The following is a 57,311-nucleotide window of genomic DNA, read 5'->3' as shown; positions in this document are numbered from 1 at the left end:
CAGGAACTGGCCGAGCAGGCCTCGGCGGCCAAGACCCGCTTCCTGGCCAACCTTGGCCATGAGATCCGTACGCCGATGACCGGCGTGCTGGGCATGAGCGAGCTGCTGCTGGCTTCGCCACTGGACCCGCAGCAGCGCGGCTACACGCAGTCGATCCGGCATGCGGGCGAGCACCTGCTGCATCTGGTCAACGATGCGCTGGACCTGGCGCGGATCGAGTCCGGGCGCCTGGAGCTGCAGTCGCAGTCGTTTGCGTTGAATGGCCTGCTGCAGGATCTGGCGGCGCTGATGGGCCCGCTGGCTGCACAGAAGGGCCTGCGCTTCGTCCTGGACAACCAGCTGCCGCCGGGCCTGCAGGCGACCGGTGATGCCATGCGCGTGCGGCAGATCCTGCTGAACCTGCTGTCGAACGCAGTGAAATTCACCAGCCGCGGCACCATCACCCTGCATGCACGTTGCGATGGCGAGCTGCGCGCGCTGCATTTCGAGGTACGTGATACCGGCCCGGGCATCAGCCAGGAACAGCAGCAGCGCCTGTTCCGACGCTTCGAGCAGGCCGATGGTGCACGTACGGCAGCGCAGTACGGTGGCAGCGGCCTGGGCCTGGCGATCTGCCGCGAGCTGGCACAAGCGATGCAGGGGCGGATCCAGGTGGAGAGCCAGCTGGGCCGGGGCACCTGCTTCGGCGTCACCCTGCCGTTGCCACTGGTGGTGGACGGTGACGCCGAGGTGTCCGCCGAGGGGCATCGCGACGATGCGGCGAACATGCCACCGCTGCGGGTGCTGCTGGTCGAGGACGATGCCACCGTGGCCGATGTGGTGCGGGGGTTGTTGAGCGCACGCGGCCACGAGGTGGTGCATGCCGGCCATGCGCTGGCGGCGCTGCGCGAGATCAGTGCCGGCGATTTCGACGTCGGCCTGCTGGATCTGGACCTGCCCGGCCTGAGCGGCTTCGAACTGGCCCAGCACCTGCGTAACCAGGGCTACATGCTGCCGCTGCTGGCGGTGACCGCGCGGACTGATCCGGACCTTCAGCAGCAGGTGGAAGTGGCCGGCATCGGCGGCTTCCTGCGCAAGCCGGTGACCGGTGAACTGCTGGTGGAAGCGATCGCCAGGGCGATGGGCAGGTAGGGTTTATTGCAGGGCTTGCAGTCCTGCACCTGCAGAATCAACGTCAACGTCAACGTCAAAAGCCCGCCTTCGACAGTTTTCCGCGATCTGTCGGAGCTCGGGGTCGGATCCCGTTGCTGCGCAACGGGCTCTGACCCCAATCTGGAATTCGATATCTGACAGATGTGTCGACCAAGGTCGACACCTACCAACAACCGCGCGTTCCAACAGTCGCCGTTACCCACAGCCGCGTGAACCTGTCAGAGGTGGGGCGGTGTGGGCTTGCAGGACCGTTGGCGCCATGGATGGCGCCATCGAGTCCCCATGGGTGAGGGCGCTTTGCTTGCGAAGCACTGCTTCGCAAGCGCCCGAACGCGCAGCCGCCGGCGGCTGGGCCGGACCGCGGAGCGGGATTTACGGCGTGTCCTGCAAGCCCGCACCGCCCCGCCAACCCGCGGAATGCTCGCTGTTGCTGTTGCTGTTGCTGTTGCTGTTGCTGTTGCTTCGGCTTCGGCCTCTGCAGGTGCAGGGCCGCAGGCCCTGCCGAACCCCCTTCACTCCGCGACGTGCTCGACCTGCCGCGGTTCGGGCTTGGTGTCGGGCAGCTGCCAGAAGATCATCGTCGAGGTCAGCGTGATCGCGCCCACGCACAGGAACGTGGCATGCAGCGCGGCGGTGGCGCTGTTGCTGTCCAGGTGGTTGCCGAACGCGGCCAGCAGGCTGCCGGCGGCTGCGGCGCCGAAACCGGCGGCCAGCATCATCACCATCGACAGCAGGCTGTTGCCGGAACTGGCGAACTCACGGTCCAGATCGCGCAGGGTCACGGTGTTCATCACGGTGAACTGCAGCGAATTGACCGCGCCGAAGAACGCCAGCTGCAGCAGGCGCCAGGCCAGGTGCTGGCCGGGTGTCATCAGGATGAAGCTGGCCATCGCCAGGCCGACCAGCACGGTGTTGACCATCAGCACGCGGCGGTAACCGAAGCGCTCGACCAGCCTCACCGCCAGCTGCTTGGAGACCATGCCGGCGGCCGCTACCGGCACCATCATCAGGCCGGCATGCATCGGGCCTAGGCCGAGGCCGACCTGCAGCAGCAGCGGGATCAGCATCGGCATCGCGCTGCTGCCGATGCGCGAGAACAGGTTGCCGAGAATGCCGATGCGGTAGCTGGGCACGCGGAACAGGGCCAGCGAGAACAACGGTGCGGTCGAGTTGGCGGCGTGCAGCCAGTAGCCCACCAGCGCGGCCAGGCCAGCCACGGTCATCAGCATCACCAGTGCGTGTGGCGTACCCAGGCCGGAGATGCCGTCCAGTGCCAGCGACAGCACCACCATCGCGAAGGCCAGCATGACGTAGCCGCGCAGGTCGAAGCGGGTGCGGTGGCTGGCGTAATGGTCGGGCATGATCTTCATCGCGGCGATGAAACCGATCACGCCGATCGGCAGGTTGATCAGGAACACCCAGTGCCATGAGGCGATCTCGACCAGCCAGCCGCCCAGCGTGGGGCCGATCAGCGGGCCGACCAGCGCGGGGATGGCGATGAAGCTCATCGCGCGCAGGAAATCCTCGCGGGGCACCGAGCGCATCACCGCCAGCCGGCCGACCGGCAGCAGCATCGCACCGCCGATGCCCTGCAGCACGCGCGCACCGACCAGCTGGTGCAGGTGCTGGGCCAGCGCGCAGGCCAGCGAGCCGAGGGTGAACAGGATGATCGCCACCAGGAAGGTGCGCCGGGTGCCGTAGCGGTCGGCGATCCAGCCCGAGGCGGGAATGAAGGTGGCTACCGCCAGCGCATAGCTGAACACCACTGACTGCATCTGCAGCGGGCTCTCGCCCAGGCTGGCCGCCATCGCCGGCAACGCCGTGTTGACGATGGTCGAGTCCAGCATCTGCATGAAGATCGCCAGGGACACCAGCCACAGCAGGGGACGCTGGCGGTTGTAGGTCGATGGCGATGTGGACATGGGGTGCGGCCGGTGCAGCGTGGGGGCCGCCATGATCGCGCACTGCGGGTCACGGCGCGATCAAGGTCGCGCCGTACCTGCATGCGGAATGCTCAGCGTTGGCTGTGCGCGTGCACTGCGTCGACCAGCACCTGTACATGCGCCGGGTCCATGTCCGGCGACATGCCATGGCCGAGGTTGAACACATGGCCCTCGCGCGAGCCGCCGTTGCCGGCGGCATAGGTGTCGAGCACGCGCGCGGCGGCCGCGGCGATCGCATCCGGCGAGGCGTACAGCGTGGTCGGGTCGAGGTTGCCCTGCAGGGCAACGCGGCCACCGGTGCGGCGCATCGCCTCGTCCAGGTCCAGCGTCCAGTCCAGGCCCAGTGCATCGGCGCCGGTCTGCGACAGCGCTTCCAGGTGCAGGCCGGTGCCCTTGCCGAACAGGATCAGCGGCGTGCGCTCGCTGCCTTCGCCGCGCTCCAGCCCCTCGGCAATGCGCTGCAGGTAGCGCAGCGAGAACTCGCGGTACATCGCCGGCGACAGCACGCCACCCCAGGTGTCGAACACCTGCAGCGCCTGCGCACCGGCAGCGCGCTGCGCGCCGAGGTAGGCGATCACCGCCTCGGTGGTGACCTCCAGCAGGCGGTGCAGCGCCTGCGGATGGTTCAGCGCCATCGCCTTGATGCGCGCGAAATCCTTGCTGCCACCGCCTTCCACCATGTAGCAGGCCAGTGTCCACGGGCTGCCGGAGAAGCCGATCAGCGGTACCTGGCCGTCCAGCTCGCGGCGGATCAGGCGCACCGCGTCCATCACGTAGCCCAGGTCCTGTTCCATGTCCGGCACCGCCAGCTTGGCGATGGCCGCTTCGTCACGCACCGGGTGCCGGAACTTCGGGCCTTCGCCTTCGACGAAGTACAGCTCCAGGCCCATCGCATCGGGAATGGTGAGGATGTCCGAGAACAGGATGGCCGCATCCAGCGGGAAGCGGCGCAGCGGCTGCAGGGTGACTTCGCAGGCGATCTCCGGGGTCTTGGCCATGGCCAGGAAGCTGCCGGCCTTGGCCCGGGTCGCGCGGTATTCCGGCAGGTAGCGGCCGGCCTGGCGCATCAGCCAGACGGGGGTGCAGTCCACCGGTTCGCGGCGCAGGGCGCGCAGCAGGCGATCGTTGCGGAGAGGGCTGGTCACGATGGGCATTCCTTGGACGGGAGGAGCAGCGGCGTCAGTCGCCGTGCGAAAGGATCTGGAAGCCGCGATGCAGTTCGGCATCACGGGCCTTCTCGAAGGCGTGGCGGGCGTCGTCGGCCTGCAGGAACAGCTCGCGCCGCAGCTGCGAGCGGCTGCCGACACGGCCGCTCTCGCGCAGCAGCTCCCAGCCGCCGAACAGGTCCGGCAGCAGGCTCAGGCGCAGGAAGCGCGGTGCCTGCGCACCGGCGTCGGGATGTTGCAGGTAAACGTGCATGGCGCCGATTGTAGCGGGGCCAGGGTGACCCCGGCCGCAACGCGGCCGGCACTACCGGACCGACAGCACCTTCAGCACCGCCGCCTCATCCACGTCCGGCACCACTTCGGCACGGCCCATCCCGCGCCACAACACCAGGCGCAGGCGGCCGGCCACGTTCTTCTTGTCCAGGCGCATGCGGCCGAGCAGGGCCTGCGGCTCCAGCCCGGCCGGGATCGCCACCGGCAGGCCGAGGCGTTCCAGCAGGGCCTGCAGGCGCGCGCGGTCGGCATCGTCGGCCAGGCCCAGGTCGGTGGACAGCTTCGCCGCCAGCACCATGCCCACCGCCACCGCCTCGCCGTGGTTCAGCGCATCGCGGCCCGGGGCCGAATAGCCCTGTTCGGTCTCGATGGCGTGGCCGAAGGTGTGGCCGAGGTTGAGCAGGGCACGCTCGCCCTTCTCGAACGGGTCGCGCTCGACGATGGCGGCCTTGTGCCGGCAGCTGCGCGCGATGGCCTCGGCCAGCACCGCATCCTCGCCGGCCAGCAGCGCATCGGCATGCTGCTGCAGCCACTCGAAGAACACGGCATCACCCAGCGCGCCGTACTTCACCACTTCGGCCAGGCCGGCACGCAGCTCGCGTGGCGGCAGGGTGGCCAGCACGCGGGTATCGGCGATGACCGCACGCGGCGGATGGAAGGCACCGACCAGGTTCTTGCCGGCCGGAATGTCGACTGCGGTCTTGCCGCCCACCGACGAATCGACCATTGCCAGCAGGGTGGTCGGCAGCTGCACGCAGTCCACGCCGCGCATCCAGCAGGCGGCAGCGAAACCGGCGAGATCACCGACCACGCCGCCGCCGAGGGCGAAGACGCAGGCGTCGCGGGTGGCGCCGAGCGCGGCCAGCGCTTCGATCGCGCGGCCGAACTCGGCCAGCGTCTTGGAGGCTTCGCCCGCGGCCAGCACGTGCTCGCCGATGACCAGGTCGGGGCGAGCGGCCAGCAGCGTCTGCTTCACCGGCGCCAGATAGCGCGGGGCGACTTCACTGTCGCTGAGCAGCAGCACATGACGGCCGCGCACGTGCGAGGCCAGCGCGGTGCCATCGGCCTGGGCACCGGCGCCGATGGTGATGGAGTAGGGGCGGTCGCCGCCAACGGCGACCTGCAGCAGGGCGGGGGAGGTCATGCGGTCAGGTCCTGGCGCTGCCATTGCGTGGCCAGCTTGACCACCAGTTGGGCGGTCGCATCGGCAGCGGTATACGGGTCGGTGTCGAGGGTGAGGTCGGCCAGTTCGCGGTACAGCGGGTCGCGGTGTGCGGCCAGATCGTGCAGCACCTGCTCGCGGTCCGGGCGCTGCAGCAGCGGCCGGCCCTTGTCGCGGGCCAGGCGCTCGAGCTGTTCGGCCACGCTGACCCGAAGATAGACCACGAAGCCGCGCCGGGCGATCAGTGCACGATTGTCCGGATCCAGCACGGCGCCGCCACCGGTGGAGACCAGCTGGCCACGGCCTTCCAGTACCCGCGCAAGCGCCTGGCGTTCATGGCTGCGGAAGCCGGCTTCGCCGGAGTGCTCGAAGATGGTCGGAATGCTGGCGCCGGCGGCATCGACGATGGCCTGGTCGACATCGACGAAGTCCAGCGTGAAACGCTCGGCCAGGCGGCGGCCGATGCAGGTTTTGCCGGCGCCCATCGGGCCGATCAGGATCAGGTTCGGAGCAGGATTCATGCCTTCTGATGCTAACACCTCCGTGCCCTGGCCTTTACGTTCTTCACGTCAGGGTGGGCGTTCCTGCGGGGTCTCCCGCGCCAGACGGAGTACAGGCCATGACGGTCGCCAAGGTCATCGAAATCACTGCGTCCTCGCCGAAAAGCGTGGAAGACGCCGTGCGCAGCGGGCTGAAGAAGGTCTCCGAGACGGTCAAGGGCATCCAGGGCGCCTGGGTGAACGAGACCAAGGTGGTCACCAATGGCAGCGGCGAGATCACCGAATGGCGGGTCAACCTGCGGGTGACTTTCCTGGTGGAATAGGCGCGTTCAGCGCACGTCCTGCACCTGTCGCTGGCCGTCCAGCACCACCACGTGGTCGGCCAGGGCGGGCAGGGCGCTCAATGCCTGCCGGCTGACCCGCTCGTAGTACTGCACGAAGCGGTCCAGCTGTGGCCGGCTCATGCCGTGCCGGCCCGGCTGCGCGGCCTGCAGGTTCTGCTCCTGCTGCCAGCGCCAGCGTGGTACCACCGAGAAATCCGGCGGCTGCAGGAACCACAGGCGGTCGCAGCGCTGCCACAACGCCGGGTAGTCGCGGGCCAGCGCCTGGTTGCACCAGCGCCGCCAGCGGCCATCGGCGTCGGCTTCGCGTTCCAGTGCGTTCAACGGGCTGTCCAGCGCGTCGTCATCCTGCGCGGGCGTGCCCAGGAACCAGCCTTCGAATACCAGCAGGTCCAGCGGTTGCTGCAGCTGCGGCCATTGTGCTTCGGGCAGGCGCTCGTCGGCCAGCTTGTCGAAGCGCGGCATTGCGAAGGGCTGGCGTGCGGCCACGGCGTTCAATACCGCATGGGCCAGCGGCAGGTCGTGGGTGCCGGGTGGGCCACGGGTGATCAGCAGTGGGTGCACCTGGCGGGCCAGCCGTTGGCGCTGTGCGCGGGTCAGGTAGACATCATCGATCGACAGCGTGGCGGCGTTCAGGCCGCGTGCCCGGGCACGGGCCACCACCTGCGCCGCCAGCGTCGATTTGCCGCTCCCCTGCAGGCCGCTGATCGCCAATACTGGAACCGCTGCGCCGCTGCCCAGCGCATCATCCAGCGCCTGTTCGGCCAATGATTCGGGGAATCCTTTCACCTGGGGCATATACGCAGCAGCGGCCATGCAGCCACAATAGCCCAATCCGTGTGAGAAGAACGCAATCATGAGCGACCTGTACGCCGAAGCCCTGTCCACGTTTGCCGGCCTGTTCGACGAGGCCAAACAGAGCCGCGAGGTCGAGCCGAACGCGATGACCGTGGCCACCGCCGATACGCAGGGTCGCCCCTCGGCGCGCACCGTGCTGCTGAAGGCGTTCGATGAGCGCGGCTTTGTGTTCTACACCCACCTGGACAGCCACAAGGGCCAGGAGCTGCAGGCCAATCCGCAGGCCGCGCTGCTGTTCCTGTGGCGCAGCCTGCGCGAGGCCGGCATCCAGGTGCGCATCGAAGGCCGTGTCGAGCAGGTCGCCGATGCCGAAGCCGACGCCTATTTCGCCAGCCGCCCGCGGATGAGCCAGATCGGCGCGTGGGCCTCGCAGCAGTCGAAGACGCTGGCAACGCGCGAGGAATTCGATGCGCGCGTGGCCGAGGTCGAAGCCCGCTTCGAGGGCAAGGACGTGCCGCGCCCGGAGGGCTGGAGCGGCCTGCGCGTGGTGCCTGACCGCATCGAGTTCTGGTTTGGCGCGCAGTTCCGCCTGCACGAGCGCTGGTGCTATGAAGCCGGCGCCGAAGGGCGCTGGAGCAAGCGCCTGCTGTACCCGTAAGGCGGGGTGGTGCCGGGGCTGCTGTAGAGCCGAGCCCATGCTCGGCTGATGTTCTCGCAGGAGCAGCCGAGCATGGGCTCGGCTCTACAGAAACCTGCGTTTGTCGCGAACGGACTGGTCCGCTTCATGCACGAGCAGGTCGGCGACGGGCACACTCGCTGCGATGCCCTCGATCTGCGGAGTTGCCATGCCCTCCTGGCGTTGCCTGTTTGCCGTGCCGCCACCACGCCGCGGCGTGGAAGCGTTGTTGTTGCTGCTCGCCCGCATCGTCGCCGGTGTGATGTTCTGTGTTTCCGGCTGGAACAAGGTGTTCACCGATGCCGGGCGCGAGCGCATGGTGCATACGCTGGTCGATGCCGGTATCCCATTCCCGGTGTTCAGTGCGCCGGTACTCGGTGCGATCGAGTGGATTGCGGGTGGTCTGCTGGTGCTGGGCCTTTTGAGCCGCCCCTCAGCCCTGCTGCTGGCGGCGATCTGCGTAGTGGCTGCGCTGACCGATGGCATCGCGCGCATTCCTGCAGGGCTTGGCGTGCTGGATTGGCTGAGCTGGTTCTTCTACCTGAGCGAAGTGCCGCTGGGCGTACTGCTGCTGTGGATTGCCGCAGTGGGTAGTGGACGGTTCGCCATCGAAGCGCGCTGACGACAGGCACCCTGTAGAGCCGAGCCCATGCTCGGCTGCTTACGCGGGAACATCAGCCGGGCATGGGCTCGGCTTTACAGGTCCTCCGCGCGCAGCCAGCGCCACAGCGTGGTGCGTGACACGCCCAGCGCCTGCGCCATGCCCTCGCGATCATGCCGGTGTTCCCGCAACAGTGCTTCCAGCTTGGCCCGCGGTGGGCGCCTGCCGTTGCTTTCCAGCGGCAACGCCGCGACACCTTCATGCACCAGCTCGGGTGCCAGCTGCAGCAGCCGCGCCGTATCGATCAGCCCTTCACCGGGCTGCCAGTGGATGCGCAGGCGATCGACCAGATTGCGCAGCTCGCGCACGTTTCCCGGCCACTCGGCCGCGCACAGCACCGCCAGCGCCGCCTCATCCAATGGCGCGTCGATGCCACGCAGCTGGCGGAAGAAATGCTGCGCCAGCAACGGGATGTCACCGCGTCGGGCGCGCAGCGAGGGCAGGGCAATCCGCAGCGCGGCCAGGCGGTAATACAGGTCGCGGCGGAAGCTGCCGGTCGCCGCGCGCTGCTCCAGCGACTGCAGGGTGGCGGCGACCACGCGCAGGTCCACCGGCGTCGGTTCGGTGGCACCCACGCGCAGCACTTCACGTTCCTCCAGCACCCGCAGCAGGCGGGTCTGCAGCGGCAGCGGCAGTTCGCCGATTTCGTCCAGGAACAGGGTGCCGCCATCTGCAGCTTCCACCAGGCCAACGCGGCCGCCACGCCGTGCGCCGGTGAAGGCGCCATCGCTGTAGCCGAACAGCTCCGCTTCCAGCAGCGATTCGCTGATCGCGCCGCAGTTCAGCGCGACGAAGCGGCCACGGCGCCCGCTTGCGGCGTGCAGCTGGCGCGCCACCAGTTCCTTGCCGGTGCCGGTTTCGCCGCTGACCAGCACGGTGCTGTCATGTGGGGCATACAGCGCGATCTGCGCGCGCACCTGCGCCATCGCGTCGCTGTCGCCGAGCAGTTCATGCGCATCGGCACGCGCTGCCGGGCGCCGGCGCGGTGCAGCGCGGTTGCTGCCGGAACGTGCCAGGGTCTGGGTCAGTTCCAGCGCATGTTCGAACGCCTGCCGCACCGAGTCGGCCGAATACAGCAGCACCCCGGGCAGGCCGGCCTGCTCGGCATGGTCGATGGCCATGCCGGTGCCGACGATCACCTCGATGCCGTTGGCGCGCAGGTCGGCGATGCAGTCGCGGGCGTCCTCGCGGGTGACGAAGCGGCGATGCTCGATATCCAGGCCGAAGCTCTGCTGGAAGTTGCTGAACACCGGTACGTCGCTGGCGTGGGTGACCAGGCCGATGCGGCTGGCGATACGCCGTGCCCGGGCCAGCGCTTCCATCAGGTCGAAGCCGTTGGCCTGGATCGGCACCAGCGGCAGCTCCAGCCGGCCGCGCAGCCAGGCCGCGTTGGAGCCGCCGGCGATGACCACGTCGCAGTGCTCGCGACGCAGGCGTTGGCCGATCACCTCCACCGCTTCCTCGAAGCCGAGGTTGATCTGTTCGATACGCGCGCGGCGGTCGAACTCGGGGATCACGTCGCCGAGCAGGCCGGTCAGCCGCGAGACGCTGACCGTCCAGATCACCGGACGGCCCGGGTCGGCATCGGCATGGCGCAGGGGGGAGCGGGGCAGATACATGGCAGCCGTTTCGGGGAGGATGTTTCATGATACATCCGTTTCAATGTTTCATATGTTCCACTGTTGCATGCCGGTCATTCCCGTGAAATCAACCGCTTGCAGCTTGGCATGGTGCTTGCGCTTCCTTTCCCGTACTTCAACCTGGATTGCCGCATGACCGCTTCTGCCCCTTTCTCCGCCGGTGCCCGCTTCCGTGAGGCGCTGGCTGCCGAATCGCCGCTGCAGGTGATCGGTGCGATCAACGCCAACCACGCCCTGCTGGCCAAGCGCGCCGGCTTCCGTGCCATTTACCTGTCCGGCGGCGGCGTTGCCGCAGGCTCGCTGGGCCTGCCGGACCTGGGCATCAACACCCTGGAAGACGTGCTGGTGGACGTGCGCCGCATCACCGATGTCTGCGACCTGCCCTTGATGGTCGACATCGACACCGGCTTCGGCCCGAGCGCGTTCAACATCGCGCGCACCGTGAAGTCGCTGATCAAGGCCGGCGCGGCCGCCTGCCACATCGAAGACCAGGTCGGCGCCAAGCGCTGCGGCCATCGTCCGGGCAAGGAGATCGTCTCGCAGGGTGAAATGGTCGACCGTGTGAAGGCCGCTGCCGATGCCAAGACCGATCCGGACTTCTTCCTGATCGCGCGCACCGACGCCATCCAGGTGGACGGCGTGGACAAGGCGATCGAGCGCGCCATCGCCTGTGTCGAGGCCGGTGCCGACGGCATCTTCGCCGAGGCCGCCTACGATCTGGATACCTACCGCCGCTTCGTCGACGCGGTGAAGGTGCCGGTGCTGGCCAACATCACCGAATTCGGCGCCACCCCGCTGTTCAGCCGCGATGAACTGGCCTCGGCCGGCGTCGCCATCCAGCTGTTCCCGCTGTCGGCGTTCCGTGCCGCCAACAAGGCCGCCGAGAACGTCTACCAGGCGGTGCGCCGCGATGGCCACCAGCGCAACGTGGTGGAAACCATGCAGACCCGCGAGGAACTCTACGACCGCATCGGCTATCACGCCTTCGAGCAGCAGCTCGATGCGCTGTTCGCTGCCAAGAAATAAGCAGTACCCTGCACCATCAAGTTTCGGAGGGAAACATGAACGATACGACCGCAACCCCGACCTTCAAGCCGAAGAAGTCCGTCGCCCTGTCCGGCACCGCGGCCGGCAACACCGCGCTGTGCAGCGTGGGCCGCAGCGGCAACGACCTGCACTACCGCGGCTATGACATCCTGGACCTGGCCAACACCAGCGAGTTCGAGGAAATCGCCTACCTGCTGGTGCACGGCAAGCTGCCGACCCGCGCCGAGCTGGTTTCGTACAAGGCCAAGCTGAAGTCGCTGCGTGGGATCCCCGCCGCGGTGAAGGCCGCGCTGGAAGAGCTGCCGCCGTCGGCGCACCCGATGGACGTGATGCGCACCGGCGTGTCCGTGCTCGGCTGCGTGGCACCGGAGAAGGACGACCACAACCACCCGGGCGCGCGCGACATCGCCGACAAGCTGATGGCCTGCCTCGGTTCGATGCTGCTGTACTGGTACCACTGGAGCCACAACGGCCGCGCCATCGATGTGGAAACCGACGATGATTCGATCGGCGGCCACTTCCTGCACCTGCTGCATGGCGAAAAGCCGCAGGATTCGTGGGTGAAGGCGATGCACACCTCGCTGATCCTGTACGCCGAGCACGAGTTCAACGCCTCGACCTTCACCTGCCGTGTCATCGCCGGTACCGGCAGCGACATGTACAGCGCGATCTGCGGTGGCATCGGTGCGCTGCGTGGCCCGAAGCATGGCGGCGCCAACGAAGTGGCGTTCGAAGTGCAGAAGCGCTACGACAACCCGGATGAGGCCGAGGAGGACATCAAGGCGCGCGTCGAGCGCAAGGAAGTGGTGATCGGTTTCGGCCACCCGGTCTATACCGTCTCCGATCCGCGCAACAAGGTGATCAAGGACGTGGCCCGCGAGCTGTCCGAGGAACAGTCGAGCATGAAGATGTACGACATCGCCGAGCGCCTGGAGTCGGTGATGTGGGACATCAAGAAGATGTTCCCGAACCTGGACTGGTTCAGTGCGGTCAGCTACCACATGATGGGCGTGCCGACCGCGATGTTCACCCCGCTGTTCGTGATCGCGCGCACCGCCGGCTGGAGCGCGCACATCATCGAGCAGCGCATCGACGGCAAGATCATCCGCCCGAGCGCCAATTACATCGGTCCGGAAGACCGCGACTTCGTCGCCATCGACAAGCGCGTCTGATCCCCCTGCTGTACCCATCCGGCCGGCCGCATGCCGGCCGGGTGCTTTCGCCGCCGCACCGCCGGCACCCGGCCCGCCCCAAGCACTCCGCCAGCCCATGAATACCGATTACCGCAAGAACCTCCCCGGCAGCGCGCTGGACTATTTCGACGCGCGCGCCGCTGTCGATGCGATCCAGCCCGGCGCCTATGCCACCCTGCCGTACACCTCGCGCGTGCTGGCCGAGAACCTGGTGCGCCGCTGCGATCCGGCCACGCTCGGCGATTCGCTGAAGCAGCTGATCGAGCGCCGTCGCGACCTCGACTTCCCGTGGTTCCCGGCACGCGTGGTGTGCCACGACATCCTCGGCCAGACCGCGCTGGTGGACCTGGCCGGCCTGCGTGATGCGATCGCCGACAAGGGCGGCGACCCGGCCAAGGTCAATCCGGTGGTGCCGGTGCAGTTGATCGTCGATCACTCGCTGGCGGTGGAATGCGGTGGCTACGATCCGCAGGCGTTCGAGAAGAACCGCGCCATCGAGGATCGCCGCAACGAAGACCGTTTCCACTTCATCGACTGGACCAAGCAGGCGTTCCAGAACGTGGACGTGATTCCGCCGGGCAACGGCATCATGCACCAGATCAACCTGGAGAAAATGTCGCCGGTGATCTACGTGCAGGACGGCGTAGCCTTCCCGGATACCTGCGTGGGCACCGACAGCCACACCCCGCACGTCGACGCGCTGGGCGTGATCGCGATTGGTGTTGGCGGCCTGGAAGCGGAGAACGTGATGCTGGGCCGCGCGTCGTGGATGCGCCTGCCGGATATCATCGGCGTCGAGCTGACCGGCAGGCCGCAGCCGGGCATCACCGCCACCGACGTGGTGCTGGCACTGACCGAGTTCCTGCGCAAGGAACGCGTGGTGGGTGCGTATCTTGAATTCTTCGGCGAGGGGGCGTCGGCACTGACCATCGGTGACCGCGCCACCATCTCCAACATGTGCCCCGAATACGGCGCCACCGCCGCGATGTTCTATATCGACGGGCAGACCATCGATTACCTGCGCCTGACCGGCCGCGAGGAATCGCAGGTGGCGCTGGTGGAGAACTATGCGCGCACCACCGGCCTGTGGGCCGATGACCTGGCCACCGGGCAGTACGAGCGCGTGCTGCGCTTCGACTTGTCCAGCGTGGTGCGCAACATGGCTGGCCCGTCCAACCCGCACAAGCGCGTGGCCACTGCCGAGCTGGCCGAGCGCGGCATCGCCGACGAAGCCAAGCTGGCAGCGGGCAGGGCCGAGCAGGCGCAGGGCCTGATGCCCGACGGCGCGGTGATCATCGCCGCCATCACCAGCTGCACCAACACCTCCAACCCGCGCAACGTGATCGCTGCCGCACTGCTGGCGCGCAAGGCCAACGAACGTGGCCTGCTGCGCAAGCCGTGGGTAAAGTCGTCGCTGGCGCCGGGCTCGAAGGCGGTGCAGCTGTACCTGGAAGAATCCGGCCTGCTGCCGGACCTGGAAAAGCTCGGCTTCGGCATCGTCGCCTTCGCCTGCACCACCTGCAACGGCATGAGCGGCGCGCTGGATCCGGCCATCCAGCAGGAGATCATCGATCGCGACCTGTACGCCACGGCCGTGCTGTCGGGCAACCGCAACTTCGATGGCCGCATCCACCCGTATGCGAAGCAGGCCTTCCTGGCGTCGCCGCCGCTGGTGATCGCCTATGCCATCGCCGGCACCGTGCGCTTCGACATCGAAAAGGACGTGCTGGGCGTGGACGCCGAGGGCAACGAGGTGCGCCTGAAGGACATCTGGCCGAGCGATGCCGAGATCGACGCGGTGGTGAAGGCCTCGGTGAAGCCCGAGCAGTTCCGCCGCGTCTACAACCCGATGTTCAACGTGCGCGTGGAGCATGGCGCGGCGGTCAGCCCGCTGTACGACTGGCGCCCGCAGAGCACCTACATCCGCCGTCCGCCGTACTGGGAGGGCGCACTGGCCGGTGAGCGCACACTGTCGGGCATGCGTGCGCTGGCGGTGCTGCCGGACAACATCACCACCGACCACCTGTCGCCGTCCAACGCGATCCTGGCGTCCAGTGCCGCCGGCGAATACCTGGCGAAGATGGGCCTGCCGGAAGAGGACTTCAATTCCTACGCCACCCACCGCGGTGACCACCTGACCGCACAGCGCGCCACCTTCGCCAACCCGAAGCTGTTCAATGAAATGGTGCGCAACGACGATGGCAGCGTGAAGCAGGGTTCGCTGGCGCGCGTGGAGCCGGAAGGCAAGGTGATGCGCATGTGGGAAGCGATCGAGACCTACATGGACCGCAAGCAGCCGCTGATCATCATCGCCGGTGCCGACTATGGCCAGGGCAGCTCGCGTGACTGGGCCGCCAAGGGCGTGCGCCTGGCCGGTGTGGAAGCGATCGTGGCCGAAGGCTTCGAACGCATCCACCGCACCAACCTGATCGGCATGGGCGTGCTGCCGCTGGAGTTCAAGCCGGGCACCACCCGCCTGACCCTGGGCATCGACGGTACCGAGACCTTCGACGTGATCGGCGAGCGCACCCCGCGCGCCGACCTGACCCTGGTCATCCACCGCCGTGACGGCCAGGACGTGATCGTGCCAGTGACCTGCCGCCTGGACAGCGACGAGGAAGTGGCGATCTACGAAGCCGGTGGCGTGCTGCAGCGTTTCGCCCAGGACTTCCTGGAAGGCGCCAAGGTGGCGTAAGGCAGCAGATAGCTGCCTTGTGTCGAGTTGTCGCCATGCTGGCTTCGGCCCGCATGGCGGTGGTCACGAAGGAGAGGGGCGTTGCCCCATCTGCATGGGAACGGCGTTCTACACAATCGCAGGCACGGTCAACACCGCCTTCATCCTGCTGAGCCTGTTGGGTGTGGGCGCGCAGTTGCGCTTGGTGCGCGACCGTCGGGAACGAGCGGATGCGACTGAAAGCGCCACTGCCGTGCTGTCGCTGAATCAGTTCACGGTCAGCTTCCTGGCCTACCTGTCCTTCTTCGTCTATGGCTACAGCGTCACGCCGTTCAATCACTTTATTGTCTGGCCTCGCTTGCTCGCGTCGGTGCTGGTCATGGCCATCCTGGTGGAGATCTGGCGCGACCGACGGAATCGCTCTGCCACGACCAGCCTGGTGACGGCCGTGCTGCTGCTGGCCTGCGCACTGGCTGGCCTGGCTTGGGGCGACCGTCATGTGGATGAGGGCAGGGTAGTGGCCAGCGCGATGATCGTGGGCATCACTGCCTTGCTGGCGCAGGGTTACGCGCACCAGATCCTGCTGATCCTGCGCAATGGCCACACCGGTGCGGTGTCGTTGCGGATGAGTCAGCTGATCCTGCTGATGGATCTATCCACGATTGTGTTTGCCTTCGCCATGGGCATGCGGATGGGATGGCCGTTGCTGCTGCTGGCAGTGGTGAGTGGCAGTACCAAACTGGTCATCCTTTACCTCTTCCATTGGCAGCAAGGAATGTCCGCGCGGGCGCGGCGAAGTCATGCTGGGGCGTCTGCGTGACGGCGAGGACCTCTTTTGCAAAGGCTGGCGCTTTCTACCCTTGTCGTTGTCTTTGGTGCCTCGCAGACTGTCGTGTGACAGTCCCACGGTGGAGGTCCGTATGGTCAATATCAAGGTGGTGCTGACTGATGAGCTCAAACAATTCGTGGACCAGGAAGTTCGAGAAGGCGACTACGCCAGCGCTTCCGAGTACGTTCGCGACCTTCTCCGTCAGAGTCGGCAAAGCAAGGCTGAAGACCTGCTACGCCAGTTAATCGCGGAAGGCCTTGCTTCGGGGCCTCCGGCCCCCCTGCCTCCGGGGTACTTCCAGAGACTGCTTGAGCGCGCGTCGAATCGAGAATGAAGCCAGTACATCCCTCCAACCCCAGGGCGGTGCGCGGCTCCCCGAGAATTGTTCCACTGCACACAGGAATCCGATCCATGACCTTCCTCCCGCAACTTCGTATTCCCGCCACCTACATGCGCGGCGGCACCAGCAAGGGCGTGTTCTTCCGCCTGCAGGACCTGCCCGAAGCCGCTCAGGTGCCGGGCGCCGCGCGCGATGCGCTGCTGATGCGCGTGATCGGCTCGCCCGATCCGTATGGCAAGCAGACCGACGGCATGGGCGGTGCCACCTCCAGCACCAGCAAGTGCGTGATCATCTCCACCGCCTCGGTGCCGGACCACGATGTGGACTACCTGTACGGCCAGGTCTCGATCGACACCGCCTTCGTCGATTGGAGCGGCAACTGCGGTAACCTCAGTACGGCAGTGGGTCCGTTCGCGATCGCCAATGGGCTGATCGATCCGGCCCGGGTGCCGCGCGATGGCCTGTGCACCGTGCGCATCTGGCAGGCCAACATCGGCAAGACCATCATCGCCCACGTGCCGATGCGCGATGGCGAAGTGCAGGAGATCGGCGATTTCGAGCTGGATGGCGTGACCTTCCCGGCCGCCGAGATCCAGCTGGAGTTCATCGATCCGTCCGATGACGGCGATGCGGGCGCGATGTTCCCGACCGGCAATCTGGTCGACACCTTGGATGTGCCGGGCGTCGGCAGTTTTGAGGTGACCATGATCACCGCCGGCATTCCGACCATCTTCCTCAATGCGGCCGACCTGGGCTACACCGGCACCGAACTGCAGCCTGCGATCAACGAGGACAAGGGGGCGCTGGAGCGCTTCGAGAAGATCCGCGCCTACGGCGCCTTGCGCATGGGTCTGATCAGGAACCTGGAAGATGCGGCCACCCGCCAGCACACGCCGAAGGTGGCCTTCGTGGCGCCGGCACAGGACTACGTGTCCTCCAGCGGCAAGGCCATTCCGGCCTCGGCCATCGACCTGCACGCGCGGGCGTTGTCGATGGGCAAGCTGCACCACGCGATGATGGGCACCGCCGCCGTGGCGATCGGCACTGCGGCGGCGATTCCGGGCACGCTGGTCAATCGCGCGGCCGGTGGTGGTGAACGCGAAGCGGTGACCTTCGGCCACCCTTCCGGCACGCTGCGCGTGGGTGCGCAGGCCGGCCTTGTTGACGGCCAGTGGACAGTGACCAAGGCCATCATGAGCCGCAGCGCCCGCGTATTGATGGAAGGCAAGGTGCGGGTGCCGGCCGAATAACCAGCCGGTCGGCGCTGGCATCACATGCTTCGGTAGATGCCAACCTTGGTTGGCATGGCATTGGCACCGCCCGGGCAACGTCCAGCGCCAACCAAGGTTGGCGACTACCGGGAGGCGCGGCCTGAGCTCTGAAGAGGAGATCGACGATGTCTGACAGCCACACCCCATCCAACGAGCGTGCAGCGTGGGATGCGCTGCTGGTGGACATCGTCGATTACGTACGCGACGCGCGCATCGACTCCCCCCTGGCCTTCCAGACCGCGCACTACTGCCTGCTCGACACGCTGGGCTGCGGGCTGGAAGCGCTGTCCTTCCCGGCCTGCAGCAAGCTGCTCGGTCCGCTGGTGCCGGGTATCAGCGTGGTCAACGGGGCGCGCGTGCCGGGTACGCACTACGTGCTGGACCCGGTGCAGGCCGCCTTCAACCTGGGCGCGATGGTGCGCTGGCTGGATTTCAACGATACCTGGCTGGCCGCCGAGTGGGGCCACCCGTCGGACAACCTGGGCGGCATCCTGTCTGTCTGCGATTGGCTGGGGCGCAACGCGCAGGCCCTGCATCGCCCAGCGCCGACCCTGCATGACGTGCTGCTGGCGATGATCAAGGCACACGAGATCCAGGGCGTGCTGGCCCTGCAGAATTCCTTCAACCGGGTCGGGCTGGACCACGTGGTGCTGGTCAAGGTGGCCACCACCGCGGTGGTCGCGCAGTTGCTCGGCCTGGATCGCGAACGCATGCTCAATGCACTGTCGCTGGCCTGGGTCGATGGCCAGGCGCTGCGCACCTACCGGCACGCGCCCAACACCGGCTCGCGCAAGAGCTGGGCGGCCGGCGATGCGACCAGCCGTGGCGTGCGCCTGGCGCTGATGGCGGCCAGTGGCGAGATGGGCTATCCCAGTGTGTTGAGCGCGCCGACCTGGGGTTTTGAAGCGGTATCGATGCAGGGCAAGGCGCTGACGCTGGAGCGACCGCTGGGCAGCTACGTGATGGAAAACGTGCTGTTCAAGATCAGCTACCCGGCCGAGTTCCATGGCCAGACCGCGGTGGAGGCGGCGATCACGCTGCATCAGCAGCTGCGTGCGGTGGGGCGGCGGGTCGAGGACATCGCGCACATCGCCATCCGCACCCAGGAAGCCTGCATCCGCATCATCGACAAGCAGGGGCCGCTGCACAACCCAGCCGACCGCGACCACTGCGTGCAGTACATGGTCGCCATCGCGCTGCTGCATGGGCGGCTGGTGGCCCAGGACTACGAGGACGACGTTGCTGCCGACCCGCGCATCGACGCACTGCGCGCGAAGATGGCCTGTCATGAGGATCCGCAGCTCAGCGCCGACTACCTGGACCCGGACAAGCGCAGCATCGCCAACGGCCTGAGCGTGCGCTTCAGCGACGGCACTGAGCTGCCCGAGGTACTGGTGGAATACCCGCTGGGCCACGCGCGCCGACGCGAGGAGGGCATCCCGTTGCTGATGGACAAGTTCCGCCGGCACCTGGCCCATCGCTTCCCGACCACCCAGCAGCAGCGCATCCTGGCCGCATCGCTGGATCCGGTGGCGCTGGCGGCGATGCCGGTGACCGACTACGTGGACCTGTACCTGCCGGGGTAGGGGACGCTTCACCGGATCTGACACCGCGCCTGCTTGCCGGGCACGTGGCTCGACCCGCTTGGGTAGGTGCCAACCTTGGTTGGCACGGCCGACGCCAACCAAGGTTGGCGGCTACCGAGACTGCCGGCCAGCGGCCGGCACTACCCGCACCGCGGCAATTGCCGGATTTGCGTCAACACCTTGACGTGGCCTGCCTATAATGGCCGCCTCGATCAAGGAGTGACGACATGAGCGGTCCGGCACGGCGGAAGCGGTGGGGATGGGCGGCGGCCGTACTGGCAGGAGGCCTGTTGCTGGGGCTGGCCGGCTGCCGCAATGACAGCGGGCAGCTGCCCAAGGCCAGTGGTGAAGCCATCACCACCAAGGCCGAGCAGGTGAAGGAATTCACCCTGCTGCGTGCTTACCCGGACCAGAAGAATGACGGCCTGTCGCTGGCGCTGGAGTTCTCGCGCCCGCTGGTCGGCACCCAGGATTTCGACAAACTCGTTCGCTTCGAAGAGAAGGTCGGCACCGAGGACAGCAGCTGGACCCTGTCCGATGACGGCCTGACCCTGCGTTACCCGTTCGTCGAGGCCGGCAAGGAGTTCAGCCTGGTGGTCTCGCCGGACCTGCTGGCCGCCGACGGCAGCCGGCTGGGCAAGGAACTGAAGCAGAAGGTGTTCAGCGGCGAGCTGAAGCCGGTGGTCGGTTTCGCCTCGCAGGGCAGCGTGCTGCCGGCCAAGGACAGCCGCGGCTTGCCGGTGGTCTCGGTGAACGTGCCGGAGGTCGACGTCGAGTTCCTGCGCGTGCGCGAGAAGGACCTGCCGACCTTCTTCAGCCAGTACCAGCGCGGCGGCCGCCGTGGCAGCTGGGAGCTCAGCAGCGACTACGAGCGCAGCCCGATCAACAAGCTGGCCGAGCCGGTCTACGTCAACCGCTTCATCCTGGGTGGCAAACAGAACGAGCGGGTGCTGACCTACCTGCCGACCCAGGACATCAAGGAACTGCAGGAGCCGGGCCTGTACTTCGCCCTGCTCAAGCGCACCGGTGACTACGAGGGCGAGTTCGATACCGCGTTCTTCTCGGTCAGCGACATCGGCCTGCATACCCGTGCCTACAAGGACAAGCTGTTCGTGCACACCGCCGGCCTCAAGGACGGTGCGCCACTGAAGGGCATCGACCTGCGCGTGCTCGACGCCAAGGGTGAGGTGGTGCTGAAGGGCAGCACCGACGGCAACGGCAACGCGCTGCTGAACTACACCCTGGATGCCACCCACGTGCTGGTCGCCAGCAGTGGCAAGGACACCAGCTTCCTGCCGTTCAACCAGCCGGCGCTGGACCTGAGCGAGTTCGCTGTGGCCGGCCGCGACAACGCGTGGTTCGACGTCTACGCCTGGTCCGGGCGCGACCTGTACCGCCCGGGCGAGACCGTGCGCCTGTCCGCGCTGCTGCGCGACAACGACGGCAAGCCGGTCAAGGCACAACCGGTGTTCCTGCGCCTGAAGCAGCCCGACGGCAAGACCTTCCGCGAGACCCGCCTGCAGCCGGGCGACCAGGGCTACATCAATTTCGAGCAGGTGATCCCCGCCGAGGCGCCGACCGGCCGCTGGCAGGTCGAGTTCCGCACCGACCCGGCCAGCAAGGAAGCGATCCAGGGCATGACCCTGCGCATCGAGGAGTTCCTGCCCGAACGCATGAAGCTGGACCTGGACAGCGCGCAGAAGACGCTGAAGCCGGGTGAGGACCTGCGCCTGCAGGCCAATGGTGCCTACCTGTATGGCGCACCGGCCGATGGCAACCGCTTCACCGCACGCATGGCGGTTGCCGCCGAACAGAAGCCCGTGGAAGGCCTGCCGGGCTATTTCTTCGGTAACCCGACCCTGCAGCTGCCGCGCGAGGCCAAGGACGTGATCGATACCACGCTGCCGGCCAATGGCCAGCTGCGTGAGGATGTGGCGCTGCCGGAAGAGGCGGCCAAGGCCAAGGCGCCGATCGCCGTGGTACTGTCCGGCAGCCTGTATGAAACCGGTGGCCGCACGGTCACCCGTACCCTGAAGCGGGTGATGTGGCCGGCCAACGCGCTGGTCGGCGTGCGCCCGCTGTTCAACCCGGACGATGGTGCCGATGCCAACGGCAACGCGCGCTTCGAGCTGATGCGCGTGGACGCCGCGGGCACGCCGCAGCCGGCCAAGGGCCTGAAGATCACCCTGGTGCGCGAACTGCGCGACTACCACTGGACCTTCAACGACAACCGCTGGGATTACGATTTCACCCGCCGTTTCGAGAACAAGGAAACCCGCACCGTCGATGCCGGCAGCAGTGCGGTTGCCTTCGATTTCCCGGTGGAGTGGGGCGAGTACCGGGTGGACGTGTTCGATCCGTCCACCGGCCTGACCAGCCGCTACCCGTTCCGTGCCGGCTGGAGCTGGGGCGATGACAACCGTGGCCTGGATGCACGCCCGGACAAGGTCAAGCTGGGCCTGGACAAGACCGGCTACAAGGCCGGTGACACCCTGGAAGTGACGGTGACCCCGCCGCACGCCGGCAAGGGCATCCTGATGGTCGAGACCGACCGCATGCTGTACGTGCAGGACATCGACGCCAAGCCGGGTTCGACCTTCAAGATCCCGGTCACCGCCGACTGGGAACGCCACGATGTCTACATCACCGCGCTGGTGTTCCGCGGCGGCAGTGCGCCGAGCAAGATCACCCCGGCCCGTGCCGTGGGCGTGGTGCATGTGCCGATGGACCGCAAGGGCCGCACCGTGGCCGTCGGCCTGGTCGCGCCCAAGCAGATGCGGCCCGAGCAGGACCTGCCGGTAACCGTCAGTGCGCCGCAGCTGGCCGGCAAGACCGCGCACGTCACCGTTTCGGCGGTGGACGTGGGCATCCTCAACATCACCCGTTTCCCGGTGCCCGATGCCGGTGCACACTTCTTCGCCCAGCGTCGCCTCGGTATCGATGCCTACGACATCTACAGCCGGGTGATCGAGAGCTTCGATGGCGGCAGCGGCAAGCTGAAGTTCGGCGGCGACATGGCGCTGCAGGCATTGCCGCAGGCCAAGCGCCCGACCGCGCGCGTGCAGACCGTGGACCTGTTCTCCGGCCCGGTGCAGCTCGATGCCAAGGGCAATGCCCGCATCCGCCTGAAGGTGCCGGACTTCAACGGCACCCTGCGCGTGTCGGCGCTGGTCTACAGCGATGACCAGTACGGCAAGCGCGACGTGGAAACCATCGTGCGCGCACCGATCCTGGCCGAAGCCAGCATGCCGCGCGTGCTGGCCCCGGGCGACCGCAGCACGGTGACCCTGGACGTGCAGAACTTCACCGGCAAGCCGGGGCAGTTCAACGTGAAGGTGGAGAGCGAAGGCCCGCTGAACCTGGGCGAGGGCAGCCGCAGCGTGCAGTTGAATGCCGATGCCAAGACCACGCTGAGCTTCCCGCTGTCGGCTCGCGAGGGCCACAGCGTGGCCAAGGTGCGCGTGCGGGTGGACGGCAACGGCTTCAAGGCCGATCGCCGCTACGACCTGCCGGTGCGTGCGGCGTGGCCGCAGGTGCTGCGTTCGCAGGTGCGTACGCTTGACCCGCTGGCCGCGGTCAGCCTCGACAACAACCTGACCGATGGCCTGATGTCCGAGTCGGTCAATGCCCGCCTGCTGGTCAGCCCGCTGCCGCCGATTCCGTTCGCCAGTGCACTGCAGGGCGCGCTGAACTATCCATATGGCTGTGCCGAGCAGACCACCAGCAAGGGTTACGCGGCGCTGATCCTGGACCAGGCGACGTCGTCGATGCTCGGTGCCGACGGCCTGGATGCCAAGACCCGTCGCGAGCGCATGGAAGGTGCGTTCGGTCGCCTGGCGTCGATGCAGGTGGCCAACGGCAACTTCTCGATGTGGGGTGACGACGGCTACGTGAACCCGTGGCTGACCCCGTACATCACCGAGTTCCTGCTCGACGCCAAGGATGCCGGTTTTGCGGTGCCCGACAATGTGCTGCAGAAGGCGCTCAACCGGCTCAGCGAGGATCTGCTGTCCGGCGGCAACCAGTTCTACGGCCAGGACGACCGCGAGAAGCTGAAGTTCGCCAACCAGGCCTATTCGGGCTACGTGCTGGCCCGGGTCAACCGTGCACCGCTCGGTACCCTGCGCACGCTGTACGACAACGAGCGCAGCAAGGCGGTGGGCGGCCTGTCGCTGGTCCACCTGGGCGTGGCGCTGTCACTGCAGGGCGATGCCAAGCGTGGCCAGGCCGCGCTGGCGGCGGCCTTCGCCAAGTCCAGCAGCGAGCGCCCGTCGTACTTCGGCGACTACGGCAGCGCGATCCGCGATGACGCGCTGATGATCGCGCTGACCCACGAGAACAAGCTGGCCAAGCCGGCCTGGGACGCGCGCGCGGTCGACCTCGGTCGTGGCCTGGATGCACGCCGCAATGCCGGCTGGATGTGGCTGAGCACGCAGGAACAGGTGGCGATTGCCCGCCTCGGCAAGGCGCTCGCCGCCAACCAGAAGGCGCTGGTGGCCGGTGAGCTGGTGATCGGTGGCAGCACCGAAGCCATCGGCGAGCGCAAGCTGTTCGGCCGCAACTTCAGCGCCAGTGAGCTGGCCAGCGGCGTGCGCTTCACCCCGCAGGGGCAGCCGCCGATGTTCGCCAGCATTGATGTGGCCGGCATCCCGCGCAGCGCACCGGCACCGGACAACAGCGTGCTGGGCGTCGAGCGCAGTTACTACGGCACCGATGGCAAGCCGTGGTCGCCGCGCCCGCTGAAGGAAGGCGAAGCACTGATCGTGCGCGTCACCGTCACCGCTGACACCACGATGCCCGATGCACTGCTGACCGACCTGCTGCCGGCGGGCCTGGAGATCGAGAACTTCAACCTGGGCGATGCCAAGCAGTGGGCCGACGTGGTGGTCGATGGCATCACCATCAGCGACCGTGGTGAGGCCGCCGACACCAAGCACGAGGAGTTCCGCGATGACCGCTATGTGGCCGCGCTGAAGCTCTCGCGTGGCAGCAAGGCCAACGTGTTCTACCTGGTACGCGCGGTGACGCCGGGAACCTACTCGGTGCCGCCGCCGCTGGTGGAGGACATGTACCGGCCGCAGCTGCGCGGCGTCGGCCGCAGCAACCCGACCACGATCACGGTGGTACAGCCGTGACCGCGCGGACGGGCCGCGACGGCGCGGCCCGTCCTGCTGGCAACCTGCAATGAACAACACGATGTCGATCCGGCTGGCGGCCCTGCGCCGCCGGCTGCAGCCGCTGTGGCCCTGGCTGCGCTGGGGTACGGCCGCCACGCTGGCGCTGCTGCTGGTGCTGGATTTCGCCTTCCCGCCACCGCTGCCGAAGCAGCGTGATACCAGCACCCTGGTGGTGGCTGCCGACGGCACGCCGCTGCGTGCATTCGCCGACGCCGAGGGTGTGTGGCGCTACCCGGCTTCGATCAACAGCGTCTCGCCGCTGTACCTGCAGGCGTTGCTGACCTACGAAGACCGCTGGTTCTGGCGGCATCCGGGCATCAACCCGCTGGCGATCCTGCGTGCCAGCGGCCAGCTGCTGCGTGGCGGCCGCATCGTTTCCGGTGGCTCGACCCTGACCATGCAGGTCGCCCGCATCCTCGATCCGCATACGCGCACGCCGTGGGGCAAGCTCAAGCAGATGCTGCGCGCGGTGCAGCTGGAAGTGCACCTGAGCAAGCAGCAGATCCTGGCCCTGTATCTGGAGCGCGCGCCCTACGGCGGCACCATCGAGGGGGTGGAAGCGGCCAGCTGGGCCTACCTGGGCAAGCCGGCGGCGCAGCTGTCGCATGCCGAGGCCGCGTTGCTGGCGGTGCTGCCGCAGGCGCCGAGCCGGCTGCGCCCGGACCGTCATCCGGAAGCGGCGCAGAAGGCGCGCGACAAGGTGCTGTCCCGCATGAACGAGCTGGGCGTGTGGACGGCGGACGAAGTGGAAGACGCGCGCATCGAGAACGTGGTGGCGCGCTCGCTGCGCCCGCCGCTGCACGCCGCGCTGCTGGCGCAGCGCCTGCACTCGGCGCATCCGGGCCAGGCACGCATCCAGAGCAGCATCGACATCGGCCTGCAGCGCACGCTGGAAGAACGCGTGGCCAGCTATTTCTCGACGCTGCCGGAACGCACCTCGGCCGCCCTGCTGGTAGTCGACAACCAGACCCTGCAGGCGCGTGCCTATGTCGGCACGCTGGCGTTCGGTGACCGGCAGCGGCTGGGCCACGTGGACATGGTGCAGGCCTGGCGGTCGCCGGGCTCCACGCTCAAACCGTTCCTGTATGCCATGGCGCTGGACGATGGCCTGATCCATTCGGAAAGCCTGCTGGTCGATGCGCCGCAGAGTTTCGGCAGCTACCGCCCCGGCAACTTCGACATGGCTTTCAATGGGCCGATTGGTGCCTCCAGCGCGCTGCGGCTGTCACTCAACGTGCCCTCGGTGGACCTGCTGCAGCGGGTCGGTCCGGCGCGCTTCGCCGCACGCCTGTCGCACTCCGGCATCCAGCTGCGCTTCCCGCCGGGCAGTACACCCAATCTGTCGCTGATCCTGGGCGGCACCGGCGCACGCCTGGAAGACCTGGTCGGCGCGTTCGCCGCGCTCAACCGCAACGGCATCGCCGGGCGCGTGCGCTACACCGATGACGAACCGATGATCGAGCGTCGCCTGGCCTCGCCGGGCGCCAGCTGGATCGTGCGCGAGATGCTGGAATCGAATCCGCGGCCGGGGTATAGCGTCGGGACGTTCGATGTCGGTGGCCGCCCGCGCGTGGCGTGGAAGACCGGCACCAGTTACGGGTACCGCGATGCGTGGGCGATCGGCAGCACCCGCCACTACACCGTGGGCGTGTGGGTGGGGCGGCCGGACGGTACCCCGTTGCCGGGCCAGTACGGCGCGGTGACCGCGCTGCCGCTGATGTTCGAGGTGGTGGACAGCCTGCCTCGCCAGCGCGGTGATTCAGCTGCTGCACCGATGCCGGCCAGTGTCAGCCAGGAGGACGTCTGCTGGCCCACCGGCGAACGTGCCGAGGGCCTGCCAGCGGCGCTGTGCCAGCGGCGGATGTCGGCCTATCTGCTGGACGGTGCGGCACCGCCGACCTTCCCCGAGCGCGAGGCGCGGCGCTGGCAGCCGGGGCGGCAGCGTTACCTGGCCGACGCGCGGACCGGTCTGCGTGTATCCGCTGATTGCCGTTTGCCGCATCAGGAAGTCGCGCGGGAGATCGCGCGTTGGCCGGCGTTGTTGTCGCCGTGGCTGCCGAAGGCCACGCGCGAGGCTTCGCAGCTGCCGGCGCTGTCGCCGGACTGCCGCGACGACGGGCGTGAGGCCAGCGTCGCGCTGCACGTGGACGGGCTCAATGACGGCGCCACGCTGGCGCGCGCGCCGAATTCCGAACACGGCGTGCGCCTGCAGTTGCGCGCGCTGGGCAGCGAGCAGGCGGTGGACTGGTTGCTGGATGGACGCTGGATTGCACAGACCCACGGCGCGCAGCTGATGCAGCGCGAGTTCGCCGATCCGGGCGCACACACCCTGACCGCGCTGGCAGCCGACGGCGCGTGGACGCAGGTGCGGTTCAACGTCCTGCGATAGGTGCTGGGAATGGCCCGTCGACCCGACGCATCCATGCTCTGGTAGGTGCCAACCTTGGTTGGCACGCGATAAATGCGCCCACCAAGGTGGGCATCTACCAAGGCGTTTGCGGGGCCGCTATTCCCCGATCCACCCGTCCAGCAGGTCGGCGAACTCGTCGGCGTGTTCTTCCTCCTGCGCCAGGATCTCTTCAAGGATGCGCTTGGTGGTGGTATCGCGGTCGCCGATGAAGTTGATCATCTCGCGGTAGCTGTCTATGGCGATCCGTTCAGCCACCAGGTTTTCGCGCACCATGTCGCGCAGGTCGCTGCCTTCCTTGTATTCGGCATGCGAGCGCGTGGTCAGCGTATCCGGGTTCAGGTCCGGCTCGCCGCCAAGCTGGACGATGCGCTCGGCCAGCTTGCCAGCGTGCGCCTGTTCCTGCTGTGCATGCTCGAGGAACTCGGCCTTGACCGCGTCGGCCAGCATGCCCTTGGCCATGAAATAGTGCCGGTAGTAGCGCAGCACGCACACGTACTCGGTGGCGAGGGCATCGTTGAGCAGCTTGATCACCACCTTGCGGTCGGCGCTGTAGCTGTCGGTGATCGCGCCGTCTTCGATGTTGTGCCGGGCACGCTCGCGCAGGGTCTGACGGTCACTGATGCCGGGAATCCCGGCGGCGGGCTTGCTGGCTTTGGCTGGCTTGCTGGACATTGCTGGCCGTTTCCTTCTGCGGTGGGGAATCAGGTAGGCAGGTGCTCCAGCACGTACTCGGCGGAAGACACCTCGAACTGGCCCGGCTGCTCGATCCAGGCCGCACGCACCACGCCATCGACCACGTACAGCGCGAAGCGGCGCGAGCGCATGCCCATGCCCGAGGCGCTGGCATCCAGCTCCAGGCCGAGCGCGCGGGTCAGCTCGGCATTGCCGTCGGACAGCATCAGCAGGCCGTCGGGCACCTTCTGGTCGGCTGCCCAGGCTTTCATCACGAACGGGTCGTTGACCGCCATGCAGTAGACATCGATGCCGCGCTGGCGGAAGGCCTCGAATTTTTCGACGTAGCCGGGCAGGTGGCGGGCCGAGCAGGTGGGCGTGAACGCGCCGGGCACCGCAAACAGGACGACCTTGCGGGCGTCGAACAGCGAATGCGTATCAAGCGTTTCGATGCCCTCGCGGATGCGCTTGAGGGTCACTTCCGGAATGCGGTCGCCGACATGGATGGTCATGGGGAACTCCTTGCTGGGGCAGGCTAGTGGGCCGGATGGGACAGGGGCGTCAAGACATTGGAAAACCCGTGTGCAGGCCCCATCTTCAGGGTTGCGGCGGGGGCTTCCAGACACAGCCTGGGGCATCGGGATGGCAGCGGCATTGCGCAGGATCAGTCGGCCTCACCGGGGCCGCACGAGGGGCGGCGTAGCATCGCCGGCGCGTAGAATGAACCCGGGGCGGCGCCACCGGCGCGGCCGAAGCAGATCGAGGTAGCTGGATGGAATTCAAGGATTACTACGCCACCCTGGGGGTGGAACCGAGCGCGGGCGAGGCGGAGATCAAGACCGCCTACCGCCGGTTGGCACGCAAGTACCACCCGGACGTCAGCAAGGAGGCCGGGGCCGAAGACAAGTTCAAGGCGGTCAACGAGGCCTACGAGGCGCTGCGCGATCCGGAAAAGCGCGCAGCCTACGACCAGCTGCGCGCGCAGGGCTATCGCCCGGGCGAGGAGTTCAACGTGCCGCCGAACTACGGCGGCGCCGGCGGTTTCAATTTCGAGGAAGTATTCGGCGGTGGTGGCCCCAACGGCGGCTTCAGCGACTTCTTCGAAAGCCTGTTCGCGCGCCAGCGTGGCGGTGCCGGTCCGGGCCCGGGCTTCAGCAGCCAGGGCCACGCACCCAACCGCGACACCCGCGCCAAGCTGTCGGTCCCGCTGGAAGCGGCCTACAGCGGCGACAGCCTGCGCATCACCGTCAACGGCAAGCAGCTGGACGTGCGCGTGCCCAAGGGCATCCGTCCGGGCCAGGTGATCCGCCTGGCAGGGCAGGGCAACCATGGCGGCAACCTGCTGCTGGAAGTGGAGTACGCCGCGCATCCGCAGTTCGAGGTCGATGGCCGCAACATCCTCTATACGTTGCCGGTCACGCCCTGGCAGGCCGCGTTGGGCACCAGCATCAGCGTGCCGACCCTGGGCGGTGCGGTGGAGCTGAAGATCCCCGCCGACTCCGATGCCGGCCGCAAACTGCGCCTGCGTGGCCGGGGCCTGCCGGGCAGCCCGGACGGCGACCAGATCGTTGAAATCGAGATCGTGGCCCCGGCCGCGACCGACGAGGCGCAGAAGAAGGCCTACCGCAATCTGGCCAAGGCCTTCGGCGAGTCGATCTGAGCACGCCTTGCGGTCGTGCCGGCCGCTGGCCGGCAATTTCATGACCTGGGACGGTGATGCGTGGTTGCCGGCCAGCGGCCGGCACGACCACGCGCGTCTCAGCCCTGGCCGGCGAACACCCGCTCCAGCACCTCGGACAGCTCGTCTTCCGAGAACGGCTTGGTGATGTAGGCCTTGGCGCCCTGGCGCATGCCCCACATGCGATCGGTGTCCTGGTCCTTGGTGGTCACCAGGATCACCGGGATATGCCGGGTCGCCTCGTCGCGGGCGAGGGTACGGGTGGCCTGGAAGCCGTTGAGATTGGGCATCACCACGTCCATCAGGACCAGGTCGGGCAGCTCGGCCCTGGCGGTTTCGACCCCGGCGGCGCCATCGGTGGCGGTCAGGATCTGGTGCCCGAGCTTCTCGACGATGCGCTGTATCCCCAACAGCTGCGACGGTGAGTCGTCGACGATCAGAATGCGTGCCATGTTGTTCCCCATGTAATGCCCGCAGTGTAGTGCGGGCTCATTACCGGCGGGAGGGGGGCACCTGCCGTCCGTCGCCTGCCTGCGACGTTCAGTCGATCCGCACCACCGTGCGGCCCAGCGATCCACCCGCCAGCATCCGCTCGAACACTGCCCGGAGGCCATCAAGGCCGACCTCGGCGGTGCAGATGCGGTCCAGGTGCTGCGGCTTCCACTCACCGCCCAGGCGCGACCACACCTCTTCGCGCAGCCGGCGCGGCGCATTGGCCGAAGACACGCCGAGCAGCGACACACCGCGCAGGATGAAGGGCATCACCGTCATGTCCAGCGTCGGGCTGGCCGCCAGGCCGGCGCTGACCACGCTGCCGTAGGGCACGGTCTGCGCCAGCAGGCTGGCGAGCATGGCGCCGCCGGCATTGTCCAGGCCCCCGCCGAAGCGCGCCGACTGCAGCGGGCCGGTGTCGGCCAGCGCCTCGCGCGGCAGCACCTCGCTGGCACCGATGTCGCGCAGGAAGTCGGTCTGGTCCGGCTTGCCACTGACCGCGTGCACGGTGTAGCCGGCACGGCTGAAGATCGACAGCGCCAGCGCACCGACGCCGCCGCTGGCGCCGGTGACCGCCAGCGGGCCGAGCTCCGGGGTCTGGCGGTTGTCCTGCATGCGCAGCAGCGCCAGCGCCGCCGTGAAGCCGGCGGTGCCCAGCACCATCGCCTCGCGCGGGCTCAGCCCGGCCGGCTGTGCAATCACCGCACGCGACTCCAGCCGCACATACTGGCTGTAGCCGCCGTCACGGGTCTCGCTGAGGCCGCAGCCGGTGGCCAGCACCGCGTCGCCTTCACGCCAGGCCGGGTCGGTGCTGGCGACCACGGTGCCGGCCACGTCGATGCCGCCGACCAGCGGGAAGCGGCGCAGGATCTTCCCCTTGCCGGTGCCGGCCAGGGCATCCTTGTAGTTGACCGAGGACCAGTGGGCGCGGATCAGTACCTGCCCGGGGTTGAGGTCGTCGACACCGAGCCGGGTCAGGCCGCTGCGATAGCCGGCGTCGTCGTTTTCGATGCGGAAGGCGGTGAACGGGGTGGTGGGGGCCATCGGCGTTGCCTGACTTCGAGGAAAACGCCACCTTACCCCGTCGTCGCCCTTTCGATCCTGCCGATCCGCCCCATCTTGTATGATCGGTAATGGTTTCACGGCTGGCGCCGCGGGAAGGGCCCGCGCCGCAGCCCACATCTTGATGGAGCGTGCATGGCCTGGAATACACCCGGCGGCAACAAGGGCGGACAAGGCCCCGAGGACAATCGACGCGGGCCGTTCGGGTCGCGCGGCGGTGGCAATGGTGGTGGCTGGGGCGGACTGCCCGGGCCGTTGAAGGACCTGTTCGACGGCGGCATCGTGCGTTGGGTGGTGGCGGCCCTGGTGCTGCTGGTGCTGTTCTCCAGCTTCCAGCTGATCGGTGAACAGCAGCGTGGCGTGGTCCTGCGCTTCGGCCAGTTCTCGCGCATCCTGCAGCCCGGCCCGAACTTCAAGCTGCCGTGGCCGATCGAGTCGGTCACCAAGGTCAACGCCACCGAGATCAAGACCTTCTCGATCCAGGTGCCGGTCCTGACCCGTGACGAGAACATCGTCAACGTCTCGCTGAACGTCCAGTACCGCATCGACGATCCGCAGCAGTACCTGTTCGGCACGGTCGATGCCAACCAGGTGCTGGAGCAGTCGGCGCAGAGCGCGGTGCGCGAGGAAGTCGGCCGCGCCGACCTCAATGCCGTGCTGAACAACCGTGGCCCGCTGGCCGTGGCCGCCGAGGAGCGCCTGCAGGCGCTGCTGAAGGCGTTCAAGACCGGCCTGACCGTGACCGGCCTGACCCTGCAGGACGCCCGTCCGCCGGAGGAAGTGAAGCCGGCCTTCGACGAGGTCAATGGTGCCCAGCAGGTCAAGGAACGCCTGATCAACGAAGCCCAGGCCTACGCCGCCAAGGTCGTGCCGGAAGCCCGAGGCCAGGCCTCGCGCGCCCGTACCACCGCCGAAGGCTACAAGCAGGCAGTGGTGTCCAAGGCCGAGGGTGACGCGCAGCGCTTCAGCCTGTTGCAGGCCCAGTACAAGGACGCGCCGGAAGTGACCCGCAAGCGCCTGTGGCTGGAGACCGTGCAGCAGGTGCTGAGCGAGAACCGCAAGGTGATCGGCGGCGATGGCCGCCAGCTGATCTACGTGCCGATGACCGGCGACACCCGTCCCACCACGTCGGCCCCGGCCGCAGTGGCAAACCCGGACGTGGTCATGCCGTCGCTGCCGGGCGCAGCGGTGGAAGCTTCCCGTGATCCGGGCCGGCCGGTGGGCCGCCCGACCGGACGACCGAGCGGCCGTGAGGAGGGCAGCCGATGAAGAGTCCTATCTGGATCGCCGTGATCGTGGCGGTGGTGCTGGGCCTGCTCGGCTCGGTGTATGTGGTCCGTGAGGACCAGACCGCCATGGTGCTGAACCTGGGCAAGGTGGTGCGGTCGGACATCAAGCCAGGCCTGCACTTCAAGGTGCCGGTGGTGGAAACGGTGAAGGTCTTCGACCGCCGCTTCCAGGTGCTCGACACCGCGCCGGCGCGCTACTTCACCGCCGAGCAGAAGGACGTCAGCGTCGACTTCTTCGCCATCGGCTACATCTCCAACGTGGGTGACTACTTCCGTGCCACCGGCGGCGACCCGCGCGTGGCCAACGCCCGCCTGGCGCCGATCATCACCGATTCGCTGCGCAACCAGATCAACTCGCGCACCCTGCAGCAGCTGGTGTCCGGCGACCGCAGTGAGCTGATCGCCGAGCAGTTGAAGGGAATCAACGAGGCCGTGGCCGGCCTTGGCATGCAGATGATCGACCTGCGCATCAAGCAGGTGGACCTGCCCACCGACAGCCAGGTGATCAACGACGTGTACGAGCGCATGCGCGCCCAGCGCAAGCAGGAAGCCGCCAAGCTGCGCGCGGAAGGCGAGGAACAGTCGCTGACCATCCGCGCCCAGGCCGACCGTGACAGCACCGTGCTGATCGCCGAGGCCGAGCGCGATGCACAGCGCCTGCGCGGTGAAGGTGATGCGGAAGCCACCCGCATCTACGGCAAGGCCGGTTCGGCTGATCCGTCGTTCTACGCGTTCTACCGTAGCCTGGAGGCGTACCGCGGCTCCATGACCGACGGCAACGGCGTGATCGTGCTCGACAAGAACGACCCGTTCCTGCAGTACCTGAAGAACGACCGCTGAGGTCGCAGGGCATTACCCCACGGGGCCCGGCCAACTGCCGGGCCCCGTGCTTTTTCCGGAGTTCCGATGAAAGATCTGTTCGCCGCCGTCTGCCTGGTCGCGGTGCTGGAAGGCCTGTTCCTGTTCGTCGCGCCGTTCGCCTGGAAGCGCATGGCCGAACGCCTGCTGGACCTGCCCAGCCCGGCCCTGCGCAGCTTCGGCGGACTGGTGCTGCTGGCCGGCCTGAGCCTGCTGTGGTGGGTGCGGCACTAGACGCCCCGGCGCGGCCGCCTGCGTCTACCTGCGTGGCCTGGCCTTGGTAGCTGCCAACCTTGGTTGGCATTGCCGGCCAGCGGCCGGCACGACCGGGCGGGGCGGCTGACCGACCTGCACCTGCGTGGCCTGGCCCTGGTAGATGCCAACCTTGGTTGGCGTTGCCGGCCAGCGGCCGGCACGACTGGGTGGGGCGGCTGACCGACCTGCACCTGCGTGGCCTGGCCCTGGTAGATGCCAACCTTGGTTGGCATTGCCGGCCAGCGGCCGGCACGACCGGGCGGGGCAGCTGACCGCCCTGCACCTGCGTGGCCAGGCTCTGGTAGATGCCAACCTTGGTTGGCATTGCCGGCCAGCGGCCGGCACGACCGGGCGGGGCGGCTGACCGGCCTGCACCTGCGTGGCCAGGCCCTGGTAGATGCCAACCTTGGTTGGCATTGCCGGCCAGCGGCCGGCACGACCGGGCGGGGCGGCTGACCGACCTGCACCTGCGTGGCCCGGCTCTGGTAGATGCCAACCTTGGTTGGCATTGCCGGCCAGCGGCCGGCACGACCGGGCGGGGCGGCTGACCGGCCGGTGAAGCCGTCCGTCGGAAAGTTGGCAGCGGACCCCGTAAACCCGGATAATGCACAAAAGCCGGACGGGCCTCCCCGTTCGGCTTTTTCCGTGTCTGGGCCCTCCATCGCCGGCCGCTCCCCGTTTGGAGCCGCCCTCCAGGTGCTGGCCAGCCCCGCCACGGTTTACCCGTCCGCGGCCCCGATGGCCGCAACAAACCGAGGAGCCCGTCATGGGTCAGTCTGTCGTAGTGTTGGGTGCCCAGTGGGGCGATGAAGGCAAGGGCAAGATCGTCGATCTGCTCACTGAGGAAATCGGCGCCGTCGTGCGCTTCCAGGGCGGCCACAATGCCGGCCACACCCTGGTCATCAACGGTAAGAAGACCGTCCTGCACCTGATCCCGTCGGGCATCCTGCGTGACGATGCGCTGTGCCTGATCGGCAACGGCGTGGTGATCTCGCCGGCCGCGCTGCAGAAGGAAATCGCCGAGCTGGAAGCCTCCGGCGTGGAAGTGCGTTCGCGCCTGAAGATCTCCCCGGCCGCGCCGCTGATCATGCCGTACCACATCGCCCTGGACCAGGCGCGCGAGCGCGCAGCCGGTGGCAAGGCGATCGGCACCACCGGCCGCGGCATCGGCCCGGCCTACGAAGACAAGGTGGCGCGTCGCGGCATCCGCATCGCCGACCTGCACTACCCGAAGCAGCTGGAAGAACTGCTGCGCACCGCGCTGGATTACCACAACTTCGTGCTGACCAAGTACCTGAACACCGATGCGGTCGACTTCCAGAAGACCTTCGACGAAGCACTGGCCTTCGGCGAATACGTGCAGCCGATGAAGTCCGACGTGGCCGGCATCCTGCACGACCTGCGCAAGCAGGGTAAGCGCGTGCTGTTCGAAGGTGCGCAGGGTGCGCTGCTGGACATCGACCACGGCACCTACCCGTACGTCACCAGCTCCAACACCACCGTCGGTGGTGCGCTGGCCGGTTCCGGCGTCGGCGCTGATTCGATCGACTACGTGCTGGGCATCGCCAAGGCCTACGCCACCCGCGTAGGCGGTGGCCCGTTCCCGACCGAGCTGGACGACGAAGTCGGCCAGGGCATTCGTGACCGCGGCGCCGAGTACGGTGCGTCGACCGGCCGTCCGCGTCGTTGTGGCTGGATGGACATCGTCGCGCTGAAGCGCGCCGTGGCCATCAACGGCATCAGCGGCCTGTGCATCACCAAGCTGGACGTGCTCGACGGCATGGAAAAGCTGAAGGTCTGCATCGCCTACGAATACAACGGCAAGCGCACCGAGTACGCGCCGCTGGACGCGCAGGGCTGGGAAGAATGCACCCCGGTGTATCTGGAGTTCCCGGGCTGGAGCGAGAACACCCACGGCATCACCCAGTGGGACGACCTGCCGCCGGCCGCACGCGCCTACCTGCGTTCGCTGGAAGAGCTGGCCGGCTGCCCGATCAGCATCGTCTCCACCGGCCCGGACCGCGACCACACCATGGTCCTGCAGGATCCGTTCGCCTGAGGTGGCGCCGGGCCATGCCCGGCGTTGGTGACAGGAAAAGCCCCGCGCACGCGGGGCTTTTTCGTTACTGTGTGGCCAGGCCAGCGGGGAAGCGACGCGATGACCAGGATGTCAGCGTGAAAGGCGGGACGGTAGTGCGGGTCACCCTGTGGGTGTCGTGGAGCCTGTGGTGCATGGCCGGCCTGGTACTTGTGTTGGGTGCAGCCGCCAATGCCCTGGCTTCGCGCACGCAGACGGTGCCGCTGGTGCTGCGCCCTGGCGCAACCGCCCAGATCACCGTCTACCGCCTCATCGATGACCAGCTTCGGCTGCGCCTGCGCTATGCCGCGGACGGTACAGAGGCTGACCCTGAAGTGCTGCCGCGCATCGAAACTCCGACCGATCATGGAGACTTCCGCGCAGGGAAGCGTTGGGGAGTGGCCGGGCAGGGCATCGACCGCGCGCTGGTATCGGTTGAGTCCAGCGGCCTCATGGCCTCCTACTTTGGTTACGGTCGCGGCGACGCATTGCCACGCGGCCGCTCATGGCTGCGGGTAACCGTGCTGGAGGTGGATCCGGCGCTGGCGGGACGCACTGCAGACATCGAGCTGCAGCCGCCGCTGGGTCTGCTGAAGCTGACCGACCTGGACTACCTCTGGCTGTGGCCGTTCTTTTTCTGGAAGATGGCGGCGCTGTTCCTGCTGATTCCGGGGGCTGCGTTGACTGTCTTCACTGTGGCGTTGCGGCGCCAGCAGCGCCGGGCATCGGTGCCGCCGACTTCAGCAAGGGATAGGGATTGATCGACTCTCCCTTCCACCACTGCTTCTCCGGCCCCAACACATGCACTTCGAAGTGCAGGTGCGGGGCCTCGGCGCTGGCATTGCCGGTGCTGCCGACGTAGCCGATCACATCCCCGCGCTTGATCGCCTGTTTCTCGGCCAGGCCATCGGCATAGCGCTGCAGGTGCGCGTAGTAGTAGCACCAGCGTCCGCTGGGCTCGAACTGGTAGATAGTCAGCCCGCCGCGTTTGCTGTCGAACAGTTTTTCCACCGTGCCATCAGCCACCGCGAGTACGGGAGTACCTGCATCGGCCATGATGTCGATGGCATCGTGTACGCGGCCTTCGCTGCGTGCATCGGTGAAGGTATCGCGCAGCTGCGAGGCCAGGATGCCCTGCACCGGCAGCAGCAGGCCGGACGGTGCATCCGCAGCCTGCGCGGCCGGCGGCGCGGTGGTGGCGGGTGGGGCCGTTGCGCGTGGCGCTGGTTCGACCACCGGCGCGGCGGACACCGCCGATGGCGCTGCCGGCAGCGAGGCGGCTACCGGCTCACTCCCATCGCGACGCAGCCACCAACCTGCCCCCAGTCCCAGCAGTACGCCCAATACGATCAGCTGCGAAAGACGCATGGGCTTACTCCTGCATCACCACGGGCACCGAAGTATCCACTGCGTCGGCCACACGCACCGCATCCCAGTTGGTCATGCGTACGCAGCCATGCGATTCGGTCTTGCCGACATGGCTGGGTTCGGGCGTGCCATGCAGGCCGTAGTGTGGCTTGGACAGGTCGATCCAGACCCGGCCGACCGGATTGTTCGGGCCCGGCGGCAGCGTCGCTTTCTTTTCGCCCTTGCGCGCATCCCAGAACAACTTCGGGTTGTAGTGGAACGGCGGGTCGCGATACACGCCCAGGATCTTCCATTCGCCGATCGGCAACGGGTCGTGCTGGCTGCCCGACGACACCGGCACCTGCGCGATCAGCTTGCCCTGCGCATCCAGCAACTGCAGGGTGGAGTCGGATTTGTCGACCACGATCTTCGCCGCCTTCGGCAATGCCGCTGGTGCGATGTTGGGCACTTGGATGCGGCTGCCAGCCTTGGTCAGATCCACGCCGGGATTGAGCACCTTCAGCAACTCCGGCGAGGCGTGGAAGCGCTCGCCCAGGGCTTCTTCCACGCTGCTGAAACCCAGCGATTTCAGTTTGGCCTGTGCGGCAGGTCCTTTCGGTATGGGCTGGAACGGGCCGGCGACATCCTCGGCAGTCAGCGTGTAGCTGGCCAGCGGCCCCACCGTATCAGCCTGCAGGGCCTTCCAGGTGGCGTCGTCCAGCTCACCCGTCATGGTCAGCCCATGCGCGGCCTGGAAGCCCGCCACCGCGCGTCGCTGGTTGCTGCCCACTCCGCCATCGATCTGGCCAGGCGAGAAATTCGCGCGATCCAGCAGCACCTGGGCATGCAGTGCGGAGCGCACTGCGGTGTCCGGGCCGGCCTTCTCGGCAATGGGGGCGGGCAGGTTGGGCGCAGGAGACTGCGCGAAGGCGGGTGATATCAGTAGCGACAGGACGAACAGTACAGGATGGGGTACACGCATGGGCATCTCCGGCATTCACGGAACTACCATGCCTGTGCGCAATGCAGGACTGATGTGAAAAGAATCTGACGCCGGGATGAGTGGTGCCAACGTGACCATCCCTTGTGGGGCCGCGTCTGCACATGGAAAGCAACGAGGGCAGGCGACCACGGATCCGTCGCCGCCTGCCCTGATGTTCAATCCACAGTAACCATGATGTCGATGCTGTTGTTGTCCTCCCGTGACTCGCTCACGGTGTTCTGATCGTCAACCAGCAGCTGGATGGAGTGCACCCCTGGGGTCGGGCGCCAGACGTCGTTGTAAGTCCTGACATTGACGCTGGCGCCGGGTGCCAGGGTGTAGTTCTGGAGGCCGCCCCATACGCAACCTTCAATGAAACACTGCCCGTTCTTCATGGCCATCAGCCCAATCCAAGGCGCGCTGGCGGCGACCGAGCCGACATTCTCGATGGTTGCGGTGAACGAGGTTGCATCGCCGGATTTCGGACGCAGCGGCTGTGAATGCGCGCTGGTGATCCGAAGGTCTGGCTTGTCCGAGACCTGGATGATTCGAGCCAGCTGGTTGTTGCCCTCATTCGACTCCTGGATCAGCCCTTGGTCGTCAACAATGGAGGTGATCTGTTGCTGGCCACCCGCGGCTGGCCAAACGGGGCCAGCGGGGCTCAACCATACGGATTCGCCCGGCGCCAAGGCCGTTGTCAGGCCACTCCAGGGGCAGCCACTGGCTGGGCACGCGCCATTTACCAGATAGACCGCTCCGAGCCAACCCGCAGGTGCGGGCATTGATCCGCGGTTGGTTACTGCCGTGCGGAATGTCACTGCATCGCCTGGCTTGAAACTGGCTGGAATCGTTTCGATCAGGTATGGCTGCAGATCGGGCAGATCCCCCACCATGATTTCCCGGGTCAACTCGTTGTTGTGTTCGTCGAGTTCCTTGATGCGGTCCGCGTCATCAGCGAACACGGTCATCGCATGCAGCCCTGCCGAAGGTGTCCAGCTGGGTCCCTGGTTCAGATCTATGGTGGCCTGTTGACCAGGGGCCAGACTGATGGTCAAGATTCCCCATTGGCATCCTCCCTCGAAACACTGTCCCTCCTCATGGACGAGGACACTGTGGTGATTCATGGGAGACGGAGCATTGCCGGCATTTCGGATGGTTGCCCGGAAACGGACTGGCTCCCCTGCCCGGAACTGGCTTGGAATCGTGTCGATCCGCGTGACCTGAAGGTCCGGTTGATGCGTGAGGTCATCGATCATTGAGTTGAAGATGGCAGGGCAGTTCTGCCCGTCGAACTGAAAATCAGGGCGTGCACCCGGCCAGAACGCAAAGTAGGCGCTGCCTAGGTTGCGAGGGCGGTCCGCTCCATACACGGCTTGCAATGAAGCTTCGAGTTTCACCCGGAAGCTGGTGCGCAGTCCGGGGTCATTGCAGCTGGTGTAGTTGAAAGCAGGAAGGACCGGAACCATTCCACCTCCCAGCAATCCGTGCCGTTTCCATTTCTGGTACTGAGCGACCTGTTCGTTGACGGTGTTCTGATACTGGTCAACAAAGACGACATCCTGTGCGTGTGGGCTCATTGCGTACTGGATCTGGACATCGCTCAACGTGCCCATCAGATTGGCGATGATCACCGGGCGCGCGGATGCATCGGGATCCGCTTGCCGAAGCCTTTCGTAGACCAGTTCCTGGAAGCGCTTGCAGATACCAAGGTTCTGTGGTGTCTGTGGCAGAGCTGGTTCGTCAAAAGTGTAGTAACCAACTACGATGTCTGAGTTCTGCAGGGCAAGTGCAGCAACAGCGTCAAGCTCCTGTTGAAGCCAGTCTGGTAGACGCTCGTTGCCAGGAGAGCAGGCACTGCCGGGATCTGCGTACCAGGCGTCGTGAACGGGTCCGTTGAACTGGAGCAGCACTTTGAATCTGGATAACAGCGGGTCCTGCCGCAGCGCCTGCAAACGGGAGCTGAGTTCACCCGTATTCCATCCTGTCACGGGAATCACATTCGCGCCGGCATTGTGCAGCTCGGTCAGCTGGGAGCGGACTGCGGGGTCAGCATTGCCGATGATGTTGTACGCGTAGAGGAACTTGAAGTTGCTTCCGGTGTATGCGTCCTGGGCGTGCGCGGACTGTGGGCTTGTCATGCAGGCAAGCAGGAGCGGAAGTGCACTGAGATAATGCCTCATGGTCGTCCTTGTACGATGGCGAGGGTGGCCGAGGTCTGGCATCTTGCAGATCAGCGGTGGCCCAGCATAACGGCAACAACCGCCTGGATCAGACCGCCTACGGAGATGCTGCGCATTCGTTGCTGGCAATGGCGATGCAAACGTGAACCGCGCCCGAAGCGTTCAGAATTTACGGGTCAAGACCCAGCATGAGGCCGCCGATAAGGCCACATCCCCCCGTATTGGATACCCCATGAACTACTTGAGGAACGTCAGGGTTGCCTGGCGTCTTGGGCTGGGCTTTGGCCTGTTGCTGCTGCTGGTCGCCGCCGTGGTGGCCACCGGCGCCACTGCCAGTGTCGTGCAGAAGCGTGCGATGCAGCAGGTGGTCGACGTCAGCGTGGCCAAGGTGCGCCTGCTGTCGCAGATGCTCGATGCCAACAACCAGATGATGGTCGTGCGCCGCGAAATGCTGATCCGTCAGGGCGAAGACCGCGGCAGCGACGAGAAGCGCATCGCCGACCTGGTCAAGCGCTATGAGGCCAGCTGGACCGCCTACCAGGCGCTGCCCAGCGATGCCCAGGGCAAGACCATCGCGGAAACCATCGCGGCCAAGCGTGCCGTTGCGCGCCCGCTCAACAAGCAGACCAGCGAACTGATGGAGCAGGGTGATTACCCTGGCGCCGTGGCGCTGACGCTGGGCCCGGTGCAGGAAGCGGCCAACGGCTGGAACAAGGCGCTGTCCGATGGCGTGGACTTCGAGGAGAAGGAAAGCCGTGAGGCTGCCGCCGAAGCGATCCGCCTGGGCGAACGCAGCCTGCTGCAGCTGCTGGTGCTGGGCGGAGTTGCACTGCTTGCCGGCATCGGCGCCTCGGTGATGATTGGCCGCAGCCTGACCGGCCCGCTGGCGCGCGCCGTGAACCTGGCCGAGCGGCTGTCCAAGGGCCAGCTGGACCAGGAGTTCCGCCTCGGTGGCCGGGATGAGCTGACCCAGCTGGGCGAGGCCATGGCCAGCGTGCGGCAGAGCGTGCAGGCGGCGATCGGCGCGCAGCTGCAGATGGCTGAGCAGCACGAAGCGGGTGCGATCCGCTATCGCATGGACGACAGTGCCTTCCCCGGTGATTTCGGCCGCATGGTGCAGGCCACCAACAGCCTGGTCGAATCGCACGTGCAGGTGGAGCTGCTGATGGCCGAAGTGATGCAGCGTTACGCGATCGGCGACCTCAGCCGTGACCTGCCGGACTACCCGGGCGAGAAGGGCACGCTGACCCGCACTCTGGCCGCGGTAAAGCAGAGCCTGATGGCGATCAACGCGCAGATCGATGAACTGGCCCGTGCGGCTCGCGCCGGCGACTTCAGCATGCGTGGCGATGCTGCTGCGTTCCAGTACCAGTTCAAGGCAATGGTCGAACACCTCAACGGCATGATGGCCAGTTCGCAGGCCAGCATTGCCGATGTTTCCGACGTGCTGCGCGCGATCTCGCACGGTGACCTGACCGCACGCATGGACGGTGAGTACGACGGCGTGTTCGCGCGCATGCGCGACGACGCCAATACCACCACCGCGCAGCTGACGGGCATTGTGCGGGGCATCCAGGTGGCTGCCGACAGCATCAACAACGCGGCCCAGGAACTGGCCGCCGGCAACAACGACCTGTCGCGCCGCACGGAGCAGCAGGCGGCCAACCTGGAGGAAGCTGCCGCGTCGATGGAGGAGCTGACCTCCACCGTGCGCCAGAACGCCGAGCTGGCGCGTCAGGCCGACAGCGAAGCGCATGCCGCCGGTGCCGCCGTACGCGAGACCGAGCAGGCGATGGCGCAGATGGCCTCGGTGATGGGTGAGATCGATCAGTCCTCGGCACGCATCTCGGAAATCTCCACCGTTATCGACGGCATCGCGTTCCAGACCAACATCCTGGCGCTGAACGCTGCGGTGGAAGCCGCGCGCGCGGGCGAGCAGGGCCGTGGTTTTGCCGTGGTCGCCAGCGAAGTACGCACGCTCGCGCAGCGCGCCGGCGTCGCGGCCAAGGAAATCAAGGAGCTGATCGAAGACGCCGCTGCCAAGGTGAAGAGTGGCCTGGCGGTGACCGTTGAATCGGAAGCAGCGATCGCACGCGTGGCCCAGGCCAGTTCGCGCACCACCCAGCTGATGAGCGACATCGCAGCGGCCAGCAAGGAACAGGCCGCCGGTATCGAGCAGGTCAACCAGGTGGTGGTGCAGATGGACCAGGTGACACAGCAGAACGCGGCCCTGGTGGAAGAAGCCACTGCGGCGAGCCGCGCGCTGGAAGAACAGGCGCATGCGCTGACCACGTCGGTAGCGGTATTCAAGGTGGAAGGCGCAGTGGCTTCGGCCGTGCCGCGCCGTGCAGCCTGAGCAGGCTGCTGACCCCGTGACAGGAATACGGCCGCCTTGAGCGGCCGTATTTGCATCGCCCGCTCAGGCAGCAGGGAGGATCGCCCTCATTGTTCCAGGACGCTGCCGAGCATGGCCCCAAGCACGTACAGCACGCCAAGCGTGGGAGGAATCACCAGAAGGTAGACGGTGATCCAGGTCATTCCGGAAAGCCAGCGTCCCACGCCGATGACGTTGAGTGCTGCGGTCTGCAGCATCACCGGCAGTTGCATGAGGATGTAGGCGCTCTTGGGGTCGCTGTTGGACCGGGCATCGAGCACCAGCCAGGTGGTCAGCGCGAGATAGAGCGCGCATAGGGCAATGCCGGTCCAGCTGAGCCAGCGTGGCTTGCGCATGCCGCCTTCCTCGTCTGTCCGGGGCCATCAGGGTAGCGCCGCGAGCAGCGGCGTGCACTTCCCTGGGTCGAGCCGATAAGCGAAGCTGCGCGGCAGCGAGTCGTGCGAAGGGACCTGAGAGGTGAGCAATGTGATGAACGCCGTGATGCTCCCGATCGTGATGCTGCCCGGGCTGGATGGCAGCGGCCTGCTGTCGACATGCTTCGTGGAAGCGATGCAGGACGAGGGGGCTACCGTGCAGGTGCTGCCGCTGCCCATGCACGGGCCACAGGACTACGTTACATTGGCGTCGATCCTGCGCCCGCAGCTTCCCATCTCTCCCTTTGTGCTGCTGGCTGAATCGTTTGCCGGGCCGCTGGCTATCGAACTGGCGGTGGCTTCACCGCCGGCATTGCGCGGATTGATACTGAGTACGACCTTCGCGCGGCGACCGGTGCCGCTGCCAGCGGCGAGCGCACGCTTGCTTGCCCCTGCATGGCCACCGCCGCCGCTGGCGTTGCTGGCCCGGCTTCTGCTGGGGCATTGGCGGACACGCATGAACCTTCGCGAGCTGCGGCATGCGATCGCTGCGGTACCGACCGCGATCCTGCGGCAGCGCGCTGCGGCGACACTGCAGATCGATGTCCGCGCGCAGTTGCCGAAGCTCACGCTGCCGACGTTATGCCTGCATGCACGACAGGACCACCTGTTGTGGCCGCCCAGCGTGGCCGAGCTGCAGGTCTTGTTGCCCGATGCCCGGCACGTATCGCTGGAAGGGCCGCATCTACTGCTGCAGGCCCGTGCCGAGGCAGCGGCAGCCGAAGTTGCCGCATGGATGAGGGCGCTCCCCTCCTGATCGAAGACTCAGCCGCGTGCGCGCGTGCGCGCGGCTTTCTTCGCCGCCGCCTTGCGCACGGTCTTCTTCGCGGCCCGCGTCTTGGCTGCCTTCTTCGCGGCGGCGCTCCGCGCGGCGGCCGTACCCGCCTTCTTTACCGCTGCCTTCTTCGCCGTCTTCTTTGCGGCCTTCTTTGTCGCGGTCTTGCGAGCCGGTGCCTTCTTCGCCACCGCCTTCTTCGCAGGTGCCTTCTTCGCCGCCGTCCTCTTGGTTGCGGCCTTCTTTGTGGCCGATTTCCTGGCAGGCGCCTTCTTGGCAGCCTTCTTGCTGGTCGCCTTCTTAGCGCCCTTGCGGGCACTGCCGGCGCGCTTGCCGCCGCCGTCCTGCTTGTTCACGGTGGCCCAGGCAATGCGCTCGGCGGTGCCTTCACTCGCGCCGCGATCACGTTCGCTTTCCTCGATGTGCTCGGCCTGGCGCTTCTGCTTTTCGGTGTATGCGGATTTGTCACCACGGGGCATGACGATTCTCCTGTCGTTGTGGTCAGGCCAGCAGGCGCAGCTTGGGCTCGCGCGCCCACTGGCGGGTGGCGGCCGCCGCCAGGAATGCCTTGGCGTCTTCTGCTTCGACGATGCCGGGGTCGTTGCCGACGCGCGCCGCCTTCAGCAGCACCTGGCCGCCCGCGTCGCTGGCGATGGCCTTCAGGTGTGCCCACGCCTGGCTGACGAATTCGACGGCTGCACTCTCTTTCGACAAGGCCTTCGCGGCTTCAAGGCTGAGCACCACGGCTACTGCATCGAACACGGCTGACGGGGTGCCCGCCAGCTGCCCATCTGCCGCCTGCAATGCGCCATCGCTCAGCGTGGCGCCTCCCACTTTTGGCGCGACCAGCTTCACGTCTGCACCTGCCTTCCGGGCGGCCTTGCTCAGGCTGGCAATCACGCGCGCGTCGGAGCCTTCGTCGAACAGGATGCCGATGCAGCGACCCTGCAGGGTCGGCTTGTTACGCCCGATCACGCGCACCTCGGGAGCGGGCGGCATGTCCCGCACCGGCGTGGCGGTTGGGGCCGGGTCGGGCAGCGCAGGCAGGGCCAGGCCATCGGCCACGCGCTGCGCCAGCGCGTCATCGATGTTGCGCAGGTGGCTGACGGTGCGCACCCGCACCTTCAGCGTTTCCACCTTGGACAACTCGAACACCAGCGCCGATGCCAGGTGCGCCTGCTCCGGCTTTTCCAGGCTGCGGAAGAACATCCGGGCCTGGCTGTAGTGGTCGGCGAAACTCTCCGCGCGGGTGCGGCCCTTGCGGCCATCGTCGGCGCTGGCATGGCTGCGGAATCCGGCAGGCGTCTCGCGCGGGGTGTCGTCCTGCAGCGAGCTGGGATCGTAGGCGACGCGGCCCTTGGGCACCTGCATCTGCATGTGGCCGTCGCGCTGATGATTGGCAAACGGGCACTTCGGTGCATTCACCGGGATCTGGTGGAAGTTCGGGCCGCCCAGGCGCAGCAGCTGGGTGTCCAGGTAGGAGAACAGGCGGCCCTGCAGCAGCGGGTCGTTGCTGAAGTCGATGCCGGGCGGCACGTTGGCCGGGCAGAACGCCACCTGCTCGGTTTCTGCGAAGAAGTTGTCGGGCCAGCGGTCCAGTACCATGCGCCCGATCACCTGCAACGGCACCAGCGATTCGGGAATGATCTTGGTCGGATCCAGGTGGTCGAACGGGAATGCGTCGGCGTCTTCTTCGGTGAACAGCTGCACCGCCAGCTCCCATTCGGGAAAGTCGCCGCGCTGGATGGCCTCGAACAGGTCGCGGCGATGGAAGTCATTGTCGGCCGATTGCAGTTTCAACGCTTCGTCCCAGACCGTGGACTGAATGCCCAGCTTGGGCCGCCAGTGGAACTTGACGAACGTCGACTCGCCAGCCTCGTTCAGCAGGCGGAAGCTGTGCACGCCGAAGCCTTCGATCATCCGCAGCGAACGCGGGATGGCGCGGTCGCTCATCGCCCACATGATCATGTGCATCGATTCGGGCATCAGCGAAATGAAGTCCCAGAACGTGTCATGGGCCGACGCGGCCTGCGGGAAGGCGCGGTCCGGCTCCATCTTCACTGCGTGCACCAGGTCCGGAAACTTCATCGCGTCCTGGATGAAGAACACCGGGATGTTGTTGCCGACCAGATCCCAGTTGCCCTCCTTGGTGTAGAACTTGACCGCAAAGCCGCGCACGTCGCGCGGGGTATCCACCGAGCCTGCGCCACCGGCCACGGTCGAGAAGCGGGTGAATACCGGCGTCTTCACGCCGACCTCGGTCAGGATGCGTGCGCGGGTATGGGCTGCCAGTGATCGGGTCAGCTCGAAGTAGCCGTGTGCTGCGCTGCCACGTGCGTGCACGATGCGCTCGGGAATGCGTTCGTGATCGAAGTGGGTGATCTTCTCGCGCAGGATGAAGTCCTCCAGCAGCGTGGGCCCCCGAGGTCCCTGCCGCAGGGAGTTCTGGTTGTCCGCCACCGGAATGCCCTGGTCGGTGGTCATTGCCGGATGGCTGCCCCCGGCCTGCTGGTGCAGTTCATCGCCATCGCCCCGGCGGTGGCTTTCGGCAGGGACGGTTGCGCGCTTGCCGGTCGGCTTGCTGGCGGCCATGGACGTTGGCTCCGGATCATCAAAAGGAACCACGACACTGGAACCAGCCCCGTTAAACCACGGTCCGGCAAAGGTGAACGTACGGGCAAAAGCAGGCTCGGGTATGCTTGCCGCATGCGAGTCGAGCCCGCCGACATCGAAGCCCTGTTCGACGCCATCCCGGATGTGCTGTTCTTCATCAAGGACCGCCAGGGGCGTTACACCCACGTCAACCAGACCATGCTGCGGCGGCTGGGTCTGCGCGCGCGCAAGGACGTGATCGGGCGTACGGCGGCCGAAATCTACCCGACCGGCCTCAGTGCGGACTACGTTGACCAGGACGCCCGCGTGCTGTCCGGTGAGGTGATCGAGAACCTGATGGAGCTGCACCTGTTCGCCAACCGCGAACCGGGCTGGTGCCTGACCTGCAAGCGCCCGCTGGTGGTCGACGGGGCCATCGAGGGCCTGATCGGCATTTCCCGCGACCTTGGCCAGAAGGACAGCCTCGGCACCCAGTACGAGCAGCTGCGGCTGGCGCTGGCCCACCTCAACGCGCACTACGCCGAGAACGTGCGCATGCAGACCCTGCTGGACATCACCGGCTTTTCGCTGTCCAAGCTGGAGCGCAGCTTCCGCAAGGTGTTCCAGATGACCCCGCAGCAGGTGCTGACCCGGCTGCGAATCCAGATGGCCATGCATCTGCTGCATGGCGACGACAGCATCGCCTGCATCGGCCAGGCCTGCGGTTTCAGCGACCAGAGTGCCTTCACCCGCAAGTTCAAGGCTGAAACCGGTTTCTCGCCGCGTGCCTATCGTGCCCGTATCGGTGGGAACGTCGGCGAGCCGGCGCTGGCCTGAGCGGCCTGCTGCGCTGTGCCTATCCCCGTGGGCACGGGACAGGGTAAGGTGTCGCCCCTGTAGCCCGCCGCCAGCCCCGCCGATGCCCAACTCGATTCCGACCGCTTCGCCGTCCCGCCTCGGACATTCGCTCAAGCCCCGCCAGCTGATCATGATGGGCCTGGGCAGCGCCATCGGCGCCGGGCTGTTCCTCGGCTCGGGCGTGGGTGTGCAGGCGGCCGGTCCGGCGGTCCTGGTGTCGTATCTGGTCGCCGGAGCGCTGGTGATCATCGTGATGAACGCGCTGGGCGAGATGGCGGCGGCCAAACCGACCAGCGGCGCGTTCTCGGTGTATGCAGCCGACGCCATGGGGGCTACCGCCGGTGCCACCGTGGGCTGGCTGTGGTGGGTGCAGCTGGTGATCGTGATCGCCGCCGAAGCAGTGGGTGCGGCCGGGCTGCTGGCCACGGTCTGGCCGGCGATACCGGTACCGATGGCGGCGTTGGCGTTCATGCTGTTCTTCACCGCGATCAACCTGCTCGGAGTGAAGAACTTCGGCGAGTTCGAATTCTGGTTCGCCATCCTCAAGGTCGCGGCGATCCTGGCGTTCATCGCCATTGGCGTGGCGCTGCTGATGGGATGGCTGCGGCAGGTGACCTCCCCGGGCCTGAGCAACTTCACCGAACACGGTGGTTTTGCGCCGAAGGGCCTGGCCGGGATCGGCGCGGCGCTGCTGGTGGTGGTGTTCGCCTTCGGCGGCACCGAGATCGTGGCCGTGGCGGCGGCCGAAACCGAAGACCCCGAGCGCAGCATTGCCCGTGCCATCCGCACCGTGGCCTGGCGCATCCTGGTGTTCTACATCGGCTCGCTGAGCGTGATCATCGCCGTGGTGCCGTGGACCAGCGAGGCGCTGAAGTCGCCGTTCGCCGCCGTGCTGGACATCGCCCGCATCCCGGGCGCTGGTACCGCCATCACGCTGATCGCCGTGATCGCGCTGCTGTCGGCGCTCAATGCCAACCTCTACGGCGCCTCGCGCATGATGTATTCGCTGGCGCAGCGTCGCGAAGCGCCGGCCGTGCTTGGCTGGACCGACCCGCGCCAGGTGCCGGTGATCGCCGTGCTGGCCAGCGTGCTGTTCGGCTTTGCCGCCACGGTGATGGAACTGCTGTTCCCGGACCGGGTGCTGCCGGTGCTGCTGAACATCGTCGGTTCCACCTGCCTGCTGGTGTGGACGCTGTCGCTGGTCTCGCAGCTGGTGCTGCGTCGTCGCGCGGATCGTCTGGGTACCCGACTGCCGTTCCGCATGGCCGGTTTCCCGTGGCTGACCTGCTGTGCACTGGCGATCCTTGCGCTGATCTTCGGCCTGCTGCTGAGTGAGTCGCACACCCGCCTGCAGTTCCTGTCGATGGTGGCGTTGACCGCCACGATCGCCGCCAGCAGTGCCATCGCGCGGCGCATGCGCCAGGCGTGATTCTGTAGAGCCGACCCTGCGGTCGGCTGCTGTTTGCGCGATCGCCAGCCGAGCATGGGCTCGGCTCTACAACAGGAACACACTCCGCGTGGCACTGTGCAGGCAGGCCGTCATCGGCCCGCCGACCAGGAGTACCGCATGCTGCGCAGCCGTCCCTTCCTGATGTTCACCGGCCAGGCCGAGGCCGCGCTGGCCCTGTACGCCGAAGCCTTTGCCGATTTCCGGCTGCTGGCCCTGCAACGCCATCCCGAGGGGGCCGGCGCCGGCGTGCCGGGGCAGGTCCGCCAGGCCATCTTCCTGCTCGGTGGCACCCACTACCTGTGCTTCGACAGCCTGGACGTGCACGATTTCACCTTCTCGCCGTCGATCTCGCTGTTCGTCGAGTGTTCCGGTGCCGAGCAGTTCGAGCGCGCGGCACGCGTGCTGGGTGAGGGCGGCCATTGGTTGATGCCGGTGGGCGACTATGACTTCAGCAATCGCTACGGCTGGGTGCAGGACCGCTTTGGCGTGTCGTGGCAGTTGAGCCTGGGGCAGATGCCGGACCCGTGAGCGGATGCTTGTGGGTGTGGGCCTTGGTCCACACGCCCCATGAAAACGGCCCGCTTGCGCGGGCCGTTTTCTTTACCGATGCAGTGAGGAATCACGCCTCGACTTCATCATCCTTGTAGGCATCGACCGGGATGCAGGCGCACATCACGTTCTTGTCGCCGTACACGTTGTCGACACGCGCCACCGGCGGCCAGTATTTGCTCTGCTTCAGGCTGGCCAGCGGGAAGGCGGCCAGTTCACGCGGGTAGGCGTGGGTCCACTCGCTGGCGGTCACTGCGGTGGCAGTGTGCGGCGCGTTCTTCAGCGGGTTGTCCTCGCGGTCGAGGCGGCCGTCTTCGATCGCGGTGATCTCCTCGCGGATCTGGATCATCGCGTTGATGAAGCGATCCAGTTCGTGCAGCGATTCGCTCTCGGTCGGCTCCACCATCAGCGTGCCGGCCACCGGGAAGCTCAGGGTCGGGGCGTGGAAGCCGAAGTCGATCAGGCGCTTGGCCACGTCCTCGGCACCGATGCCGCTGGTCTTCTCCAGCGGGCGCACGTCCAGGATGCACTCGTGCGCCACCAGGCCGTTACGGCCGGTGTACAGGGTCTTGAAGTGCGGGGCCAGGCGCTTGGCGATGTAGTTGGCGTTGAGCTGCGCGACCTGGGTGGCCTTGCGCAGGCCGTCGCGGCCCATCATCGCGATGTACATCCAGCTGATCGGCAGGATCGAGGCGCTGCCGAAGCTGGCCGCGCTGACCATGCCGACCGGGCCGTTGTCACCCAGCTTGCCCGGCAGGAACGGGGCCAGGTGCTCCTTGACCGCGCACGGGCCGACGCCCGGGCCGCCACCGCCGTGCGGGATGCAGAAGGTCTTGTGCAGGTTCAGGTGCGAAACGTCCGACCCCCACTTGCCCGGCTTGGCCACGCCGACCAGGGCATTCATGTTGGCACCGTCGGTGTACACCTGGCCGCCGTGCTTGTGGATGATCTCGCAGATCTCCACCACCTCTTCCTCGAACACGCCGTGCGTGGACGGGTAGGTCATCATGATCGCGGCCAGGCGGTCGCTGTACTTCTCGGCGTTGAGGCGGATGTCCTCGACGTCGACGTTGCCGTTGGCATCGGTCTTGGTCACCACCACCTTCATGCCGCACATCTGCGCCGAGGCCGGGTTGGTGCCGTGCGCCGAATCCGGGATCAGGCAGATGTCGCGGTGGCCTTCGCCGCGCGAGCGGTGGTAGGCGCGGATCGCCAGCAGGCCGGCGTACTCGCCCTGCGCGCCGGAGTTCGGCTGCAGGCTGACCGCGTCATAGCCGGTGCATTCCACCAGCATCGCTTCCAGCGTGTCGATGAGTTCCTTGTAGCCCAGCGCCTGGTCGGCCGGCACCAGCGGGTGGATCTGCGAGAACTCCGGCCAGGTCACCGGGATCATCTCGGCGGTGGCGTTGAGCTTCATGGTGCACGAGCCCAGCGGGATCATCGTGCGGTCCATCGCCAGGTCCTTGTCGGCCAGCGAGCGCAGGTAGCGCAGCAGTTCGTGCTCGCTGTGGTGGGTGTTGAACACCGGATGGGTCAGGAATGCGGACTGGCGCAGCAGGCCGGCCGGCAGCGCATCGGCGGTGCTGGCATCCAGCGCGTCGACGTCGGCCTGCGCACCGAACACGGCGGCCAGTGCGACCACGTCGGCGCGGGTGGCGGTCTCGTCCAGGCTGATGCCGACCGAGTCGCTGTCGATCGCACGCAGGTTGTAACCGGCGGCGCGGGCCTTGGCGTGAATCTCATCGGCGTGCACGCCGGTGACATGCAGGGTGTCGAAGAAGTCGCCACCGACCTGCACGCCGGCCTCGCGCAGCGCGGCGGCCAGGATCGAGGCCAGGCGGTGGGTGCGCCGGGCGATGCGGGTCAGGCCTTCCGGGCCGTGGTACACGGCATACATCGAGGCCATCACCGCCAGCAGCACCTGTGCGGTACAGATGTTGGAGGTGGCCTTCTCGCGGCGGATGTGCTGCTCGCGGGTCTGCAGGGTCAGGCGGTAGGCCGGGTTGCCCTGGGCATCGACCGAGACGCCGATCAGGCGGCCCGGCATCGAGCGCTTGTAGGCGTCGCGGCAGGCCATGAATGCGGCGTGCGGGCCGCCGAAGCCGAACGGCACGCCGAAACGCTGGCTGTTGCCGACCACGATGTCCGCACCCCATTCGCCCGGGGCGGCCAGCAGGGTCAGCGCCAGCAGGTCGGTGGCCACGGCCACCAGGCCGCCGCGCGCGTGCACGGCCTCGACCAGCGCCTTGTAGTCGCCGATCTGGCCGAAGGTGTCCGGGTACTGCAGCAGCAGGCCGAAGGCTTCTGCTTCCAGTGCCTCCGCCGGGGTGCCGACGCGCAGCACGATGCCCATGGGCTCGGCGCGGGTACGCAGCAGTTCCAGGGTCTGCGGGTGCACGGCGTCGTGCACGAAGAAGGTGTCCGACTTCGACTTGGCCGAACGCTTGGCCAGGGTCATCGCTTCAGCTGCGGCGGTGGCTTCGTCCAGCAGCGAGGCGTTGGCGATTTCCATGCCGGTGAGGTCGGCGCACAGGGTCTGGAAGTTGATCAGCGCTTCCATGCGGCCCTGCGAGATCTCGGCCTGGTACGGGGTGTAGGCGGTGTACCAGGCCGGGTTTTCCAGGATGTTGCGCAGGATCACGTTCGGCGTGTGGGTACCGTAGTAGCCCTGGCCGATGAAGCTGCGCAGCACGGTGTTCTTGTCGGCGATCGCACGGATCTTCGCCAGTGCCTGCACTTCGGTCATCGATTCCGGCAGTGCCAGCGGCGCCGGCGACTTGATCTTGGCCGGTACGATGGCATCGGTCATCGCATCCAGCGACGCGTGGCCGACGACGTCGAGCATCTGCGCGATCTCGGCATCGTTGGGGCCGATGTGGCGCTCGACGAACGCATTGTGGTGCTCGAGCTCACGCAGGGAAGGGGTGTTCTGGGACATGGCGAAGGATCCGTCAGGAAAGGGCACACGCACGGGCACAAGCCGCCGGTCGGCGGTCTGCGGGGCGCCCCTCTGTCCTTTTGCCTGAGAGTTTGGAAGCGCGGAAAACCGCGGCTTCGTGCCCCTTCGGCGCCGGATCGAACCGGTCTCTCCAGAGTTGTGTTACGGGTGGTATCGGGCCTGAGCGATTACGGGCGTTGCGCCTTCGGCAGCGGTGTTCCGCTTCTCCCACCGTGTTGCCCGCCGATTATAGCCCGTTGCGGGCGCGCCAGCCGCCTGCGGGCCCGGCCGCGGCGCCTGAATGGCCGATGGCCCGCCCGTGCGTTTTGTGCACTGCTGCATGGCATCAGGCGCAATCCCCACCTATGATGGGCGGATACCCGAATTCATCTGGCGCCGTCCCTGCTGCAGGGGACTGGCGCCCGCCGTGCGTGCCGCGCATGGCCCTGCCGGACGCCTTCTCCATGACTGCCGCTGTTGCTCCTTCCACCCGCCGCATGGCCCTGCTGCTCGCCGGCCTGGCCATGTTCGGTCCGTTCTCGATCGACACCATCTTCCCAGCGTTCCCGCAGCTGGCCCAGCGCCTGGCGGTGGACGAGGTGGCGGTGCAGCAGACCATCAGCGTGTACCTGCTGTTCTACGGCCTGATGAGCCTGGCACACGGCCCGCTGTCCGATGCCTGGGGCCGCAAGCGGGTGATCCTCGGCGGCCTGGTGGTGTTCGTCGGCGCCTCGGTCGGCTGTGCGCTGTCCACCGATCTGACCACGCTGCTGGGGTTCCGCGCCCTGCAGGGCCTGTCCGCAGGCGTCGGCATGATCGTCGGCCGCGCGGTGATCCGCGACCTGTACCACGGTCACGACGCGCAGCGGCTGATGAGCCAGGTGTCGATGCTGTTCGGCATCGCCCCGGCGATCGCGCCGATCATCGGTGGCTGGATCCTGCTCAGCGGTGCTGGCTGGCCGCTGATCTTCTGGTTCCTGGTGGTGTTCGCACTGGTTCTGCTGGCGGCCACCGCCCGCTACCTGCCGGAGACCCATCCGCTCGAAGCGCGCGTTCCGTTGTCGCCGCGGGTGCTGATGCGTGATTACGTGCGCATCGGTTTCAATCCGCGCTTCCTGCGCCTGGCGCTGGCCGGCAGCATCGGTTTCGGTGGCATCTTCCTGTACATCTCCTCGGCACCGGTGTTCGTGATGCAGCACCTGCACCTGGGCGAGGGCGGTTTCGCCTGGCTGTTCATCCCCACCATCGGCGGCATGACCACCGGCTCGTTCCTGTCCGGGCGCATGGCCGGGCACACCACGCCCACCCGCCAGGTATCCATTGGTTTCGGCCTGTGCGCGCTGTCGGTGCTGCTGAACGTCGGCTACGTGGCGCTGGCGCCGCAGTTCGTGCTGCCGTGGGCGGTGCTGCCGATCTTCCTGGGTGGCATGGGCATGGCGCTGATCTTCCCGATCCTGGCGCTGGCGGTGCTGGACATGTACCCGCACCAGCGCGGCCTGGCCTCGTCGCTGCAGGCCTTCGTGCAGCTGATGATCAGCACCGTGGTGGCCGGCGTGGTGTCGCCGCTGCTCAGCGCCAGCCCGCTGCACCTGGCGTTGGGCCAGGCTGGGTTCTTCGGCGCCGGCTTCGTGTTCTGGTACTGGGAACACCGGCGCGAACGCGCGGCGCAGGCAGCCTGCACGGGTCACTGAGCAGCGCGCAGGGGTAGGGCAGGCTACGACGCCCGCAACGCTTGCGACGGGAAACCGCCGGACTAGGCTGGGCACTCCAGCCAGCCGGTGCACAGGTGCACGACAGCCAGCCGATCCACTGTCGTTGCATGAGGTTCCCCATGGCTGCGCAGCAGACCTACCGCCTGTTCGAGGTGGCGCTGAAGGAGCGCCGCGTTCTTTCCCCTTCCCTGGACCGCATGGTGTTCACCGGTGCCGACGTGGCGCGGATGACGACCGGAGGGCCCGACCAGCGCATCAAGGTGTTCTTCCCCTTGCCCGGCCAGGAGGTGCCGCAGGTCCCCAGCGGCGAGGACTGGTACCCACGCTATCGGGCCCTGCCGGACGATCAGCGCCCGCCGATGCGCACCTACACCCTCCGCCAGCTGCGTGCAGAGCAGGGCGAGGTCGATGTTGATTTCGTGCTGCATGGCGAGACCGGGCCGGCCTCGCGATGGGCCATCCATGCACGGCCGGGCGACCGCGTGGTGCTGCTGGCCCCGGATGCCGACTGCGCCGACAGCAGCGAGGGCTGGGAATGGAAGCCGCCGGCCGGCGTTGGCCAGGTGCTGCTGGTGGCTGACGAGACCGCGCTGCCGGCAGTGGCCGGCATTCTTGAGGAACTGGCGGCCAGGGTGGATCCGCCACGTACGCTGGCCCTGCTGGAAGTGGCGCAGGCCGGTGATGCGGTTCGCCTGAAGGCGCCGGCCACGGCCGAGCTGGTCTGGTTGCCGCGCGGGCAGGCGGCGTACGGGGCGCCTCTGTTGCAGGCGGTGCAGGCGCGCCTGGCCGCCTCGAGCGTGGTCGCTGGCGAAGAACTGGAAGAGATCGACGTCGACGCGCAGATCCTCTGGGAACAGGCCGATGCCAGCGTGGCGGGGCCGCTGTATGCCTGGGTGGCAGGCGAGGCGGGAGCGGTGATGGCGATCCGTCGCCATCTGGTCCGCGAGTGCGGGCTGGACCGCCGCACGATCACCTTCATGGGTTACTGGCGGCACGGGAAAGTGTTGGACTGAGGGGGTGTGAAGCGGTGTGGCGGGCGGGGGTGCGCTATCCTTGCGCCCCCCTCGCAGCGGTACCGCACCATGTCCACCAGCTCCAAGACCCGCCGCGACCAGCGCCGTCGCCAGGAAAAGCAGGCCGCCAACAAGGCCGCTGCCCAGGCCTCGCCGGTGGAGCCGCATGCGGAACTGCGCGACGCGCAGCGCACCCTGCTGGCCGGTGTCGTGCGCCGCGATGGCGAATGGGTGCTGGGCATGGACGGCCGTATCGCCGGCCACAGTGACTCCGCCGCGCAGGTACTGGCGCTGATCATGCAGGCCGGTGAACTGCACGAGCGCAACGGCACGCCGGTGCGCCTGATGTACTCCGATGCGCTGCGCGACGCCGCACAGGCCGAAGCAAAGGAAAAGGGCCAGACCTTCGAGGAGTTCAAGGCGGACCTGGCCGCGGCGATGGCGGCGAAGAAGGACAGCTGACAGGCATTCCGGTAGAGCCGGCCGCTGGCCGGCTGCCCGCGGGGTCTTCATCGCGTAGTTGCCGGCCAGCGGCCGGCACTACCAGGAAGGGGCGGATCCTTGCGGACCCGCCCCTTTTCTCATTTCGCCGCCGGTGCCGCGTTGGCCTGCCAGCCGCACATCTGGCCTTCGTTCTGCTGCTTCAGCCACTCGTTGACCGGCGTGAAGTACTCGATCATCGGGCCGGCATCGAGCTTGTCGGTGCCGGTCAGCTCCTTCAGCGTGGCCTGCCACGGCTGGCTGGCACCCTTGCTCAGCATCGCCCAGTATTTCTGGCCGGCTTCCTTGTTGCCGTAGAAGGTGCACTCATGCAGCGGGCCCTTGTAGCCGGCCGCGTCGCACAGGCCCTTGTAGAACTGGAACTGCAGGATGCGCGCCAGGAAGTAGCGGGTGTACGGGGTGTTGCCTGGCACGTGGTACTTCGCGCCCGGATCGAAGAACTCCTCGCCACGGGTACTGGCAGGCGCCACGCCCTGGTACTTGGCCTTCAGGCCCCACCATGCCTTGTTGTAGTTGTCGGCGGTGATCGAACCATCGAACACACCCCAGCGCCAGCGGTCGATCATCAGCCCGAACGGCAGGAACGACACGCCCGACAGCGCCATGCGCATCTGGTTGTTGATGACGGCTTCGCGGCTTTCGGTCGGCGTATCGACCAGGCCGATCGAGCTGAGGTACTTGGGGGTCATCGCCAGCACGATGGTGTCGCCGATCGCTTCATGGAACCCATCGTTGGCACCGCCCTGGAACAGCGGCGGCAGCGGGTTGTAGGCCAGGTCGTAATAGATGTGGCCCAGCTCGTGGTAGATGGTGGTGAAGTTCTCTTCGTTCGGCTTGATGCACATCTTGGTGCGCACGTCGCCTTCCATGTTCATGTCCCAGGCGCTGGCGTGGCAGACCACATCGCGGTCATCGGGCTTGATGAACTGGGTGCGTTCCCAGTACGACTGCGGCAGCGACGGCATGCCCAGCGACACGTAGAAGTCCTGCGCGCGTTCGGTCATCTGCTTGGCGGTGCGCAGTTCGGCCTCGCGCTGCGCCTTGTACTGCGCGGCCACGTTGGCATCCTTGCCGGCCTTGGCCAGCGCCGCGCTCAGGTTGGTCTGGTATTGCTTCTCCAGCGCCGCGGTGATGTCCAGGCTGCCGGCGCCCGGGTACGGTTCCAGCTGGTCCCACAGGTTCGACCAGTCCTGCTGCCACATGTTGCCCAGCAGGTGCGCGGCGATCAGGCCGTTGCCCACTTCGGCCTTGTCCTTGCCGTAGGTCTTGTCCAGCTTGCCGCGTGCGTAGCAGTGCAGCTGCTCGTACATCGGCTTGACCTGTTCCCACAGGCGGTCGGTTTCCGGGCCGATCTGCTCCGGCGGCATGTCATAGCCGCTGCGCCACATCTCGCCGGCATCGGTGAAGCCCATGCCCTTGGCGCCTTCGTTCACCAGGCCGACGAACTTCTGGTAGTCGCCGCGCATGTTCTTGGTGGTGCTGTGCCAGCCCTGCCAGGCGTCGAGCTGCTTGTCATAGTCGCGGCTGCGTGCCAGCACCTGCTCCAGCTCGCCCAGCTGGCGGCAGGAGTTCGGATCGTTGGCATCGGTGCAGTACTTGCCGGCGCCATAGCTGCCTTCCATGCGGGTGGCGATCTGGGTCAGCTCGGCCAGCTTGGCCGGGTCGCGCGGTGCCGGCATCGACGACATCAGCTTCAGCAGGTGGATCGCGCGCTTGCTGTCCTCGCTCATCGGCTTGCCGTCGAACTTCGCAGCCTGTTCGATCCAGCTGTTGAGCTGGGTCAGCGAGCGCTCGTTGGCCTTGGCTGCGATGCGTTCCGAATCACTGTTGATGTAGGTGGAGGACAGCCACTGCGCCGAGGTCATCTCCGGGTAGGCGGCCTTGAACTCGGCATTGATGCGGGCCACGAACTGGTCGGCGGTTTCGCCGGCCGGGGCGCTGCTGCTGGCGGTATCGGTGCCTGGGGCAGCTTCCTTCTTGCAGGCGGCCAGGGCCAGCGTGGCGGCGGCGATTGCCGAGGCCAGCAGGAGATGACGGTGTTTCACGGGCGGTCCTTGGGTGGTGAACGACGGCCGAAGGCTAGTGGGCAGCCGCTGCCTCCGCAAGTGGCGGAAGTCGGCCGGGCGGCGCCCGGCACCCGCAGAGGCCTTCAACAAACGGCAAAGCCGAAGCAACAGCAACAGCGGACTATCCGTGGTTTGGCGGGGCGGTGTCGGAGTGCGGGGACGCCGCAAGTACGTCCGTGTAGCAACTGTGTTGATGGAGGGGCTTGGCCCCTCCAGGAGACGGGCACGGTAGTGCCGGCCGCTGGCCGGCAGCCTTTGGTCTGCGCCCTGGCTGGCCTTAGGCAGGGACCAGCCCGTTTTCAGCGTCGCGCACCCGGG

The 57,311-nt window shown here is 67.1% G+C and carries 46 protein-coding genes and 1 riboswitch (1 of these 47 running past the window's edge); of the genes, 27 read left to right on the top strand and 19 right to left on the bottom strand.

Annotated elements, in window-relative coordinates:
- Positions 1–1,131, top strand: the end of a protein-coding gene (locus AC5P6H_RS17805; RefSeq protein WP_495202933.1) for a hybrid sensor histidine kinase/response regulator. Its footprint begins 2,397 nt before the window's first position; 1,131 of the gene's 3,528 nt are visible here — the last part of the coding sequence; its start codon lies off the left edge, out of view; it ends in the stop codon at positions 1,129–1,131.
- A gap of 533 nt (positions 1,132–1,664) precedes the next feature.
- On the opposite strand, the gene mdtD is transcribed toward AC5P6H_RS17805, so the two are convergent.
- The 5 genes from mdtD to AC5P6H_RS17780 all read right to left on the bottom strand — a co-directional run bounded on the left by mdtD (position 1,665) and on the right by AC5P6H_RS17780 (position 6,217).
- Positions 1,665–3,074, bottom strand: coding sequence for a multidrug transporter subunit MdtD (mdtD, locus tag AC5P6H_RS17800; RefSeq protein WP_014648053.1), 1,410 nt, complete (start codon positions 3,072–3,074; stop codon positions 1,665–1,667).
- Positions 3,075–3,166: 92 nt separating this feature from the next.
- Positions 3,167–4,249 carry a uroporphyrinogen decarboxylase gene (gene hemE, locus AC5P6H_RS17795; protein ID WP_049441290.1) on the bottom strand — a complete coding sequence of 361 codons (1,083 nt, stop codon included), beginning with the start codon at positions 4,247–4,249 and terminating at the stop codon, positions 3,167–3,169.
- A gap of 25 nt (positions 4,250–4,274) precedes the next feature.
- Positions 4,275–4,514, bottom strand: a complete 240-nt coding sequence (locus AC5P6H_RS17790; RefSeq protein ID WP_014648051.1) for a WGR domain-containing protein — start codon at positions 4,512–4,514, stop codon at positions 4,275–4,277.
- Positions 4,515–4,565: 51 nt separating this feature from the next.
- Positions 4,566–5,678: a 3-dehydroquinate synthase gene (gene aroB / locus AC5P6H_RS17785; RefSeq protein ID WP_032957074.1), complete on the bottom strand. Its 1,113-nt coding sequence runs from the start codon at positions 5,676–5,678 to the stop codon at positions 4,566–4,568.
- Positions 5,675–6,217, bottom strand: coding sequence for a shikimate kinase (locus AC5P6H_RS17780; RefSeq protein ID WP_014648049.1), 543 nt, complete (start codon positions 6,215–6,217; stop codon positions 5,675–5,677). Before AC5P6H_RS17780 ends, aroB begins: the two co-directional genes overlap by 4 nt.
- A gap of 98 nt (positions 6,218–6,315) precedes the next feature.
- Here AC5P6H_RS17780 and AC5P6H_RS17775 point away from each other — a divergent pair, with 98 nt between their 5' ends.
- Positions 6,316–6,519, top strand: coding sequence for a dodecin family protein (locus AC5P6H_RS17775; protein ID WP_005410663.1), 204 nt, complete (start codon positions 6,316–6,318; stop codon positions 6,517–6,519).
- 6 nt (positions 6,520–6,525) lie between these two features.
- Here the strand turns inward: AC5P6H_RS17775 and AC5P6H_RS17770 are convergent, their stop codons facing one another.
- The gene (locus AC5P6H_RS17770) at positions 6,526–7,353 is read right to left on the bottom strand and encodes a kinase (protein WP_495202932.1); all 828 of its coding nucleotides are present in this window, start codon (positions 7,351–7,353) and stop codon (positions 6,526–6,528) included.
- A 40-nt stretch (positions 7,354–7,393) separates the two neighbouring features.
- On the opposite strand from AC5P6H_RS17770, the gene pdxH reads away from it, so the two are divergent.
- Positions 7,394–7,993, top strand: coding sequence for a pyridoxamine 5'-phosphate oxidase (gene pdxH, locus AC5P6H_RS17765; protein ID WP_049441282.1), 600 nt, complete (start codon positions 7,394–7,396; stop codon positions 7,991–7,993).
- 187 nt (positions 7,994–8,180) lie between these two features.
- Positions 8,181–8,633 carry a DoxX family protein gene (locus AC5P6H_RS17760; RefSeq protein ID WP_032957082.1) on the top strand — a complete coding sequence of 151 codons (453 nt, stop codon included), beginning with the start codon at positions 8,181–8,183 and terminating at the stop codon, positions 8,631–8,633.
- Positions 8,634–8,707: 74 nt separating this feature from the next.
- On the opposite strand, the gene prpR is transcribed toward AC5P6H_RS17760, so the two are convergent.
- Positions 8,708–10,291, bottom strand: coding sequence for a propionate catabolism operon regulatory protein PrpR (prpR, locus tag AC5P6H_RS17755; protein WP_049441273.1), 1,584 nt, complete (start codon positions 10,289–10,291; stop codon positions 8,708–8,710).
- Positions 10,292–10,444: 153 nt separating this feature from the next.
- On the opposite strand from prpR, the gene prpB reads away from it, so the two are divergent.
- From prpB to pbpC, 9 genes are all read left to right on the top strand, one after another.
- Positions 10,445–11,338 carry a methylisocitrate lyase gene (prpB, locus tag AC5P6H_RS17750; RefSeq protein WP_005418360.1) on the top strand — a complete coding sequence of 298 codons (894 nt, stop codon included), beginning with the start codon at positions 10,445–10,447 and terminating at the stop codon, positions 11,336–11,338.
- A 35-nt stretch (positions 11,339–11,373) separates the two neighbouring features.
- Complete coding sequence (prpC, locus tag AC5P6H_RS17745; protein ID WP_005418357.1) at positions 11,374–12,531, top strand: bifunctional 2-methylcitrate synthase/citrate synthase; 1,158 nt, start codon at positions 11,374–11,376, stop codon at positions 12,529–12,531.
- A gap of 97 nt (positions 12,532–12,628) precedes the next feature.
- On the top strand, positions 12,629–15,247 hold the full coding sequence (acnD, locus tag AC5P6H_RS17740; RefSeq protein ID WP_495202931.1) for a Fe/S-dependent 2-methylisocitrate dehydratase AcnD: 2,619 nt from the start codon (positions 12,629–12,631) through the stop codon (positions 15,245–15,247).
- Positions 15,248–15,341: 94 nt separating this feature from the next.
- Positions 15,342–16,046 carry a hypothetical protein gene (locus tag AC5P6H_RS17735; protein ID WP_046431997.1) on the top strand — a complete coding sequence of 235 codons (705 nt, stop codon included), beginning with the start codon at positions 15,342–15,344 and terminating at the stop codon, positions 16,044–16,046.
- Positions 16,047–16,146: 100 nt separating this feature from the next.
- Positions 16,147–16,389 (top strand): type II toxin-antitoxin system ParD family antitoxin, encoded by a 243-nt coding sequence (locus AC5P6H_RS17730; protein ID WP_046432026.1) that lies wholly within the window; start codon positions 16,147–16,149, stop codon positions 16,387–16,389.
- A gap of 77 nt (positions 16,390–16,466) precedes the next feature.
- A complete protein-coding gene (prpF, locus tag AC5P6H_RS17725; RefSeq protein WP_032957093.1) occupies positions 16,467–17,645 on the top strand; it encodes a 2-methylaconitate cis-trans isomerase PrpF in 1,179 nt (392 codons plus the stop codon).
- A 146-nt stretch (positions 17,646–17,791) separates the two neighbouring features.
- On the top strand, positions 17,792–19,252 hold the full coding sequence (locus AC5P6H_RS17720) for a bifunctional 2-methylcitrate dehydratase/aconitate hydratase (protein WP_227864497.1): 1,461 nt from the start codon (positions 17,792–17,794) through the stop codon (positions 19,250–19,252).
- 227 nt (positions 19,253–19,479) lie between these two features.
- Complete coding sequence (locus tag AC5P6H_RS17715) at positions 19,480–24,387, top strand: alpha-2-macroglobulin family protein (RefSeq protein WP_495202930.1); 4,908 nt, start codon at positions 19,480–19,482, stop codon at positions 24,385–24,387.
- Between the two features lie 49 nt (positions 24,388–24,436).
- Positions 24,437–26,818, top strand: a complete 2,382-nt coding sequence (gene pbpC / locus AC5P6H_RS17710) for a penicillin-binding protein 1C (RefSeq protein ID WP_111206446.1) — start codon at positions 24,437–24,439, stop codon at positions 26,816–26,818.
- Between the two features lie 117 nt (positions 26,819–26,935).
- Here pbpC and AC5P6H_RS17705 read toward each other — a convergent pair whose 3' ends face one another.
- Both AC5P6H_RS17705 and AC5P6H_RS17700 read right to left on the bottom strand, forming a co-directional pair.
- Complete coding sequence (locus tag AC5P6H_RS17705) at positions 26,936–27,511, bottom strand: ferritin-like domain-containing protein (protein WP_014648036.1); 576 nt, start codon at positions 27,509–27,511, stop codon at positions 26,936–26,938.
- Between the two features lie 29 nt (positions 27,512–27,540).
- On the bottom strand, positions 27,541–28,023 hold the full coding sequence (locus AC5P6H_RS17700; protein WP_111206448.1) for a peroxiredoxin: 483 nt from the start codon (positions 28,021–28,023) through the stop codon (positions 27,541–27,543).
- Between the two features lie 260 nt (positions 28,024–28,283).
- Between AC5P6H_RS17700 and AC5P6H_RS17695 the strand changes: the two genes are divergently transcribed.
- Positions 28,284–29,171, top strand: coding sequence for a DnaJ C-terminal domain-containing protein (locus AC5P6H_RS17695; RefSeq protein ID WP_012511838.1), 888 nt, complete (start codon positions 28,284–28,286; stop codon positions 29,169–29,171).
- A 98-nt stretch (positions 29,172–29,269) separates the two neighbouring features.
- Here the strand turns inward: AC5P6H_RS17695 and pilH are convergent, their stop codons facing one another.
- On the bottom strand, positions 29,270–29,641 hold the full coding sequence (gene pilH, locus AC5P6H_RS17690) for a twitching motility response regulator PilH (RefSeq protein ID WP_014648033.1): 372 nt from the start codon (positions 29,639–29,641) through the stop codon (positions 29,270–29,272).
- A gap of 88 nt (positions 29,642–29,729) precedes the next feature.
- Complete coding sequence (locus AC5P6H_RS17685) at positions 29,730–30,725, bottom strand: YhdH/YhfP family quinone oxidoreductase (RefSeq protein WP_053495211.1); 996 nt, start codon at positions 30,723–30,725, stop codon at positions 29,730–29,732.
- Between the two features lie 153 nt (positions 30,726–30,878).
- Between AC5P6H_RS17685 and hflK the strand changes: the two genes are divergently transcribed.
- The 5 genes from hflK to AC5P6H_RS17660 all read left to right on the top strand — a co-directional run bounded on the left by hflK (position 30,879) and on the right by AC5P6H_RS17660 (position 35,983).
- Positions 30,879–32,012: an FtsH protease activity modulator HflK gene (hflK, locus tag AC5P6H_RS17680; protein ID WP_495202929.1), complete on the top strand. Its 1,134-nt coding sequence runs from the start codon at positions 30,879–30,881 to the stop codon at positions 32,010–32,012.
- A complete protein-coding gene (gene hflC / locus AC5P6H_RS17675; RefSeq protein WP_014648031.1) occupies positions 32,009–32,872 on the top strand; it encodes a protease modulator HflC in 864 nt (287 codons plus the stop codon). The genes hflK and hflC overlap by 4 nt, the downstream gene beginning before the upstream one ends.
- A gap of 66 nt (positions 32,873–32,938) precedes the next feature.
- The gene (locus AC5P6H_RS17670) at positions 32,939–33,124 is read left to right on the top strand and encodes a DUF2065 domain-containing protein (RefSeq protein ID WP_005414170.1); all 186 of its coding nucleotides are present in this window, start codon (positions 32,939–32,941) and stop codon (positions 33,122–33,124) included.
- Between the two features lie 787 nt (positions 33,125–33,911).
- Entirely contained in the window at positions 33,912–35,204 is a 1,293-nt protein-coding gene (locus AC5P6H_RS17665) for an adenylosuccinate synthase (protein ID WP_014648029.1), read from the top strand.
- A 116-nt stretch (positions 35,205–35,320) separates the two neighbouring features.
- Positions 35,321–35,983: a hypothetical protein gene (locus tag AC5P6H_RS17660; protein WP_495202928.1), complete on the top strand. Its 663-nt coding sequence runs from the start codon at positions 35,321–35,323 to the stop codon at positions 35,981–35,983.
- Here AC5P6H_RS17660 and AC5P6H_RS17655 read toward each other — a convergent pair.
- The 3 genes from AC5P6H_RS17655 to AC5P6H_RS17645 form a co-directional block, all read right to left on the bottom strand.
- On the bottom strand, positions 35,913–36,590 hold the full coding sequence (locus tag AC5P6H_RS17655; RefSeq protein WP_053495714.1) for a M23 family metallopeptidase: 678 nt from the start codon (positions 36,588–36,590) through the stop codon (positions 35,913–35,915). The two genes, AC5P6H_RS17660 and AC5P6H_RS17655, sit on opposite strands and share 71 nt — an antisense overlap.
- 4 nt (positions 36,591–36,594) lie before the next feature.
- Positions 36,595–37,557, bottom strand: coding sequence for a L,D-transpeptidase family protein (locus AC5P6H_RS17650; RefSeq protein ID WP_495202927.1), 963 nt, complete (start codon positions 37,555–37,557; stop codon positions 36,595–36,597).
- Between the two features lie 170 nt (positions 37,558–37,727).
- The gene (locus AC5P6H_RS17645; RefSeq protein WP_049441936.1) at positions 37,728–39,731 is read right to left on the bottom strand and encodes a CARDB domain-containing protein; all 2,004 of its coding nucleotides are present in this window, start codon (positions 39,729–39,731) and stop codon (positions 37,728–37,730) included.
- 232 nt (positions 39,732–39,963) lie between these two features.
- On the opposite strand from AC5P6H_RS17645, the gene AC5P6H_RS17640 reads away from it, so the two are divergent.
- Positions 39,964–42,087, top strand: coding sequence for a methyl-accepting chemotaxis protein (locus AC5P6H_RS17640; RefSeq protein WP_014648026.1), 2,124 nt, complete (start codon positions 39,964–39,966; stop codon positions 42,085–42,087).
- Between the two features lie 86 nt (positions 42,088–42,173).
- On the opposite strand, the gene AC5P6H_RS17635 is transcribed toward AC5P6H_RS17640, so the two are convergent.
- Positions 42,174–42,461 carry a hypothetical protein gene (locus tag AC5P6H_RS17635; protein WP_032960023.1) on the bottom strand — a complete coding sequence of 96 codons (288 nt, stop codon included), beginning with the start codon at positions 42,459–42,461 and terminating at the stop codon, positions 42,174–42,176.
- 133 nt (positions 42,462–42,594) lie between these two features.
- Between AC5P6H_RS17635 and AC5P6H_RS17630 the strand changes: the two genes are divergently transcribed.
- Entirely contained in the window at positions 42,595–43,296 is a 702-nt protein-coding gene (locus AC5P6H_RS17630) for an alpha/beta fold hydrolase (protein WP_495202926.1), read from the top strand.
- Positions 43,297–43,304: 8 nt separating this feature from the next.
- Here AC5P6H_RS17630 and AC5P6H_RS17625 read toward each other — a convergent pair whose 3' ends face one another.
- Both AC5P6H_RS17625 and AC5P6H_RS17620 read right to left on the bottom strand, forming a co-directional pair.
- The gene (locus tag AC5P6H_RS17625; RefSeq protein WP_014648023.1) at positions 43,305–43,793 is read right to left on the bottom strand and encodes a hypothetical protein; all 489 of its coding nucleotides are present in this window, start codon (positions 43,791–43,793) and stop codon (positions 43,305–43,307) included.
- Positions 43,794–43,815: 22 nt separating this feature from the next.
- Positions 43,816–45,906, bottom strand: a complete 2,091-nt coding sequence (locus tag AC5P6H_RS17620) for a catalase (RefSeq protein WP_049441934.1) — start codon at positions 45,904–45,906, stop codon at positions 43,816–43,818.
- A 114-nt stretch (positions 45,907–46,020) separates the two neighbouring features.
- Here AC5P6H_RS17620 and AC5P6H_RS17615 point away from each other — a divergent pair, with 114 nt between their 5' ends.
- From AC5P6H_RS17615 to AC5P6H_RS17605, 3 genes are all read left to right on the top strand, one after another.
- Positions 46,021–46,743 (top strand): AraC family transcriptional regulator, encoded by a 723-nt coding sequence (locus AC5P6H_RS17615; protein ID WP_014038112.1) that lies wholly within the window; start codon positions 46,021–46,023, stop codon positions 46,741–46,743.
- Positions 46,744–46,825: 82 nt separating this feature from the next.
- Complete coding sequence (locus tag AC5P6H_RS17610) at positions 46,826–48,193, top strand: amino acid permease (RefSeq protein ID WP_495202925.1); 1,368 nt, start codon at positions 46,826–46,828, stop codon at positions 48,191–48,193.
- 138 nt (positions 48,194–48,331) lie between these two features.
- On the top strand, positions 48,332–48,742 hold the full coding sequence (locus tag AC5P6H_RS17605) for a VOC family protein (RefSeq protein ID WP_005418291.1): 411 nt from the start codon (positions 48,332–48,334) through the stop codon (positions 48,740–48,742).
- Positions 48,743–48,833: 91 nt separating this feature from the next.
- Here the strand turns inward: AC5P6H_RS17605 and gcvP are convergent, their stop codons facing one another.
- Entirely contained in the window at positions 48,834–51,701 is a 2,868-nt protein-coding gene (gene gcvP / locus AC5P6H_RS17600; protein WP_032960028.1) for an aminomethyl-transferring glycine dehydrogenase, read from the bottom strand.
- Between the two features lie 62 nt (positions 51,702–51,763).
- Positions 51,764–51,866: riboswitch (glycine riboswitch) on the bottom strand.
- 299 nt (positions 51,867–52,165) lie between these two features.
- Here gcvP and AC5P6H_RS17595 point away from each other — a divergent pair.
- The 3 genes from AC5P6H_RS17595 (at position 52,166) to AC5P6H_RS17585 (ending at position 54,888) form a co-directional block, all read left to right on the top strand.
- On the top strand, positions 52,166–53,392 hold the full coding sequence (locus tag AC5P6H_RS17595) for a multidrug effflux MFS transporter (RefSeq protein WP_032960036.1): 1,227 nt from the start codon (positions 52,166–52,168) through the stop codon (positions 53,390–53,392).
- 140 nt (positions 53,393–53,532) lie between these two features.
- Entirely contained in the window at positions 53,533–54,426 is an 894-nt protein-coding gene (locus AC5P6H_RS17590) for a siderophore-interacting protein (protein WP_049441930.1), read from the top strand.
- A 69-nt stretch (positions 54,427–54,495) separates the two neighbouring features.
- Positions 54,496–54,888: a hypothetical protein gene (locus AC5P6H_RS17585; protein WP_014648016.1), complete on the top strand. Its 393-nt coding sequence runs from the start codon at positions 54,496–54,498 to the stop codon at positions 54,886–54,888.
- 119 nt (positions 54,889–55,007) lie between these two features.
- On the opposite strand, the gene AC5P6H_RS17580 is transcribed toward AC5P6H_RS17585, so the two are convergent.
- On the bottom strand, positions 55,008–56,972 hold the full coding sequence (locus tag AC5P6H_RS17580) for a M2 family metallopeptidase (protein ID WP_495202924.1): 1,965 nt from the start codon (positions 56,970–56,972) through the stop codon (positions 55,008–55,010).
- Positions 56,973–57,311 lie beyond the last annotated feature (339 nt).

The organism is Stenotrophomonas sp. YJH_SMC_110, assembly GCF_059369255.1.
This window is presented reverse-complemented; position numbering and strand designations above follow the sequence as displayed.

Excerpts from the sequence above, each read along its gene's own strand:
- AC5P6H_RS17780 (WP_014648049.1), bottom strand. The coding sequence starts at position 6,217 with ATGAATCCTGCTCCGAACCTGATCCTGATCGGCCCGATGGGCGCCGGC.
- AC5P6H_RS17705 (WP_014648036.1), bottom strand. The coding sequence starts at position 27,511 with ATGTCCAGCAAGCCAGCCAAAGCCAGCAAGCCCGCCGCCGGGATTCCC.
- pbpC (WP_111206446.1), top strand. The coding sequence starts at position 24,437 with ATGAACAACACGATGTCGATCCGGCTGGCGGCCCTGCGCCGCCGGCTG.
- acnD (WP_495202931.1), top strand. The coding sequence starts at position 12,629 with ATGAATACCGATTACCGCAAGAACCTCCCCGGCAGCGCGCTGGACTAT.
- AC5P6H_RS17685 (WP_053495211.1), bottom strand. The coding sequence starts at position 30,725 with ATGGCCCCCACCACCCCGTTCACCGCCTTCCGCATCGAAAACGACGAC.
- pilH (WP_014648033.1), bottom strand. The coding sequence starts at position 29,641 with ATGGCACGCATTCTGATCGTCGACGACTCACCGTCGCAGCTGTTGGGG.
- AC5P6H_RS17775 (WP_005410663.1), top strand. The coding sequence starts at position 6,316 with ATGACGGTCGCCAAGGTCATCGAAATCACTGCGTCCTCGCCGAAAAGC.
- AC5P6H_RS17770 (WP_495202932.1), bottom strand. The coding sequence starts at position 7,353 with ATGGCCGCTGCTGCGTATATGCCCCAGGTGAAAGGATTCCCCGAATCA.
- AC5P6H_RS17730 (WP_046432026.1), top strand. The coding sequence starts at position 16,147 with ATGGTCAATATCAAGGTGGTGCTGACTGATGAGCTCAAACAATTCGTG.
- prpR (WP_049441273.1), bottom strand. The coding sequence starts at position 10,291 with ATGTATCTGCCCCGCTCCCCCCTGCGCCATGCCGATGCCGACCCGGGC.
- AC5P6H_RS17640 (WP_014648026.1), top strand. The coding sequence starts at position 39,964 with ATGAACTACTTGAGGAACGTCAGGGTTGCCTGGCGTCTTGGGCTGGGC.
- hflC (WP_014648031.1), top strand. The coding sequence starts at position 32,009 with ATGAAGAGTCCTATCTGGATCGCCGTGATCGTGGCGGTGGTGCTGGGC.
- AC5P6H_RS17700 (WP_111206448.1), bottom strand. The coding sequence starts at position 28,023 with ATGACCATCCATGTCGGCGACCGCATTCCGGAAGTGACCCTCAAGCGC.
- AC5P6H_RS17715 (WP_495202930.1), top strand. The coding sequence starts at position 19,480 with ATGAGCGGTCCGGCACGGCGGAAGCGGTGGGGATGGGCGGCGGCCGTA.
- hflK (WP_495202929.1), top strand. The coding sequence starts at position 30,879 with ATGGCCTGGAATACACCCGGCGGCAACAAGGGCGGACAAGGCCCCGAG.
- AC5P6H_RS17670 (WP_005414170.1), top strand. The coding sequence starts at position 32,939 with ATGAAAGATCTGTTCGCCGCCGTCTGCCTGGTCGCGGTGCTGGAAGGC.
- AC5P6H_RS17720 (WP_227864497.1), top strand. The coding sequence starts at position 17,792 with ATGTCTGACAGCCACACCCCATCCAACGAGCGTGCAGCGTGGGATGCG.
- AC5P6H_RS17635 (WP_032960023.1), bottom strand. The coding sequence starts at position 42,461 with ATGCGCAAGCCACGCTGGCTCAGCTGGACCGGCATTGCCCTATGCGCG.
- prpF (WP_032957093.1), top strand. The coding sequence starts at position 16,467 with ATGACCTTCCTCCCGCAACTTCGTATTCCCGCCACCTACATGCGCGGC.
- AC5P6H_RS17610 (WP_495202925.1), top strand. The coding sequence starts at position 46,826 with ATGCCCAACTCGATTCCGACCGCTTCGCCGTCCCGCCTCGGACATTCG.
- AC5P6H_RS17620 (WP_049441934.1), bottom strand. The coding sequence starts at position 45,906 with ATGGCCGCCAGCAAGCCGACCGGCAAGCGCGCAACCGTCCCTGCCGAA.
- AC5P6H_RS17630 (WP_495202926.1), top strand. The coding sequence starts at position 42,595 with ATGAACGCCGTGATGCTCCCGATCGTGATGCTGCCCGGGCTGGATGGC.
- AC5P6H_RS17615 (WP_014038112.1), top strand. The coding sequence starts at position 46,021 with ATGCGAGTCGAGCCCGCCGACATCGAAGCCCTGTTCGACGCCATCCCG.
- AC5P6H_RS17735 (WP_046431997.1), top strand. The coding sequence starts at position 15,342 with ATGGGAACGGCGTTCTACACAATCGCAGGCACGGTCAACACCGCCTTC.
- AC5P6H_RS17625 (WP_014648023.1), bottom strand. The coding sequence starts at position 43,793 with ATGCCCCGTGGTGACAAATCCGCATACACCGAAAAGCAGAAGCGCCAG.
- AC5P6H_RS17585 (WP_014648016.1), top strand. The coding sequence starts at position 54,496 with ATGTCCACCAGCTCCAAGACCCGCCGCGACCAGCGCCGTCGCCAGGAA.
- mdtD (WP_014648053.1), bottom strand. The coding sequence starts at position 3,074 with ATGTCCACATCGCCATCGACCTACAACCGCCAGCGTCCCCTGCTGTGG.
- AC5P6H_RS17595 (WP_032960036.1), top strand. The coding sequence starts at position 52,166 with ATGACTGCCGCTGTTGCTCCTTCCACCCGCCGCATGGCCCTGCTGCTC.
- prpB (WP_005418360.1), top strand. The coding sequence starts at position 10,445 with ATGACCGCTTCTGCCCCTTTCTCCGCCGGTGCCCGCTTCCGTGAGGCG.
- AC5P6H_RS17655 (WP_053495714.1), bottom strand. The coding sequence starts at position 36,590 with ATGCGTCTTTCGCAGCTGATCGTATTGGGCGTACTGCTGGGACTGGGG.
- prpC (WP_005418357.1), top strand. The coding sequence starts at position 11,374 with ATGAACGATACGACCGCAACCCCGACCTTCAAGCCGAAGAAGTCCGTC.
- AC5P6H_RS17645 (WP_049441936.1), bottom strand. The coding sequence starts at position 39,731 with ATGAGGCATTATCTCAGTGCACTTCCGCTCCTGCTTGCCTGCATGACA.
- AC5P6H_RS17665 (WP_014648029.1), top strand. The coding sequence starts at position 33,912 with ATGGGTCAGTCTGTCGTAGTGTTGGGTGCCCAGTGGGGCGATGAAGGC.
- gcvP (WP_032960028.1), bottom strand. The coding sequence starts at position 51,701 with ATGTCCCAGAACACCCCTTCCCTGCGTGAGCTCGAGCACCACAATGCG.
- aroB (WP_032957074.1), bottom strand. The coding sequence starts at position 5,678 with ATGACCTCCCCCGCCCTGCTGCAGGTCGCCGTTGGCGGCGACCGCCCC.
- pdxH (WP_049441282.1), top strand. The coding sequence starts at position 7,394 with ATGAGCGACCTGTACGCCGAAGCCCTGTCCACGTTTGCCGGCCTGTTC.
- AC5P6H_RS17790 (WP_014648051.1), bottom strand. The coding sequence starts at position 4,514 with ATGCACGTTTACCTGCAACATCCCGACGCCGGTGCGCAGGCACCGCGC.
- AC5P6H_RS17605 (WP_005418291.1), top strand. The coding sequence starts at position 48,332 with ATGCTGCGCAGCCGTCCCTTCCTGATGTTCACCGGCCAGGCCGAGGCC.
- AC5P6H_RS17695 (WP_012511838.1), top strand. The coding sequence starts at position 28,284 with ATGGAATTCAAGGATTACTACGCCACCCTGGGGGTGGAACCGAGCGCG.
- AC5P6H_RS17760 (WP_032957082.1), top strand. The coding sequence starts at position 8,181 with ATGCCCTCCTGGCGTTGCCTGTTTGCCGTGCCGCCACCACGCCGCGGC.
- AC5P6H_RS17650 (WP_495202927.1), bottom strand. The coding sequence starts at position 37,557 with ATGCCCATGCGTGTACCCCATCCTGTACTGTTCGTCCTGTCGCTACTG.
- hemE (WP_049441290.1), bottom strand. The coding sequence starts at position 4,249 with ATGCCCATCGTGACCAGCCCTCTCCGCAACGATCGCCTGCTGCGCGCC.
- AC5P6H_RS17590 (WP_049441930.1), top strand. The coding sequence starts at position 53,533 with ATGGCTGCGCAGCAGACCTACCGCCTGTTCGAGGTGGCGCTGAAGGAG.